This is a genomic window from Ornithinimicrobium carbonis (assembly GCF_977012275.1).
Genome location: NZ_OZ348993.1, coordinates 401,727 through 458,539, shown reverse-complemented (window position 1 = coordinate 458,539; position 56,813 = coordinate 401,727). Strand labels below are relative to the sequence as shown.

Here is a 56,813-nt window from a genome sequence, read left to right as displayed (position 1 = left end):
CCCGGCCCGAGGTATGCCGCGAACCGCCACAACGTCGGTGCCCTGGTGGTGGACCGGCTCGCTGAGCAGGCGGGCGGGTCGCTGCGGGCCCACAAGGTGCCGGGCGCGGGCGTCGCCGAGGTCCGGCTCGGCACCCTTCCCGGTGGGCTGCCCGGCCCCCGGGTGGTGCTCGCCCGGCCCACCACCTACATGAACCTCTCGGGCGGGCCGGTGGCGGGCCTGCGCACCTTCTACAAGGTCCCCCTCGAGCAGGTCGTCGTGGTCCACGACGAGCTGGACCTCGACTTCGGGGTGGTCCGGCTCAAGCGCGGTGGCGGCGAGGGTGGGCACAACGGGCTGCGCTCGGTGAGCGGCTCCCTGGGCAGCAGGGACTACCTGCGGGTGCGCCTGGGCATCGGCCGCCCGCCCGGGCGCCAGGACCCGGCCGACTACGTCCTGTCCGACTTCCCGGCCCGCGACCGCGAGGAGGTCCAGCTGCTCGTGGGGGACGGGGAGGACGCGGTGCACGACCTGGTCCACCTGGGGCTGGAGGCGGCCCAGCAGCGCCACCACGCCCGCTGAGGCGTCGAGCCCCGCCCCAGAACGGTGAGGGACCCCGCGGGCCGACGGCCTGCGGGGTCCCTCGGGTCCTGGTGGCCGGTCTCAGCCCTGCTGGTTCTTCAACGCCTGCAGCCGAGCCTCGATCTCGGCGTCGGCACCGTGGTCCTCCAGCTCGGCGAACTGGTCCTCCAGCCGGGTGGACTGCGCCTCGGCCCGTCCCTGGACCAGCGCCTCCTCGCGGCGGATGCTGTCCTCCCAGCGGGCGAGGTCGCTGGAGGGGTCCAGCACGTCGATGGAGGACATCGCGTCCTGCACCTTGCCCTGCGCCTCCACGCTGCGGGCCCGCGCGACGAGCGTGCTGCGCCGTCCCTTGAGGTCCTCCAGCTTGGTCTTCATCGTCCGCAGGCCCTCCTTGAGCTGCTCGACGGTGGAGTTCTGCTGGGCGATGGTCGGCTCGGCGCTCTTGACGTCGTTCTCGTGCTGGATCTGCCGGCCGAGGGCGACCCGTGCCAGGTTGTCGAACTTGAACGCCCCGTCGGGGTCTCCCGACGAGCGCATCTGCTCGGCCTTGGCCGCGGCCGCGGCCGCCTTGCGGCCCCACTCGGCGGCCGCCTCACGGTCGGTCTGCAGGTCGGACTCGGCCATCCGGACGTTGGCGATGGTCTGGGCGACCGCCTCCTCGGCCTCGGCGATGCTGTTGGTGTAGTCGCGGATGAGCTGGTCCAGCATCTTCTCCGGGTCCTCGGCCCGGTCCAGGAGGGAGTTGATGTTGGCCCGGGCCATCTGGCTGATCCGTCCCAGGATGGTCTGCTTCTGCGTCATGCTCGACTTCCTTTCCTCTCCGCCGTGCAGGCGGTCGTGGTGACTGGTCGTGCTGTGCTGGTCATCTGTGTGGATCGGTGCGGTCGTGGTGTGCTGGTCGGTGGGCGTCGGTCCTCGTCGTGGCGGCGGCGGTGGGCGCGTCCGCCGCGGCCCGGGGGGCGGGGGCAGGTCAGGGAGGATCAGAAGCGGCCGCCGCTGAAGGTGCCTCCTCCGCCGAACCCGCCCCCGCCGAAGCTGCCGCCGCCGAAGCCGCCGCCCCCGCCGGAGAAGCCGCCGCCGCCCCAGCCGCCGCTGTGCCGGTGGCCGCCGCCCCCGCCGAGCAGGATGCCGCCGAGGATGACGGACAACGGGTCGATCCCGCCCCGGCGCGTGCCCGGGCCCCCGACGCCGCCCGAGCCGCCCCAGCTGTCGAGGTCGTTGCGGGCCTCGGTGAGGGCCTGCTCGCCCAGCTGCTCGGCCCGGGTGAGCAGCCCCATGGCGGTGGCCGGGTCGTTCCCGGCGACCCGCTGGGCCTCGTCGAAGACCCGCAGGGCCTCCGAGATGCGGGTGCGTGCGCCGCTGTTGACGGCCCCGCGCCGGGTGGAGATGGTCTCGTCGATGCTGCGCAGCCGGGCGCCGACGCGGGCGACCCGTTGGGTGAAGTTCTCCCGCATCCGGCTGGTGTGGGCCTCGGCGTCCCGCAGCGGGGCAAGGAGGGTGTCCAGGTCGTTCTCGGCGGCGTCCAGCTCGGCCAGGGCACGCAGCGGGTCACCGGACGTGCGGGCCTCCTGGCCCTTCTCCACGGCGGACCTGGCGCGCTGGGCGGCCTGGGCGACCATGGGGTCGCGCGGAGCCAGACGGGCGACGTCCTGCAGGTCGGCGGTGATGGAGGCGATCCGGCGGGAGAGCTCCTCGCCCGAGCTGGCCAGCTCCGCGTCGGCCCGGGAGACCTGGTCCAGGAGCACCGACGCCTGACCGATGGACTCCTCGGCGGCCCGGGCCGCCGCGACGGCGGAGGCCCGGTCGTCCCGGTCCAGCGACTGGCGCCCCGAGCCGATGAAGCCGTCCGCGGACTCGAGCAGCCGACCGGCCTGCTGGCGGTGCTCCTGCACGGTGGACAGGGCCCGGGCGGGGTGGCGTGCGGCCAGGCCCCGGATCTCCTGGTCGGCGACCGGGAGGCGCCCGCGGGTCTCCTGCAGCCGTCCGGCCAGCTCCTCCAGGAACTGCGGGGCGCGGTCCTGCAGCGAGCGGAGGGTGGCGAACTCCTGGGTGTGCTCGTCCAGCGTCCGCCGGGCCGTCCCGGTCAGGTCGATGATCCGGGCCAGCATGCTGCGCTCGACGTCCTCGGGCTCCTTCTGGTCGTCGTCCAGCTGCTGCCGCAGGGAGAACGCCTCCTTCGCCGAGGCGCGGGCCTGGTCGAGGACGTCGCGGAACTGCTGGGTGCGCTGGGCGCCGAACTGCGCCTCGGCGAAGGCCAGCTCCTCCTCGGCCGAGCGCACGGCGTTGTCCGTGGAGACGAGGGCCTCGGCGGCCTGGCGCTGCAGGTCGGAGAGGGACACGCCCTGGGCCGTGGGCGGGACGGGCACGCCCTGCGCCGGGCGGCGCTTGCGCCGGCCCATCCGCGAGACCACGCCGGCGCCGGCCACGAGCAGCACGGGCGCGGCGAAGAACAACGTGCCGACACCGCTGCCCAGGCCTCCGGACGTGGGCTGGTGGACCGGCTCGTCGTCGGGCACGACCACACCGCCACCTCCGTCCGAGCCGCCCGTGGACTCCCGGGAGAAGCCGTCGACCGCTGCGCTCACGGCCCCGGCCCAGTCGTCCTGGGCGAGCCGCGGCTCGATGTCCTGCAGCTGCACGGCCTGCACGGTCTCCGGCGGCAGCGTCGCCCCCACGTCGCCCACGGCGTACTGCCGCTGGTCGACGGCGACGGCCAGGACGAGGTCGCCGGTGCCCATCCCGGACTCCGCCGAGGTCAGCTCGGCCCACGTGGGACCGTCCACCTCCTGTCCGCCGTCGGTGAACCGGTCGACGAAGACGACGAACAGCTGCAGGCCCGTGTCCTCGCGCAGCGCGGCGACCTCCTCGGCCGCCGCCTCCTCCTGCGCCGGCGAGAGCGCGTCCGCCGGGTCGTGCACGGGACCGGGCAGGTTCACCGGGTCCTCGGCACGTGCTGGTGCGGCTCCCAGCACCCCCAGGACGAGGACGAGGGCCGCGAGCACGGCATACCAACGGGTGCCCCACGAGGTGGGCACGAGACGGGTCATCACGTCGAAGATCCTCCCTGACCCCCGTTCCCGGCGTCCACCGCAGACGCCCCGGGGTCCGGCCCCAGCATGGCACGCGGCGCCGACGGGCCACCGGGCACACCGGGCGGTCCTCCCGACGACCTCACGGCCGGTCGCCCGGGACGGAGCAGGCCGGTCTGCCAAGGACGCCTAGACTGGACGACCGCCGGGTCGTCCTCCCGGCACCACCGCGCGCACCCGGCGAAGGACCCACCATGCACCTCTCACCCGTCGTCGACCTGCTGTGCGCCGACCCGGCGACCGGCCCGGTCCTGCAGGCCGCCCGTGAGGGCGTCCCGGCCGTCGACGTGTCCCTGGCGGCCGGCGCCCACCCCGCGCTGGTGGCGGCGCTGGCCCGCACGGACGAGACGCCGGTCCTGGCGGTGACGGCCACCGGGCGCGAGGCCGACGACCTGGTCACCGCCCTCGGTGAGCTCCTGCCGGACGGGACCACCTCGGTGGTCGGGTTCCCGAGCTGGGAGACGCTGCCCCACGAACGGCTCAGCCCCCGGTCGGACACCGTGGGGCGCCGGCTGGCCACCCTGCGGCGGCTGGCCCACCCCGACCCCGTCGACCCCCAGGCCGGTCCGGTCCGGGTCGTCGTCGCCTCCGTCCGGGCGCTCCTGCAACCGATCGTCAGGGGCCTGGGGGAGCTGACGCCCGTGCGCCTGCAGGCCGGGCAGGAGCGGCCGCTCGCCGAGGTGGTCGAGGCGCTCGCCGGCGCCGCCTACACCCGCACCGACATGGTCGAGCGGCGCGGCGAGTTCGCCGTCCGCGGCGGCATCCTGGACGTCTTCCCCCCCACCGAGGAGCACCCCGTCCGCGTGGAGTTCTGGGGCGACACCGTCGAGGAGGTCCGCTGGTTCAAGGTGGCCGACCAGCGCTCCCTGGAGATCGCCCAACACGGCCTCTACGCCCCCCCGTGCCGGGAGGTGCTCATCACCGACGCGGTCCGCGAGCGGGCGGCCTCGCTGGTGGGCAGCCTGCCCGGGGCCGCGGACCTGCTCGCCAAGGTGGCCGAGGGGATCGCCGCGGAGGGCATGGAGTCCCTCGCCCCCGTCCTGGTCGACGGGATGGAGACCCTCGTCGACGTGCTGCCCACCGGGGCCCGCGTCGTGGTGCTCGGCCCCGAACGGGTGCGCACGCGTGCCCACGACCTCGTGGCCACGAGCGAGGAGTTCCTGCAGGCCAGCTGGGCCGCGGCGGCCACCGCCGACGGCGCGGCGCCGATCGACCTGCAGCAGGCGCTCGGCACGGCCTCCTCGTGGTCGCTCGCCGACATGCGGGGCCACACCCTGTCCACCGGTCACCCCTGGTGGTCGCTGACCGCGTTCGTCGCCGACGCCGAGCTGGCCGAGCTGGCCGGCACCGAGGACGAGGACGTGCGCACGCTCGTGGTCCCCAGCACGCCCGTGGAGGCCTACCGGGGCGACCGGGAGGCGGTCGGCCGGGACCTGCGCTCCTGGCTCGAGCAGGGCCGGCGCGTCCTGCTGAGCCTCGACGGTGCCGGCATGGCGCGCCGCGTCGCCGAGGTGCTCGGGGAGCAGGACGTCCCCCACCGGCTGGTGCTGGAGCTGCCCCGCGACCACGAGGACGCCGTGGTGCCGGACGTGGTCACCGTCACCTGCGGCTGGGTCGGCCGCGGCTTCGCCCTCCCGGACAGCGGTGCCGTCGTGGTCGGGGAGGCCGACCTCACGGGTCAGGCCTCGACCGGGGGGTCCACGCGGGACATGCGCCGGATGCCCTCGAAGCGGCGACAGCAGGTCGACCCGCTGGCCCTGCGCACCGGGGACTTCGTGGTGCACGAGCAGCACGGTGTGGGGCGCTTCGTGGAGATGGCTCAGCGGACGGTCCAGGGGGCCACCCGCGAGTACGTCGTGCTGGAGTACGCCTCCTCCAAGCCCCGCGGGCACGGCCAGCCGGACCGTCTGTTCCTGCCGACCGACCAGCTGGACCAGCTGACGAAGTACGTCGGGGGGGAGGCCCCGTCGCTCAACCGGCTCGGCGGGTCGGACTGGCAGAAGACCAAGGCCCGCGCCCGCAAGCACGTCCGCCAGATCGCCTCGGAGCTGATCCGCCTCTACTCGGCCCGGCAGGCCACCGTCGGCCACGCCTTCGCCCCGGACACCCCGTGGCAGCGCGAGCTGGAGGACGCCTTCGCCTTCACCGAGACCCCCGACCAGCTCTCCTCGATCGAGGAGGTCAAGGCCGACATGGAGAAGTCGGTGCCGATGGACCGGCTCATCTGCGGGGACGTGGGCTACGGCAAGACCGAGATCGCGGTGCGCGCGGCGTTCAAGGCGATCCAGGACGGCAAGCAGGTGGCGGTGCTGGTACCCACCACGCTGCTGGTCCAGCAGCACTACGAGACCTTCGCCGAGCGGTACGCGCAGTTCCCGGTGACCGTCCGGGCCCTGTCCCGCTTCCAGTCGGACAAGGATGCCAAGGAGACCATCGCCGGGGTGGCCGAGGGGTCGGTGGACCTGGTCATCGGCACCCACCGGCTGCTCGGTTCCTCCGTGCGGTTCAAGGACCTGGGTCTGGTCGTGGTCGACGAGGAGCAGCGCTTCGGCGTCGAGCACAAGGAGCAGCTCAAGGCGCTGCGCACCGACGTCGACGTGCTGGCCATGTCGGCCACGCCGATCCCGCGCACCCTGGAGATGGCCGTCACCGGCATCCGCGAGATGTCGACGCTGGCCACCCCGCCCGAGGAGCGCCACCCGGTGCTCACCTTCGTCGGCGGCTACGACGAGAAGCAGATCGGCGCGGCGGTGCGGCGCGAGCTGCTGCGCGAGGGCCAGGTCTTCTACATCCACAACAAGGTCGGCTCCATCGAGAAGGCCGCGGCCCGGCTGCGCGACCTGGTGCCCGAGGCGCGGATCGAGACGGCCCACGGCCAGATGGGCGAGCACAAGCTGGAGAAGGTCGTCGTCGACTTCTGGGAGCGCCGCTTCGACGTGCTCGTCTGCACCACGATCGTGGAGACGGGGCTGGACATCTCCAACGCGAACACCCTCATCGTGGAGCGGGCCGACCTGCTCGGCCTGTCCCAGCTGCACCAGCTGCGGGGACGGGTCGGACGGGGTCGCGAACGCGCGTACGCCTACTTCCTCTACCCCCCGGAGAAGCCCCTCACCGAGACGGCCGTCGACCGGCTGCAGACGATCGCGGCCAACACCGACCTGGGTTCGGGCATCGCCGTGGCGATGAAGGACCTGGAGATCCGCGGCGCGGGCAACCTGCTCGGCGGTGAGCAGTCCGGCCACATCGAGGGGGTGGGCTTCGACCTGTACGTGCGGATGGTCGGGGAGGCCGTGGCCTCCTTCAAGGGGGAGGCCGACGAGTCCCCGGCCGAGGTCAAGATCGAGCTGCCCGTGGACGCCCACCTCCCGCACGACTACGTGCCGGGGGAGCGCCTGCGGCTGGAGGCCTACCGCAAGCTGGCCCAGGTCAAGGACGAGACCGAGCTCGCGGAGATCCGGGCCGAGCTCCTCGACCGCTACGGCGAACCGCCCGCCCCGGTGCAGACCCTGCTGGAGGTCGCCCGGCTGCGCACCGTCGCCCGGGCCGCGGGGGTCAGCGACGTCGGTGTCCAGGGCAAGATGGTCCGCCTGGCACCGGTCGAGTCCCTGCGCGAGAGCCAGCAGCTGCGGCTCAACCGCCTCTACCCCGGGACGATCATCAAGCCGGCGCTGCGCCAGATCCTCGTCCCCGCACCGACGACGGCCAGGGTCGGCGGCAAGCCACTGCGCGACCGGGAGGTCCTGGAGTGGGCCAGCCAGCTGATCCGGGCGGTCCTCCTGGACGACGTCGCCGCCGCGGCGCGCCAGGGCGGCTGAGCGCACGGCCACGGGTCGGCCCCCGCCGTGGCGCCCCCTCGGGGAGGGCCGCGGGGCCTGCGTCCCGGCGTCGGGGTCGTGCGATGATGGCGCGCGTGAAGCGTTCGCGTGTCCTCCCCGCCCTGGCCCTGACCGCTGCCCTCGCCCTGACCGGCTGCTCCGGCGTCGGTTCCGACCCGGGGGTCAGCGTCAACGGCCAGGAGTTCAGCGTGGCCGAGCTGCAGGAGGCCACCGCCCAGCTCAACGAGGCGGCCAGCCAGCCGAGCGGGCCCCAGCAGGTCGTCGCCGACCTGGCGCTGCTGCCCCTCCTGGAGGAGGTCTTCGCCGGGTCGCCGGCCGTCGTGTCCGAGAACCAGGTGCGCGAGGTCCTCTCGGCCAGCGGGGTCGCGGACCCCGGCCCCGCGACCCTGGCCGCCGCCACCTCGCGGCAGTACCAGCTGCGCCTGGGTGACCCGGCGATCATGCAGGACCCCGAGATGGCCGAGGTCGTCCAGCGGGCCCAGGAGGTCACCCAGGAGGACCTGGCGGCCGTCGACGTCGAGGTCAACCCCCGCTACGGCGCGTGGGACGTGGACAACGGCGGCGTCGTGCCCGAGGTGCCCGAGTGGATCCGGTTCGACACCGCCGGCTGACCCTGCTGCTGGCCAGCCCCCGGGTCGCCCCGGGGCTGCTCTCGGCGGACGCCTGGGGCGCCCTGCGCGCGGCCTCCCGCGTGGTGGCGGCCGATCCCGCGGACCCGCACCCGGCCGCGGTCGCCGCCTCCGGCATCGACGTCGTGCCCGTCGGCCCCGCCCCCGGGGCCACCGGCACCCCCGCGGAGCTCGCCCGGCGGCTCCTCGACCTCGTCGACGAGCACGGGTCCGTGCTGTGGATCGGCTCCGCCGACGGTGACCCCGGCCTGCCGGAGGCGCTCGCGGTGAGCCTGCCCGAGGACGACCCCCCCGCCCTGGAGCTGCTCGTCGGCTCCTGGGACGTCCCGGGGTCGCGCCTGCTCGACGCGGTGGCCGTGATGGACCGGCTGCGCTCCCCGGGCGGGTGCCCGTGGGACGCCCGCCAGACCCACGCGAGCCTCACGCCATACCTCGTGGAGGAGACCTTCGAGGCCGTCGAGGCCCTGGACCGGCTGGACGAGGAGGGGGCCGACCGGGGGCACGCGCAGGAGGAGCTCGGCGACGTCCTGCTGCAGGTGCTCTTCCACGCCCGCGTCGCGGCCGAGCACGCGCAGGAGCCGTTCGACGTCGACGACGTGGCCGCGGGGCTGGTGGAGAAGCTGGTGCACCGCCACCCGCACGTCTTCGCCCCCGGTGCCGAGGAGGTGCTCGACGCCGAGCAGGTCGAGTCCCGGTGGGAGCAGCTCAAGGCGCGGGAGAAGGGGGAGCGCGAGCACGTGCTGGACGGGATCCCCACGGGTATGCCGGAGCTTGCCCGGGCGGCCAAGGTCGCCTCCCGCCTGCGGCGGGCGGGGCAGGCCCCCTGGCTGCGCGCCTGGACCGCCGCCCGGCTGGAGCAGCGTGACCCGGGGGCCCTGCTCCTGGACGTCGTGCTGGGCCTGCACGACGTCGACGTCGACGCGGCCGCCGCGCTGCGTCGCACCCTCACCGACCTGGGAGCCGAGACGCCCGCCCGGCCCGACCGGGGATAGGCTCTCAGGCGGGACCACCGCCCGGCCGCCCGACCACGTCGGCGGTGGCCCCCACGACCGCTGGTTCGACGAAGCAAGGAGAGCTCCATGGCCGTCATCGACGCCATCATCGCCCGCGAGATCCTCGACTCCCGCGGCAACCCGACCGTCGAGGTCGAGGTCGGCCTGGACGACGGGACGGTCGCCCGCGCCGCCGTTCCCTCCGGCGCCTCGACCGGGGCCTTCGAGGCCGTCGAGCGCCGGGACGGTGACGACAGCCGCTACCTGGGCAAGGGCGTCGAGGGTGCGGTGCAGGCCGTCATGGACGACCTGGAGCCGCGGCTGCTGGGCTTCGACGCCTCCGAGCAGCGTCTCGTCGACGCGGAGATGATGGCCGCCGACGGCACGGACAACAAGGGCGAGATCGGTGCCAACGCCATCCTGGGCGTCTCCCTCGCCGTGGCCAAGGCCGCGGCCGACTCCGCCGGGCTGCCGCTGTTCCGCTACGTCGGCGGCCCCAACGCGCACGTGCTGCCGGTGCCGATGATGAACATCCTCAACGGCGGCTCGCACGCGGACTCCAACGTGGACATCCAGGAGTTCATGATCGCCCCGATCGGGGCGGGGTCCTTCCGGGAGGCGCTGCGCTGGGGCGCCGAGGTGTACCACGCGCTCAAGGCGGTCCTGAAGGAGCGCGGGCTGGCGACCGGGCTGGGTGACGAGGGTGGCTTCGCGCCGAACCTGGAGTCCAACCGCGCGGCCCTGGACCTCATCGTCGAGGCCGTCGGGAAGGCCGGCTACGAGATCGGTTCCGACATCGCCCTGGCCCTCGACGTGGCCGCCTCGGAGTTCCACGACGCAGGGTCCTACGCCTTCGAGGGGTCGAGCAGGACGGCGGCGGAGATGACCGAGTACTACGCCGAGCTCGTCGACGCCTACCCGCTGGTCTCCATCGAGGACCCGCTGGACGAGGACGACTGGGAGGGCTGGCAGCAGATCACCGAGCGGCTCGGCGACCGGGTCCAGCTCGTGGGTGACGACCTGTTCGTGACCAACCCCACCCGGCTGCAGCGCGGGATCGACGAGAAGGCCGCCAACGCCCTCCTGGTCAAGGTCAACCAGATCGGTTCGCTCACCGAGACGCTCGACGCGGTCGCGCTGGCGCACGCCAACGGCTTCCGGTGCATGATGAGCCACCGTTCCGGTGAGACCGAGGACGTGACGATCGCCGACCTGGCCGTGGCCACCAACTGCGGACAGATCAAGACGGGCGCGCCGGCCCGGTCCGAGCGGGTCGCCAAGTACAACCAGCTGCTGCGCATCGAGGAGGAGCTCGACGAGGCCGCCATCTACGCCGGCGCGGGCGCCTTCCCCCGGTTCCGGCCCCAGGGCTGACCAGCACCGGCCCCCGCCACGTCGTCGTCGGGGCCGCCAGGGGCCCGACCAGGCAGGCCCGACGTCGTCCCGGCGTCGGGCCGCCGGGGGTCGGGGCCCCTCGGCGCGCCCGGGGCGCACCGGACGCCCGGCCTGCCCCCGATCGGGACGTGCACGGCATACGCTGGACGACGACGAACCACCACGACGAGGAGAACCTCCGCCATGAGCAGCGCGCGCGGTCCGCGGGACCGGCGCTCACCGGCCCCCCGCCCCGGGCGGGCCCCGGCGCCGCGGCGCCCCGGCCACCGCCCGGGGGCACGGGCCGTCGCCGGGGCCGGGACCTCGGCGGCGACCTCCTACCGCCACGCCCCCGCCCACGTCCGTCGCCTGCTGACCCTCGTCGTGCTGGTCGTGCTGATGGGTCTCGTCGTCGCCCCCGTCCTGTCCGGATACCTGCGGCAGCGGGCCGAGATCACCGCTGCGCAGCAGCAGCTGGACGCCGAGCGGCAGGAGATCGCCGCCCTCGAGCAGGAGCTGGCCCTCTGGGAGGACGAGGACCACGTGGAGCAGCAGGCCCGTCAGCGGCTGCGCTTCGTCAAGGAGGGCGAGACCGCCTTCACCGTCGTCGACGACACCGGCACCGACTACACCGAGGCCCTGCCCGGCATGGCACCGGTCAGCGACGAGGTCCTCGCCGACAGCCCCTGGTACGGCCAGGTGTGGGAGTCGGTGCGGACCGCCAACGAGGGCCTTCCGGAGACCAAGGAGCCATGAGCAACCCCGACCGTACGACCGTCGACGAGACCCCCACGGAGGAGGACCTGCGCGTCATCGAGCGTCAGCTCGGACGTCCGCCCCGAGGGGTGGTCTCGATCGCCCACCGGTGCCCCTGCGGCTGTCCCACGGTCATCCGCACCGAGCCGCGCCTGCCCGACGGCACGCCCTTCCCCACCAGCTTCTACGCCACCTGCCCCTGCCTGACGGGCGCGATCTCCACGCTGGAGAGCAGCGGCCTCATGCGGGAGATGTCGCAGCGTCTGCAGGAGGACGAGTCGCTGCGCTGGGCCTACGCCCAGGCGCACGACGACTACCTGCGCCGTCGCGAGGACCTGGCCGACGTCCCGGAGATCGCCGGGATCAGCGCCGGCGGCATGCCCAACCGGGTCAAGTGCCTGCACGTCCTGGTGGCGCACGCGCTGGCCGCCGGCCCGGGGGTCAACCCCTTCGGGGACGAGGCCATCGAGGCTCTGCCCGAGTGGTGGCTCGACGGCTGCTGCGGCGCCCTGACCGGCGATGAGGAGAGCGACGAGAAGCGGGCCGGGGTGGAGGACACGTGCCGGCGTCACCACCCGCTCGACCACGCCGACGGCGAGCACGAGGGTGAGCACGCCGACGGGCACGGTGGCCGGCGAGCGCCTCGGTCGGACGAGGCCCGCAGGGACCGGCCGGAGGAGGCGGACGGGGCGGACGGGACCGAGCCGTCGGTCCCGCACCTGCCGGCCGAGGAGGACCTGCGGTGAGACGGGTCGGTGCCGTCGACTGCGGCACCAACTCGATCAGGCTCCTGGTGGCGGACCTGCACGACCGGGACGACGGGACGTCCGGGTTGCACGAGATCACCCGCCAGCTGCAGGTCGTGCGCCTCGGGGAGGGCCTGGACGCGACCGGGCGGATCTCCGCAGGGGCCATGGGGCGCACCCTGGCGGCGGCCGAGGGGTATGCCGCCCTCTGCCGGGACGCCGGGTGCGAGAGCGTGCGCTTCGTGGCCACGTCCGCCTCCCGGGACGCCGAGAACGCGACCGAGTTCGTCGACGGCGTCCGGGAGGCGTTCGGCGACCTGCGGGTGGTGCCGGAGGTGGTCAGCGGGCAGGAGGAGGCGGCCCTCTCCTTCGCCGGGGCGACCGGGGACCTGCGCACCCGGGGGGTGGAGGGGCCCTACCTCGTCGTCGACGTCGGAGGGGGCTCGACCGAGCTGGTCCGGGGCACGACCACCGTCGAGGCCGCCCGCTCGGTGGACGTCGGCTGCGTGCGGATGACCGAGCGGCACCTGCACGACGACCCGCCGACGGAGGACCAGGTCTGGGCGGCCCTGTCCGACATCGTCCGGGCCGTCCAGGACGCGGCGCAGGACGTCGAGCTCGAAGGGGTCGCCACGCTGGTCGGGCTGGCGGGCTCGGTGACGACCGTGACCGCCCACGCCCTGGACCTGCCCGGCTACCAGCACGACCGGATCCACGGGGCCGAGCTGCCGGTGGAGAAGGTCGTCGACGCCTGCACGGACCTGCTCCTGATGTCGCGGGAGCGTCGACGGGCCCTGCCGTACATGCACGAGGGCCGCGTCGACGTCATCGGTGCGGGGGCGCTCGTCTGGAGGACCGTGGTGCAGCGGGTCGCGCACGACGCCGGCCTGGCCACCGTGCGAGCCTCCGAGACCGACATCCTCGACGGCATCGCGCTGTCCCAGGCCTGAGCCGCCCCGTGGCCCCGCGCTCCGGCCCCCGCCCGCACCCCGTCACCGGGCAGCCGTTCGACTCGCCCGTCCCGCCGGGCACGGGCTGGCCCGAGGACCCGTCCACGTCGGCGACCCGGTCCGCCCGCACGGTGGCCGGCGTCCGCCGGGCTGCCGCGGGCGCGCGCGACGTGGCCGAGCTGGACGCCCGGGTCTCGGTCTGCCGTGCCTGCCCCCGGCTGGTGGACTGGCGCGAGGAGGTGGCCACCACCGGCCGCCGGGCCTCGTTCGCCGACCAGCCCTACTGGGGACGTCCCGCCCCGGGTCTCGGCCCCGCCGGTGCCCCGGTGCTCGTCGTGGGGCTGGCACCGGCGGCCCACGGGGCCAACCGGACCGGCCGGATGTTCACCGGGGACCGCTCCGGGGACTGGATCTTCGCCGCCCTGCACCGCGCGGGGTTCGCCTCGCAGCCCTCCAGCCTGCACGCCGGGGACGGGCTGCGGCTCACCGACCTGCGGATGGTGGCGGCGGTGCACTGCGCTCCGCCGGGGAACGCCCCGACCCCGCAGGAGAGGGCGACCTGCGCGGCCTGGCTCGAGCGCGAGCTGCAGCTGGCCGGGCCGACCGTGCGCGCCGTGATGGCGCTGGGAGCCATCGGCTGGGACGCCTTCCTGCGGTCGGCCCGCGACACGGGGTGGCAGGTGCCGCGCCCCCGGCCGCGGTTCGGGCACGGGGCCGAGGCGCTGCTGCACACGCCGCAGGGACGGGAGGTCCGCCTGTTCGGGAGCTACCACGTCAGCCAGCAGAACACCTTCACCGGAACGCTGACGGAGGAGATGCTGGACGCGGTCCTGACCCGGGTCCGCCACGCGGCGGGGCTATCCTGACGGCGCCCCCGTAGCCCAACCGGCAGAGGCAGCCCACTTAAAATGGGCACAGTGCGGGTTCGAGTCCCGTCGGGGGTACCACCACCGCCCGCCCACACCACCGCCCAGGCCGCCCAGGCCTCGACGCACCGCCGAGGCCCTCTCCCACCGTCCTCCCAGATTGGGCAGACCGGAGGCTCGTTGGTACGGTCTTCCAAAGATCTTTGGAGGATGAGATGGATGAGAAGAAGCACGACCTGTTCGACCGCCTGGCCGTCGTGGGCAAGGCGTTCGGCAACGCCAAGCGGCTCGAGCTGGTCGACCTGCTCTCGCAGGGGGAGCGCACCGTGGAGGCCCTGGCCCGGGAGGCCGGCCTGGGGATGAGCACCGCCTCGGCGCACCTCCAGGTGCTCAAGCTCTCCAGCCTCGTGCGCACCCGTCGCGACGGGCCCCGCGTCCACTACAGCCTGGCCGGCGACGACGTGCTCGACCTCTACGCCTCGCTGCGGGCGGTGGCCCAGGAACACTCGGCCGACGTCGACCGGGCCCTGTCCGCCTACCTGGGCGACGACGTGCAGGGTGACGTCGACGAGGTGGACCGGGACGAGCTGCTGCGGCGGCTCGCGGCCGACCAGGTGGTCCTGCTCGACGTGCGGCCGGCGGAGGAGTTCCGCGCCGGTCACATCGAGGGAGCCCGATCGGTCCCGTTCGACCAGGTCGAGGCCATCCTGGCGGACGTGGGACCGGACCGGGAGATCGTGGCCTACTGCCGTGGCGCCTGGTGCGTCATGGCCTCCGACGCGGTCCGGCTCGTGCGGGCCTCCGGCCGGTCGGCCCGGCGGCTCGAGGGCGGGATGCTGGAGTGGCGGCAGGCCGGGCTGCCTGTCGAGGCGGGAGTCTGAGGTGGGGACGCTCACCGCCCTCGGCACCCTGCGCGGGTGGAGCGCCCGCCGCTGGTCCGTGGCGGTGGCCACGGCTGTGGCCACCGCCGTCTTCATCGGCGTCCCGACCGACCTCGTCCCCAACCCGGTCTTCGGCCGAGACGTCCCGGTCACCTGGTGGGCCTGGCCGTCGCTGGTCGTCTCCTCCGTCCTGGCCGGCCTGCTCACCGCCACCTACGTCCGGTCCCCGGTCGCCCCCGACGCGCCGGAGGCCGAGCGCTCCCGGCGCCGCGGCCTGGCCGGCGGCCTGCTCACCTTCTTCGCCGTCGGCTGTCCGGTGTGCAACAAGCTCGTCCTGCTGGCCCTCGGCTACGCCGGGGCGATGACCTGGTTCCAGCCCGTCCAGCCCGTCCTGCAGGTGCTCGCCGTGGCACTGCTGGCCCTGGCCCTCGTGCAGCGTCTGCGCGGAGAGCTCGCCTGCGCCGTTCCCACCACCTCGGAGAGGACCCTTCGTGCCTGAGCGCACCACCACCTCCGGCCCGACCACCACCTCGCGCCGTCCCACGACGTCAGGACCCACGTCGTCTCGACCGGCGCCACCCTCCCGCGTGCGGCGGCTGCTGGTGCCCGTGCTGGTCCTGGTCGCCCTCCTGGGGGTGACCGCCTTCCTGCTCCTCGGTGGACAGGACGGTGGCGGGGACCGGGAGGGCAGCGGGTCCGAGCCGACGGCCGGGGCGGGCCCCGACGACCAGGCCGGTGCCGTCGACATGCCCGCCGCGGACGCCTCCGAGGAGGAGATCGTCTCGGCCCTGGACGGGCTCGCCCGCAGGGAGGAGGGCGACCCGACGGCACTGGGCGAGGTCGACGCCCCGGTCGTGATGATCGCCTACTCGGAGTTCCAGTGCCCGTTCTGCGGCCGCTTCGCCCGCGAGACCGAACCGGTGCTCGTCGAGGAGTTCGTCGAGGACGGCTCCCTGAGGATCGAGTGGCGCGACTTCCCCTACCTGGGCGAGGAGTCCCGCACGGCTGCGCTCGCCGGGCGGGCGGCCGCCGCGCAGGACGCCTTCTGGGCGTTCGAGGAGGCCATGTTCGAGAACCAGCAGCCGCCCAACAGCGGCCGGGTCACCCCCGACTTCCTGGCCGACGTGGCCGAGGGCGTCGGGCTGGACCGGCAGCAGTTCCTCGCCGACCTGGAGTCGGAGGAGGTGGCCGCCGCGGTCGACCGCGACTTCCAGGAGGGTCAGTCCATCGGCGTGACCGGGACCCCGGCCTTCCTCATCAACGGCCGTCCCGTCATGGGGGCCCAGCCGACCGACGTCTTCGTCCAGGTCGTCGAGGAGGCCCTCGCGGAGGCGGAGGCCGGGCGGTGATGGAAGTCGGGCTGCTCGCGGCTGTCGTCGCGGGGGTGCTCAGCCTGCTCTCCCCGTGCAGCGCCCTGCTGCTGCCGTCCTTCTTCGCCTACGCCTTCGCCTCGCCGGCCGCCCAGCTCGTGCGCACGACCGCCTTCTACCTCGGCCTGCTCGTCACGCTGGTGCCGCTGGGGGTGGGGGCCGCCGCGGCGTCCCGCCTCTTCTACGGCCACCGCGAGCTGCTGGTGACCACGGCCGGCTGGCTCGTGGTGGCGATGGGGGTCCTGATGATCCTGGGCCGCGGGCTGAGCATCCCCTTCGCGGGACGCCTGCAGAACCTCGCGGCCCGACGGACCAGCCCCGGGGCGGGCCTGTTCTCGACGGTGCTGCTCGGCGCGGTCTACGGACTGGCCGGGTTCTGCTCCGGCCCGGTGCTGGGGGCGATCCTCACGATGGCCGCGACCCGGGAGACGCCCGTCGCCGGCGGCGTGCTGCTCGCCGCCTACGCCTTCGGGATGGCGCTGCCCCTCTTCCTGCTGGCCCTGGCCTGGGACCGGTTCGACCTCGGTGGGCGGCGGTGGCTGCGCGGCCGGATGCTCACCGTGGGCCCGCTGACGGTGCACTCGACCACCCTGGTCTCCGGCCTGCTGCTCGTCGTCATCGGGCTGCTCTTCCTGCGCTTCGACGGCACCGCCGGGATCACCGGGGTGCTCGGCATGGGGGACACCATCGAGCTGGAGTTCACCCTCCAGGAGCGCATCACCGGCGCGCTCGCGGCGGTCCCGGCCTGGGTCTACACGGGCCTCGCAGCGGTCGTGGCCGCCCTCTGGCTGATCCGTCGGCTGCGTCAGTCCGACGCCGCGCCGGCCGCCGCGGACCCCGCAATGGACGGGTCCACCCCCGCGTCGACGCCGTCCGGACCGACGGTGGCGCCGTCGGGCACCGGGCGGGCACCCGGTGTCGGCGGCAGCACGGCGTCCTCAACGACCCGGACGTCCCGGCCGAAGGTCCAGTCCCCCTCGACCGTGAGCGAGGAGGCCCCCCGCAGGGAGGGCGCCCCGTGCGGGAAGCGCGACTCGAACGACGCGAGGGTGGTGTAGTGCTCGCCCAGCGTCACCAGGGGTAGCGGGTCCACCGTCGGGCGCAGCTCGGCCTGCTCCGTGAGCTCGAAGGCGTCCGAACGCAGCAGCAGCAGGTCGTCGGTGGTCTTCACCGGACGGAAACGGCTGCGTGGCACCTCGATCGCGGTGGCACCGTCGAAGACCTCGATCGCCGACCCCATCGCGGTCTCGATCTGGACGACCCGCGGCGAGCCGGTGTCCGTGGGATCCACGTGCTTCTCGTTGCGGATGATCGGCAGACCGAGGACCCCGCCCGTGCGCCCGAGCACCTCGTCGAGCTGGTCCAGGTCGAGCCACAGCGTGTTGGTGTTGAAGAAGCGGTGAAGGTCGACGTCCCCGAAGCTCCCCGCGTCCTCCGGGGCCGTCTGGGCCTTCTCCCGCAGGATGAGCCGGCCGTCCGCACGCCGCACCGCGAGGTGGCCGCCCTTGCGGTCGGCGGCCGTGCGACGGCACACCTCCATGGCCAGCGGGGCGCCGCTGCGCGCGAACCAGTCGGCGACGGCGGCCGAGGGAGCGGCTCCGACGTTGTCGGAGTTGCTGACCATCGCGTAGCGCAGGCCCGCCGACCGCAGCTGGTCGAGCATCCCGGACGACAGCAGGGCGGGGTACAGGTCGCCGTGGCCGGGAGGGCACCACTCCAGCCCGGGGTCGGCGGGCCAGGACACGGGGGAGAGGTCCTCCACGAGCAGCTTGGGCTCCTGGCTCTGCAGGAAGTCGGGGTCGATGCCCTCGACGGCCAGGTCCGGGTGGCGGCGCAGGACCTCGAGGCTGTCCGCCCGGGTGCGGAAGGAGTTCATCAGCACGAGCGGCAGACGGGCCTGCGAGCGCCGGCGTGCCTGGCGGACCTGCTCGATCGACAGCTCCAGGAAGGTGTGCCCCTCGCGGACCGGCACGAGGGACTTGGCGCGGTCCATGCCCATCGAGGTGCCGAGCCCCCCGTTGAGCTTGACGACCGCGGTGAGCCCGAGCGCCCGGGGGTCGGCGTCGGCCTGCAGGTCGGCCAGCCGGTCGAGCTCGCTGACCGGGTCGATGTCCTCCTCCGGGACGGTGCCGGTCCGTCCCTCGGCCAGGTCGGTCCAGGCGCGGCGGAAGACGGCGACGGCGACGTCGGCGACGCCGGCCTCCTGCATCGCGGTGACGGCGGCGTCCAGGGCTCGTGGTGTGCTCGGGTTCACGAGCCTCATGGTGGCAGAGAGGGGTCGCGCCGGCCTCAGGAACCCGTCGTCCACAGGAGGGCACGGGCCACCACGGCGTGCTGACCCTGCGGATGTGCGCGGAACAGCGGGTCGGTCCCCATCAGCACCACCCGGGCACCGGCGTCGGTGCGACCCCGCACCACCACGGCCTGCCCGGCCGCGTCCTCCGGTCCGCCCGCTGCGCCGCCCGACCGCCAGTGGCCGGCGACGAGCGGGTCGGCCGCGTACCGCTGCTCCACCTGCACGCCGTCGCCCAGGTCGGTGAACCACCGGGGACCGTAGACGAAGGTGTGCTCGGGGGACCCGCCGGCCACGGGGCCATCCTCGTCCACCACGGCCACGACGCCGTTCGCGTCCCCCGGACCCGTCCGGACCTGCACGTCGAGCAGGTCGAGGGCGTCGTCGAGGTGGGCCGCGGCCGTTCCCCGGGCCACGAGCCCGCCCCCGTCGGCGAGGAAGGCGCGGACCTCGTCGCGGGCCTCTGGGTCGAGCTGGTCCACCGCCAGCCCGGTCGAGACGTACAGGGTGTCCAGGTCCGACAGGTCCAGGCCCTCGTTCAGGGCGGCCGTGTCGACGGGCCGCACGGTCAGCCCCATGTCCGTCAGGGCCCAGAGCTCCTCGGCCGTGGCCGCCACCCCCACGACGGGCGGGGTCGTCACCCGGGCCCCGGCGTCCTGCTCGGCCTCCCGCACCTGCGCCGGGGAGGCCGGGTCGAGGGCGACGCCGTGGTCGTCGGCGACCTGGTCCACCGCCCAGCCGGCCGAGACGGGGACGTGCACCCGGCCGTCCCGCAGGACGGTGACCCCGACACCGAGGGCGAGCAGGTCGCCCAGGGCCCGCACGTCGGCCGGGTCGGCGAGCGCAAGCACCCAACCGGTGCCCGAGGGGGTGACCTCCACCCCCGGGTCGACCGGGACGACCGGGTCGTCGGAGAGGTCCCACCGGTCGACCTGCCCCGACCCGGACGGCACGGTCGAGACGTCGGCGCCCCAGAGCAGTCCCAGGCTCCAGCCGGAGATGTCGTACATCGCCTCGACCCGGTCCGAGAGGTCCGAGCCCGGGCCGAGCAGCGCGTGCGCGACCCCCCGTCGCGGCTGGTGCAGGTCGACCACCCAGCTGCCTTCCGGATGGGTCGTGCCGTCGACCGTGACCGGCGACTCCGCCCGCTGCACCTGCACGCCGTGCTCGACCAGGTGGCGCACGAGCCGGGCGGCCGCAGGCGCCGACCGCTGCCCGTCCCCCGCCGGGACGACGTAGGCGCGCGGGTAGTCGGTCAGGGACACGTCCTCGGGGCCGACGACGCCGTGCAGGCCCTCGGCGACGGGCCGCTGCTCCTCGCCGGCCAGGCCCCGTCGGAAGATCTCCACCTGGTCCGCGAGCAGCTCCTCACGGTGCTCGCGCACGTAGTCCAGCGTCGCGGTCATCGCCGCGTGCGCGACCTCGACGTTGATCGAGGCGCGCCTGCGCAGCTCGGTCTCGGGCAGGTCGTAGCTGGCGTTGTTGACCCTCAGCGGCACCTCGACCGTGTGGGCGACCGCTCCGTGGAGCGCGGCGTACTGCGGGACGAAGATCGGCGGCCAGTCGTCCCAGCCCTCGTCCCAGTCGCGCAGCGGGACCTGGGGCGGTCGCACCCCGTCGTCCTCGTCGAGCCCCAGCTCCAGGACCGCCTCCTCTATGCCGAGCGCGTTGGGCCACGCGTGCTCCAGGAAGAGGTCGTACTCGTAGTTCTCCCCGTGGGGCGGTGTGGTCGGTTCGACGAGGGTGCCGTTGACGTAGCCGTGCACGTCCAGCACCATCGCCGGCTGGGTCTGGACCACCACGTCCCGCAGTGCCCTGGTCTCGGGCTGGGAGACCGTGAGCAGGTCGCGGTTGAGGTCGAAGCCGGCGGCGTTGTGCCGGGCGTTGGTGACGCGGCCGTCGGGGTTGGCCGAGACCATGAGGTGCAGGCGGGTGGTCTCCAGGGTCCGCAGCACGGCCGGGTCCTCGCTCGTGGCCCACTCCCGCACCAGCCGCAGGGCCGCGTCCGTGCCCTCCCACTCGTTCCCGTGGATGTTGGCGTTGACCAGCACGGGCACCTTGTAGTCGGCCAGCAGCTCGCGGTCCCGGGCCGCCCGGACGGGGTCCTCCAGGATGCGCTCGCGCATCCGTTCCTGCTCCCGCCCCTCCTCGGCGCTCTCCGACGCGGTGAGGGTGACCAGGACCAGGTCCCGACCGCCGACGCTGGAGCCGACCACCTGCGCCGAGACCCGGTCGGACGTGGCGATCAGGCCGTTCAGCTCGCGGGCCACGTCGTGGTGGGCGGTCAGGCCGAGGCGCAGGGAGGCGTCCTCGGGGTCCACCGGCGGTTCGGGGAGCAGGGACCCCAGGGGGTATGCCGTCGCGGGCGCGTGCGGGTGGGTCCCCACCGTGGGCAGCCCGGCCGGGCCCGTCGCCGCGGCCGGGACCGCGGGGCCGGTCGGGAGGGCGGGGAGCGCGGCGGGGGTGGCCGTGAGGACGGCGACGGCCAGGACGACCGCCAGGGGGCGCGGAGCGGACGGGCGGCGGAACTGCATACCGACCTCCTCCGTCGTGGTCCGGGGACCGCGAGGGGGCTCGCGGCTCGTCGCGGCGCCGCGTCACGGGAGCGGGCCGAACTCCCAGCCTAACGCCGGACGCCGCGTCAGGAACAGGTGCTGTGGACGGCGGCCGCCCGCCACGTGCCGCTGGAATGGTGGGGGCCGCCGCCGACGTTCTAAACTGGGACGAGACACGTCGGGGGACTTTCCTGACGTGCCGCACGACAACGGAGGTTCCATGGCCGTCAACCCGGTCTTCAACCGCATCGACAAGGAGGCTTCCCAGGGCGGCTACGCCGGTTTCGGGTCGCAGCCGGGCGGCTACTCCGCCTCTCAGGGCGCCCCCACCATCCCCGGCCCGACCGGCTACCAGCCCGGGCCGAGCGAGACGCTGACCGACCAGCAGCTGCGCGACATGTACGGGCAGGCCCCCGCCGGCCCCGCGCAGACCGGCCGGCTGACGCTGGACGACGTCGTCGTCAAGACGATGCTGCTGTTCGCCCTGACGCTCACGGTCACCCTCGGCACGTGGTTCTACATCGGCCCGCGGCCCGAGATCGCGATGCCGGTGTGGCTGCTCGGCATGTTCGGCTCGCTCGCGCTCTCCTTCGCGATCGGCTTCAGCAAGAAGGTCAACGTCCCGCTGATCCTCGTCCACGCCGGACTGCAGGGTCTGTTCCTGGGGGCGGTCAGCGTGACGTTCAACGACGCCTACCCCGGCGTCGTCACCACGGCCGTCGTCGCGACGCTGGCGACCTTCGTCGGCATGTTCGTCGGCTGGAAGGCCGGCTTCATCAAGGTCACCAGCAAGTCCCGCCGCGTCTTCGGGATGATGGCGATGGGCTACCTGGTCTTCCTGCTCGTGAACATCGGCGCCGGCTTCCTGGGCTTCGGCGACGGCTGGGGCGTCTACGGCGGCCCGCTCGGCATCCTCATCTCGCTCTTCGGGGTGGGGATGGCCTCCTACAGCCTGGCGGTCGACTTCGACTCGGTGGACCGCGCCGTGAGCGGCGGGGCCCCGGAGAAGTACTCCTGGCTGCTGGGCCACGGCCTGGTCGCCAGCCTGGTGTGGCTGTACATCGAGTTCCTGCGGCTCTTCTCGATCCTGCAGCGCGACTGAACGACCCCCGAGATGGACGCCGACGTCGACGATGTCGACGACGAGGTCCAGACCGAGCTGGAGCGCGTGGTCCGGCGGTGGCAGCAGCTGCCGCTGGGCCGCGCGCTTCCTGCTGTCCCGGGGGTCTCGGCGCTGGTCCAGGACCTCGCCGACGGGGTGTCCGACGCGACCGGGACGCCGCGGGCGACCGTGCCGGACCTGGGCCCGGCGGTGCTCATGGACCAGCTGCGGGTGATGGTCCACGACTGGCAGGGGGCGGGCCTGTCCCCGCAGGACCTGGGCAGGCGGCTCACCGCCCTGCGGCGCACGCTGCCGTAGCAGCCGCTCCGGGGACCGCCCGGCCCGTAGCCGCCCGCGGGTTGGAGCGGGCGGCGCGAGGACTCAGTGCTGGGCCTCGGCGTGGTCGGTCGAGGCGTGCTCGTCCTTGGACCCGAACGGCAGGATCTTGATGATCCAGACGACGACGACACCCACGACCAGGCCGAGGATGGCCGAGAAGAAGGTGTTGGTCAACCACGCGACGAAGCCCGCGGCACCGGGCACCCAGCCGGCGACGACCTCCTCCATGTCGTGCACGAAGGAGTAGAGCGGGTGGAAGCCCAGGTCGTCGGTCCCGACGAGCAGGATGTGCCCACCCACCCACAGCATCGCCACCACGCCCACGATGGAGAGGGTCTTGAGGACCACCGGCATGGCCTTGACGAGCGACCGGCCGACCCGCTGGGCCCACTCCTGCTCCCGCCGTGCCAGGTTCAGGCCGACGTCGTCCATCTTGACGATGAGCGCGACCACGCCGTAGATGAGCAGGGTGATGCCGATGGCGACCACGACGAGGATGAGCGCCCGGTTGAGGAAGGGTTCGTCGGTCACCTCGTTGAGGGCGATGACCATGATCTCGGAGGAGAGGATGAAGTCGGTGCGGATCGCCCCGGAGACCATCTTCTTCTCCTCCTCGGGACCCTGCTCCACGACCGGCTCGTCCTTGGCTCCGTCGTGGTGGCCGCCCACCCCCAGCCACTCGAGCACCTTGTGGGCGCCCTCGTAGGACAGGTAGGTCCCGCCGAGCATGAGGAGCGGGGTGAGCACCCAGGGGGCGAACTGGCTCAGCAGCAGCGCCGTGGGCACGATGAACAGCAGCTTGTTGCGCAGGGAGCCGAACCCGATCTTCTTGATGATCGGCAGTTCGCGGCTCGGGTCGAAGCCGGTGACGTAGCGAGGGGTCACGGCTGCGTCGTCGACCACGACGCCCGCCGCCTTCATGCTGGCCCGTCCGGCGGCGGCGCTGATGTCGTCCACGGATGCGGCGGCCACCCGGGCGATCGCGGCGATGTCGTCGAGCAGGGCGGCCAGACCAGCAGCCATGGGGGCACCTCACCGGGGAAGGGAACGGATCGGGCGTCAGGCTACCCCCGGTCGCGGACCTGCGCCGCATCGACGGGCGGGCGCCACCCCGACGGGCGAGTCAGCTCAGACGCTCGAGGACGATCGCCATCCCCTGGCCACCGCCGACGCACATCGTCTCCAGCCCGAACTGCTTGTCGTGGGTCTGCAGCGCGTTGATGAGCGTGGCGGAGATGCGGGCCCCGGTCGAGCCGAACGGGTGCCCGAGCGCGATCGCGCCGCCGTGCACGTTGAGCCGGTCGTGGTCCATGCCGAGGGCGTCGGCGGAGCCCAGCACCTGGACGGCGAAGGCCTCGTTGATCTCGTAGAGGTCCATGTCCTCGATGGTCATCCCGGCCCGGGCCAGGGCCTGCCGGGACGCCTCGATGGGCCCCAGCCCCATGATCTCGGGGGAGAGGGCGGAGACCCCGGTGGAGACGACCCGGGCGAGCGGCGTCAGACCGAGCTCGCGGGCCCTGGTGTCGCTCATCACGACGAGGGCGGCGGCGCCGTCGTTGAGCGGGCAGCAGTTGCCGGCGGTGACGGTGCCGTCCTCGCGGAAGACCGGCTGGAGCTGGGAGACCTTCTCCAGGGTGACCCCGGCCCGCGGGCCGTCGTCGGTGCTCACGACGGTCCCGTCGGCGAGGGCGACCGGGGCGATCTCGCGCTCGAAGACGCCAGCCCCGATCGCCGCCTCGGCGCGGTTCTGGGACGTCACCCCCCACTCGTCCTGGCGCTGCCGGGAGATGCCCAGGGAGGTGGCCACGTTCTCGGCCGTCTGACCCATCGAGATGTAGACGTCGGGCAGCAGGCCCTCCTCGCGGGGGTCGGTCCAGGTCTGGTTGGTGCGGGCCGTCTCCTCGGTGCGGGCCATCGCCTCGGCGAAGCGGGGGTTCTTCACGCTCGTGTCCCCGCCGCCGGCCCCGGCGAAGTTCTGGTAGCGCGAGACCGCCTCGACGCCGGCGCTGATGAAGACGTCGCCCTCCCCGGCCCGGATCGCGTGGAAGGCCTGCCGGGTGGTCTGCACCGACGAGGCGCAGAAGCGGTTGACGGTGGCGCCCGGCAGCCCGTCGAGCCCCAGGAGCACGCTGACGACGCGCGCCATGTTGAAGCCGTGCTCGGCCGACGGCTCGGCGCACCCGAGGTAGAGGTCGTCGATGGTGGTGGGGTCCAGGCCGGGCACCTGGTCCAGGGCCGCACGGATCACCCCCGCGGCCAGGTCGTCAGGGCGCACGCCGGCGAGCGAGCCCTTGAACGCGCGGCCGATCGGGGTGCGGGCGGCGGCGACGATGACGGCCTGGGGCGTCGACATGGGAGTCCTCCTTGACGCGGTCGGGGGGTATGCGGAAAGTCTAGGTCGCGCGGACCGTCCCCGTGGCGGAGGCCTCGGCCAACCGCGCCAGGCCCTCGTCCACGCTCACCGCGGGACGCCACCGGAGCGCCTCGCGGGTGCGGCGCTGGTCGAACCAGTGCGCCGTGCTCAGCTGCTCGGCCAGGAAGCGGGTCAGCGGCGGCTGGGTGATCGTCGGCAGCGCCGGGACCCGCTCGGAGACCACGACCGCACCCTCGACGACGGCTCCCACGCCCCACGCGATCGGGAAGGGCACGTGCAGGCGCGGCGGAGGGGCGCCGACGGCGCGGCAGATCCCGGCGACGAGCTCGACGACGGGGCGCGGCTCGCCGTTGGTCACCACCAGGGCCTCCCCGTGCACGTCCTCCGCGTGCTCCAGGGCGGCGACCAGCGCCTCGGCGGCGTTGTCGACGTAGGTGGTGTCGACGAGGGCCGTCCCCGGCCCGACGAGCGCCACGCGGCCCTGCCGGGCCCGCTCGGCGATGCGTCCCACCAGCTGGGTGTCACCGGGGCCCCAGACCAGGTGCGGCCGGACGGCGACCACGGCCAGGTCGGGACCGTCGGCGCCGAGGGCGAACAGCTCGGCGGCCGCCTTCGTGCGGGCGTAGTGGCCGCGGGCCCGCATCGGGCTGGCCGGTCCGGCGGGTGCGCCCGCCAGGGAGCGGCCCGTGTGCTCGACCGAGGGGGAGGACACCTGCACCAGCCGCCCGGCCCCGTGCGTCCGGGCCGCCTCCACGACGTTGCGGGTGCCGGTCACGTTGGTCCGCACGAAGTCCATCCAGGGGCCCACGACGTCGACCTTGGCCGCCAGGTGGATCACCGCGTCGTGCCCGGCCACGGCCCGTCCGACCGCCTCCCTGTCGCGGACGTCGCCGAGGACCTCGCGATGGTCCGATCCGGACGGGCGCCGCTGCATCACGGTCACGTCCCACCCGCGGGCCGCGGCCAGGTCGGCGACGGCCCGCCCCAGCATCCCGCTGGCCCCGGTCACCAGGACCCGGCCGGCTGCCATCACCGGCTCCTCCTCCGCGGGGCGCGCGGACGCAGGGCGGACCGCAGGGCCGCCACGGCCGCGGCCGGCCCGGGCGAGGCGTGGAGCGTCCCCTCGGCCCAGCTCGCCACGGCGGTCCGGTCGATCTTGCTGGCGTGCCGCACGTCGACCGGGAGCCAGTCCCGGACGAGCACGGCCGCGACGGGGACCCCGGCGCGCTCCCGGACCACGGCCGCCACCGCGGGCGGGGCGATCCGCCGGGCGCCGCCGGGAGCCCCAGACCAGCGGGCGCGCGGCCCTGCCCGACCCGGGGGCACGACGACGACCACGACCTGCTGGGTGCCGGCGGGACCGACCCCCACCACGGCGACGTCGTGCACGCCCGGGACCTCCCGGACCCGGTTCTCGACCGGGTAGGGCGTCACGGGTCCGTCGGCGGTGCGGACGACGTGGGCGAGCCGTCCCTCCACCCAGAGCCGACCCTCCTCGTCCAGGTGCCCCACGTCACCGGTCCGGTGCCACCCGGCCGGCCGGGCGCTGGCCCGTTGCGTCGCCCAGAGCCGGTCGTAGCGGTCCTTGACGTGCGGGCCGCGGACGACGATCTCCCCGACCACCCCGGGGCCGGTGACGAGACCGTCCGCGGGCGTGCCGTCGTGCTGCAGCGGGGCGAGCGCCACGTCGACCCCGGGCACCGGCGTCCCGACGCAGACCCCCGCACCGGGGGAGGGGGCGGTGGAGGTGGTCGTCGTGGTCGGGTCGTGCGTCGCGACGGGGAGGACCTCGGTCATCCCGTAGGGCGTGTGGGTGGCGGCGGACGGCAGCACCTCACGCACCCGGTGCAGCAGCTCGACGGGCACGGGTGCGCCCGCGGACATCAGCAGGCGCGGGCCGGCCAGGGCACGTCGCTGCGCGGCGTCCAACCGGTCGGCGGTGGCCACCACGTTGCGCAGGGCGGCCGGCGAGGCGAAGACGGCGTCGGCACCCACGGCGGCGACGGCCTCGGCCAGGGCCGGGGCGGTCAGGGTGTGCGGTGCGGTGACGTCCATGTCGGGCACCGCGCTGCTCAGCCCGAGGGCCGGTCCGTACAGCGCGAACGGCGCGAACGCGGCCACCAGGCTCTGGCCCGGGAGGAGGTCGAAGGTGTCCCGCAGCAGGGCCACCTGCGCACCGAGCTGGTCGCGGGTGTAGACCACCCCCTTGGGCGGGCCCGTGGCGCCGGAGGTGAAGAGCACGGCCCCGTCCTGGTCCCCGCCCGGCTCCGCGTGCCGACGCGCCTCCGGGCCCGCGTCCCGGCCGCGTGCCGCGAGCTCGTCCAGTCCGGCCCCACCGGGTTCCACGCGCCACCGTCGTCCGGGGACCCGGGTCACGGCCGTCAGTGCGAGCGCCCGGCCGATCCCGACGACGTGCCGGGGTCCGGCCGACCTCAGGGCGGCCCCGAGCCGGGCCAGCCCCAGCCCGGCGTCGGCCACGACCACGACGGCACCCACGCGCCACAGGGCGTACACGACGGTGGTGAGGTCGATGCCCGGGGGAACGAGGACGGCGACCCGGTCCCCGGGACGGACCCCGCCGGCGGCGAACCCGGCCGCCACCTCCTCCACCCGTGCGGCCAGCTGACCGAACGTGATCCGCCGCCCGGCTCCGCCCAGCTCGGCGACCGCGGTGGCCTCCGGACGGGCGTCGTCCACGCGCACCGGGACGCGGGCGACCGCGGCCGCCGGGTCGTCCACCGGGCCGTGGCCGGTCCGGCCGTGGACGGGCCCACCCGGCGAGGAGGGGCCATCATCGCCCGGTGCGCCTGGCGTGCCCGGTCCGACCCGCTCGGTCAGCCACTCCCAGATCAGGGGCACGCTCCGGGGCCTGTCCTCCAGGACCAGGTGGGAGGCGCCGGCCCAGCGCTGCACGTCGGCGTGGGGCAGGCGGGTCAGCAGGTCGTCGAGGTAGCGCTGGCCGAAGACCGGGTCGCGCGGCCCCCACACCATCAGTGCCGGGACGTCCGCCAGCGTGCCCAGCTCCGCGGCCACCGCGTCGAGGGTGGGCCGGCTGGGATGGTCGGTCTCGAAGGGGATGTCCGCGACGAAGTCGGCCACCGCGGCCCGGCGTCCCGGGGTCGCGTAGGGCGCGGCGAAGGCCCTGCGGACGTCCGCCGGCAGCGGCGGCAGCGACAGGGCGGTCGTGGCCCGCACGAACAGCGGGGTCCTCCGGCACACCTGCGCCAGGACCCCCGGGGCCCGGGCGAGCCGGATGACGGCCGGCGGGGCCGAGGTCGTGGGCTGGTGGACGGCGGTGTTCGTCACGACGAGGCCGGCCAGCTGCGCCCGGTGGCGCAGGGCCCAGCCCAGCCCGACCGGCCCGCCCCAGTCGTGCACCGCCACCGCGACCGGTCCGGTGAGCCCCAGCGTCACGGTGAGGCGGGAGAGGTCCTCGATGCGCTGGGGCAGGGTGCGTGGCCTGTCGGGCCGCTCCGACCAGCCCATCCCCAGCTGGTCCACGGCGACCACCCGCCACCCGGCCGGTGCCTGCTCGAGGACGCGGCGCCACAGGTAGGACCAGGTCGGGTTGCCGTGGACGCACAGCAGGGTGGGGCGGGCGGTCACGGCGTCGTCCGGGTGGGTGTCGAGCAGGTGCCAGCGGCGGGGGGTCCCCTCGGCGTCGGGGGCGACGACGACACGCGACCACGCCGGGTCGACGCCCGGCAGGTCCCGTCCGCCGGGACCGGCGGGGTCCTGGACCGCCCGGCCCGCGGGACCGTGGACGCGCTGGGGCAGGGCACCCCTGGTGCGGCCGCTCACCGGCCTCGCCCCGACGGGTCCTCCGTGGCGCCCACGGCTCACCAGGTGAGCTCGAGGCAGGTCATGTTCAGACCGGACCCGATGCCCATCATCAGCACCCGGTCGCCCGGCCGGAGCGAGTCGACCTCCTTGGCCAGCGTGATGGCCACCGCGGCCGGTCCGACGTTGCCCAGCATGGGGAAGGTCAGGGGGATCCGGGACTGGTCCAGCCCCAGGGCCTCGGCCGTGCGCCCGGTGTGCACCTTGGAGACCTGGTGGACCACGTAGCGGTCCATGTCGTCCCAGTCGAACTCCTCCCGCGCGCCCTCCCACAGGGCGGTGGCCAGGCCCATCCCGCCCTCCAGCAGTCCCTGGGTGTCGGTGCGCATCTCGGTGAAGTCACCCACGCACAGGTCGTGGTGCTCGGTGGCCGCCCGGGTGGCGCCCCCCACGACCCGGTGGCCGTCGGGGTGCTCGGAGGCGCGGCCGAGCACCATCGCGGCCGCGCCGGACCCCAGGGTCAGGGTGGCGAACTGGGACAGGATGTCCTCGGCGGTGGCGTCGGGGCCCGACAGTCGGCCGAGGGTGTTCTCCTGGGGCTCGCGCGACCCCTCGCCGTCGACGATCAGCGCGTAGTCGATCTGGCCGGCGTCGATCATCGTCGCCGCCATCTGCATGCCGTTGACGAACCCGAGGCAGGCGTTGGTGAGGTCGAAGTTGAGGCAGTGCGTGGGCAGCCCCAGGTCGGCGTGCACCTTGACCGCGATCGAGGGCTCGAGGTGGCTGCGGCTCACGGACGTGTTGATGAGCAGCCCGACCCGGGCGGGGTCGATGCCGGCCTGCTCCAGCGCGAGGCGGCCCGCCTCGGTGGCGCCGTCGACGAAGTGCTGGTCCTCACCCCACCAGCGACGCTCCTGGATGCCGGCGAGGGAGGCGAGCATCCCCGGGCGCAGGCCGTTGCGCCGGTAGGAGTCGCCGATGACGGCGTCGAAGTCCGCGGACGTCTTGACCACCGGCGCGTCGACGGCCGTGACGGACAGGACGACGGTGTCGTGGTGCCGGAAGTGCGCGTTGCCGTTCAACGTGGGGAACCTTGCTGGGAGTGAGGGCAGGGAGCATGTCATTGGAGCACAGCACAGGGCCCTGTGCAGAACTGACCGTCGTCCCAGGACCCTGTGCCACGATGGTCCGACCACCGGTCGGGCCAGTCCGGCGCCGGCCCTCGAGGGAGAATGAGGACCACCATGAGGACCACCACCCGCACCCGTTGGGCCGCGCTGCTGAGCGCCGGGGCCCTGTCCTTCTCCCTGGTGGCCTGTGCCGGCGGGGACGCGGGCGACGACGCCGCCGACGAGGGCACCACCGCGCCGGCCGCGGGCACCGAGGACGCCTCGGCGGACACCGCCGCGCCCACCGGCGGGAGCGACGACGCGCAGACCAGTGCGCCGGCCGCGGATGGCGGCGACGGGGAGCACGCGGAGGGGGAGGAGGTGCCGGTCGAGGAGTTCCTGGCCATGCTGCGCTCCCCCGGCGAGGAGGTCATGTCGACCTACGAGCTGCAGATGGTCGTGACGACGGGCAGCCAGACGATGGAGATGGCGGGCGAGGTCGACCTGGGCGGGGAGCAGCCCGCGCTGGACGCGGAGCTGACCATGCCGGGCCTGGGAGCCACCCGGATGATCGTCGTCGACGGGTCGGCGTTCGTCTCGATGCCCGGGGTGACCGAGGAGGGGACCTTCGTGGAGGTCCCGCAGGACCAGCTGGCCGAGACGGGTGCCGGACTGGAGGACATCGACATCTCCTCGACCTGGGACGCCTGGGACGAGGGTGCCGGCCGGGTCGTGTTCGTGGGGACGGAGGACGTCGACGGGACGGACCTGAGGCGCTACGAGGTCGTCGTGGACACCGACGCCGCCCTCGACGCCAGCGGTCAGACGGGACCGGACGCGGCCGAGGCCTCGGCGATGATGGGCGAGGAGATCACCTACGACGTCTGGGTCGACGAGGAGGACCTCCTGCGGCGCATCTCCTTCGCCACGGCCGGCTCGGTCACCGAGATGACCGTCGACCGCTGGGGCGAGGAGATGGACATCGAGGCGCCCGCCGAGGAGGACGTGCAGCCGATGCCGACGGGCACCTCCGGGGGCTGAGGGCTGCGCAGCCCCCGGGCGAGGGCTCGGGGGCAGCGCCCCGGGACCGACGAGGTCGACCTGCGCCGGCCAGGGGCGGTCAGCGGGGCGGGAGCACGTCCTGCTGCGCGGGGACCTCGTCCTGGCGCAGCAGCCCGACCGGGCAGGTGTAGCCGTTGGGCCCGTGGTTGCAGTACCCGCCCGGGTTCTTGTGCAGGTACTGCTGGTGGTAGGCCTCGGCGTAGTAGAACGGTCCCGCCTCCTGGGCCGGCCGAAGCTCGGTGACGACGGGTCCGTGCCCGGCGCCGGCGAGGACCTGCCCGAACGCGTCCGCGGTGGCTCGTGCGGCCGCCTCCTGCCCGGACGTGGTCCAGTAGACCGCCGACCGGTACTGCGTGCCGACGTCGTTGCCCTGACGGTCCTTGGTGGTGGGGTCGTGGTTCTCCCAGAACGCCTTGAGCAGCCGCTCGGGATCGGTCGCGGTCGGGTCGTAGGCGACGAGGACGGCCTCGGTGTGCCCGGTGCGGCCCGAGCAGACCTCCTCGTAGGTGGGGTTCGGGGTGCTGCCGCCCTGGTAGCCGGCCGCCGTCGTCACGACGCCGGGCAGCTGCCAGAAGATGCGCTCGGCACCCCAGAAGCAGCCCATGGCCACGGTGAGCACCTCGGTGCCCTCGGGCCAGGGGCCCTGCAGCGGCGTGCCGAGGACCTCGTGGGTGGCGGGGATGCCGGGCAGCGGGTGGGAACGGCCGGCAAGCGGGCGGAGGGTGCGCGTGAACTGCATACCCCAGTCTCCCACGGGTGGCGCCCGGGGACCGGGTGTGGCACCTTGCCTCCCATGCCGCTCCTCGCCGCGCCCCTGCCCCTCATGGCCCCCGGGACCTGGGCCACCGGCGACTGGCTGCTGCGTGTCGGCGTGCCGCTCGCCCTGCTGGTCGTCGGCGTCCTGCTGCTCCTGCGGGGCCGGTCGGCGCTCGCGGACGCCCGCCAGGTCCGGGCCGGTTTCGGCGGGCCGCCCGGGTCCAGCGACGTGGGGACCGAGGACGGCTTCGGCGCGGAGGGGGACCGGGCCGCCGAGCTGTCCGCCCGGCGCACGGTCCTGTGGGGCGGCCTGCTCGTCGGCGTCGCCGTCGTGTGGCTGCTCGTCGCGCTCCTGACCGCGCTCCTGTGAGGACCGGGACCACCCTTCTCGTCGACGTCGGGTCCACGTTCACCAAGGCCGCCCTGGTCGACGACGGAGGCGGCCTGCTCGACCGCGTGTCCGTGCCGACCACGGCAGGCCCCGGCCGCGACGTCCTCGACGGGGTCGCCGCCGCCCACCGCTGCCTGACCGACCGGTCCGGCCGGCCGGTGCCGGACCCGTCCGCCCCCGGGGCGGGCAGGGACGGACGGGTCCTGGTCTGCTCGAGCGCGGGCGGAGGTCTGCGGCTGGCCGTCGTGGGCTACGAGCGGGCGGTCACCGCCGAGGCGGGCCACCGGGTCGCCCTCTCCGCCGGCGGGCGGGTGGTGCACGTGTCGGCCGGCCCGCTGCGCACGGCCGGCGTCGCGGCGCTGCGGGCGGACCGGCCGGACGTCGTCCTGCTCGTCGGCGGGACCGACGGCGGCAACGCCGAGGTCCTCCTGCACAACGCGCGGCGGCTGGCCCGGGCCCGGGTCGCGGCCCCGGTCGTGGTGGCGGGCAACGCCGACGCCCGTGAGGAGGCGGTCCACGAGTTGTCGGCGACGGGCCGGAGGGTCACGGCCACCGAGAACGTGCTGCCCCGCATCGGGGTGGTCCACCCCGGCCCCGCGCGGCGGGCGATCCGCGAGGTCTTCCTGCGGCACGTCATCGGTGGCAAGGGCCTCTCGCCCGGTCCCCGCTTCGCCCGGCTCGTGCGCGCGGCCACCCCGGACGCGGTGCTCGCGGGGGTGGAGGTGCTGGCCCGGGTCCTGGAGGAGGACGTCATGGTCGTGGACGTCGGCGGGGCGACGACCGACGTCTACTCGGTCATCACGCCGCTCGGGGAGGACGCCACGCTGCGCAAGCAGGTCGTCGCCACGCTGTGGCACGCCCGGACCGTCGAGGGTGACCTGGGGATGCGCTGGGGGGCTCCCGGGGTGCTGGCTGCCGCGGCGGCGGAGGGGCTGGCCGGTCCTGACGACCCGGACCTCCTCGCGTGGGTGGACCGGGTCCACGCCGACCCCTCGGTGCTGCCGGCCGACGGCCGGGAGCGCCGCCACGACCTGCGGCTGGCGGCGCTGGCCGCCGTCCTCGCGGCGCGCCGCCACGGCCGGCCCGGAGCTGCCGGTGAGGTCCCTCGCCCCCTCAGGGAGGTCCGTCTGCTCCTCGGCTCGGGCGGTGTGCTGCGGCACGCGGCGGCCGGGGACGCCGCGTCCGTCCTGGGTGCAGTGCTGGACGACCACGGGGGTGGCTGGACCCCTCCGCCGGGCGCGCAGGCGCGGGTGGACACGGCATACCTGCTCTTCGCGGTCGGCCTGCTGGCCGACGTGCGCCCCGACCTGGCGCGGGCGCTCGCCGGAAGCCTCGCCCGGGGGTGAGGCGCGCCTGCTCCGGGGTCGCTACGCTGGCGGGGTGCCGGACCACATCGACGTGACCCTGGAGGACGTGCTCGCCGCCCGCGAGGTCCTCGCCGACGTGCTGACGCCCACCCCGATGGAGTTCAGCCAGGCGCTGACCGACCGCACCGGGGTGCCGGTGCACCTGAAGTGCGAGAACCTGCAGCGGGCGGGCTCGTTCAAGATGCGGGGCGCCTACACGAGGATGGCGCGCCTCACCGAGGAGGAGAAGGCGCGGGGCGTCGTGGCGGCCAGCGCGGGCAACCACGCCCAGGGCGTGGCCCTGGCCGCCCGGCTGCTCGGCATCGAGGCGACCGTCTACATGCCGCACGGGGCCTCGATGCCCAAGCTGGCGGCCACCAAGGGCTACGGCGCCGCCGTCCACCAGGTCGGCACCACGATCGACGACTGCATCGAGTCCGCGCGCCGGCACGAGCAGGAGCACGGCGCCGTGTTCATCCCGCCCTTCGACCATCCCGACATCGTCGCCGGCCAGGGGACGTGCGGTCTGGAGATCCTCGAGCAGGTGCCCGACGTGCGGACGGTGCTGGTGTGCACCGGTGGTGGAGGGCTGCTGGCGGGCATCGCACGCGCCGTCAAGGCCCGGCGGCCCGACGTGCGGGTGGTCGGGGTCCAGGCCGAGGAGGCCGCCGCCTGGCCCGGGTCCCTCGCGGCCGGGCACCCCGTGGCCGTCGAGCGGATGACCACGATGGCCGACGGCATCGCCGTCGGCCGCCCGGGCGACGTGCCCTTCCACCTCGTCTCCGAGCTCGTCGACGGGATCGAGACGGTCAGCGAGAGCGCGCTGGCCCGCGCCGTCCTGCTCCTGGCCGAGCGGGCCAAGATGGTCGTCGAGCCCGCGGGCGCCGCCGCCACGGCCCACCTCATGGAGCTGGGCCAGGAGGCGGCCCGGCGCTACGAGGGCCCGGTGGTGGCGCTGCTCTCCGGCGGCAACATCGACCCCGTCCTGCTGCTGCGCATCCTGCGGCAGGGTCTGACGGTGGCCGGTCGCTACCTGCAGCTGCGGGTGCGCGTGCCGGACCGTCCAGGCGCGCTCGCCGGGGTGCTCGCCACCCTGGCCGAGATGACCTGCAACGTGCTCGAGGTGCAGCACCACCGCCGGGACCCGCTGCTGAAGATCGACGAGGTGGCCATCTCGCTCACCCTCGAGACGCGCGGGCACGAGCACTCGGCCCAGGTCCGGCAGGCGCTGCTCGACCGCGGCTACAGCGTCGACCCCGGCTGAGCGCCGCGGCGAACCCGTCCCCCGGGAGCCGCCTCCCGTCCAGGGCCGGGGAACCGGCGGGCACCCGTCCCGGGGAGGCTGCGGGAGGGTTCCTGGACGGCCCGTCTCGACCAGCAGCCGATCGGCGACTACAGTAGGAGGTTGACCACGGTCCGGGCAGAACGTGCCCGGACCTTGCGTTTGGGCCGCTCCCCGAGGGACGTGGCCCACCAGACGAGGAGTGGAAGAGACGTGACCGACATCGCCAAGGACGCCAGCTACCTGACGCAGGAGGCCTACGACCGCCTGCGCGCCGAGCTGTCCCAGCTCACCGGCGAGGGCCGCTCGGACATCGCCAGCCGGATCGAGGCGGCCCGCGAGGAGGGCGACCTCAAGGAGAACGGCGGCTACCACGCCGCCAAGGAGGAGCAGGGCAAGATGGAGGCCCGCATCCGCCAGCTCGAGCACCTCCTGCAGAACGCGGTCGTGGGCACCTCGCCCGCCGACGACGGGATCGTCGAGCCCGGCATGGTCGTGACCGTCGAGATGTTCGGCGACACCGAGACCTTCCTGCTCGGCTCCCGCGAGATCATCGACGAGGGCGAGGACCTGGACGTCTACAGCGAGAAGTCGCCGCTGGGCGCGGCCCTCATGGGCGCCAAGCCGGGGGACACCGTGAGCTACGACGCACCGAACGGCAAGACCATCGAGGTCAAGGTCGTCGAGGCCAAGCCGTACCAGGCCTGAGGACCACCCGCCCGGCGTGCCGGGCCACCACGAGGCGTCGCCCCGTGCCCGGAGTCATCCGCGGCGGGGCGGCGCCTCGTCGGCGTACCAGCACCGCTCCACGTACCCGGTGATCGCCGGGGAGGCGGTCCGGACCGCCTCGACGTGACGGCTGGGGGACTGCGGCGACGGGCCGACCATGACCTGGGTGCGGCCGACGACCGCGTGGCTGGCGTCCTGCGCCTCCAGCTCGCAGACCACCTCGCGGGAGGGGTCGCGGCGCAGGTCGAAGCGGACGTCGACCTGGGCCTCGGAGACGACCTCGTGCCCCGTGCTGACCCAGTGCACCCGGCCCACGGTCGCGGACAGCCCGAACCAGACGGCGAGCCCGACCATGACCGTGACGGCGGTGCCACCGACGATCCACCACCGACGGCGCTGCGCCTGCGTGGACCGGGGCGGCAGGCCGTCCAGCTCCTCCTCGGAGGGTCCGACCGGCCCCGCGGGAGCGCGACGGGGACGGCCGGGGGACGGGCTGCTGCTGGTCACGTGGGTCGGTCCTGCCGTGCGCGGGTGAGAGGATGGAGGCGAGCCGGTGCGCCCGGCGGGCGCCCGGCACCAGCCCATTGTCCGTCATGACGTCGACCGGGTGCCGCCCGGCCCGACCACCGCGAAGGAGCCTGATGACCACGCCGCAGGGACTGCGCCTGATGGCCGTGCACGCCCACCCCGACGACGAGTCGTCCAAGGGGGCGGCGACCTCGGCCCGCTACGCCGCCGAGGGGGTGCAGGTGCGCGTGGTCTCGTGCACCGGGGGCGAGCGGGGCGACATCCTCAACGAGAAGCTCAAGGACGACGCCGACATCCTGCGGGACATCTCCCGGGTCCGCCGGCGGGAGATGGCCCGGGCGGCCGAGGTGCTCGGGGTGAGCCACACCTGGCTCGGCTTCGTCGACTCGGGCCTGCCCGAGGGCGACCCGCTGCCGCCGCTGCCGGAGGGCTGCTTCGCCCTCGAGCCGCTGGACGCGACGACCGAGGCGCTCGTGCGGGTGATCCGGGAGTTCCGCCCCCACGTGCTGACGACCTACGACGAGAACGGTGGCTATCCGCACCCCGACCACGTCCAGACCCACGTGGTGACGATGGCGGCCTTCCGCGCCGCCGGCGACCCCGCGGCATACCCCCACGCGGGTGAGCCGTGGCAGCCGCTGAAGGTCTACTACAACGGCTGGTCCCCCGAGCGGATGGAACGGCTGGACGAGGCCATGGTCGAGGCCGGGCACGAGGCGCCCTTCGCCGACTGGCTGGCCAACATCCGACGCCGGCCGCGCCGCGTGCTGACGACGCGGATCGACTGCGCCGACCACTTCTCCCAGCGGGACGACGCCCTGCGCGCGCACGCCACCCAGGTCGATCCCGACGGTCACTGGTTCGTCGTGCCGCTGGAGGTCCAGCAGCGGGTCTGGCCGACCGAGGAGTTCGAGCTGGCCCGCTCGCTCGTGCCGGTCGAGATCCCCGAGGCGGACCTGTTCGCCGGCGTCCGCGAGCTGCCGGACCCCGACGAGGTATGCCGTCGTGCCCCCGGGCGCGACGCGGACGGCGAGCTGGTGCTCGCCTACACCGGGCAGCCGCCGCTGCCGGCCGACGGGGACCGGCCGGACGTGGACGCCCGCTCCACCGCCCCGCAGGACGCGGACGGGGACGGCCAGGACGACATGCGCAGCGAGGAGGGACACGCCGGATGAACACGACGTCGGTGGAGATCACCGCCGGGATGGGCGGCTTCCTCGTCCTCTTCGGCCTGATGATCGCGATCTGGCTGCTCGGACGCGACCTCACCCGGCGGCTGCGCCGGATGCGGCTGCGCGAGGAGGAGCGGGTCGCAGCGGTCCTGCGCGAGCGGGCCGAGGCGGCCGAGGCACCCGAGGGGGCGAGGCGGCCGGAGGGACCCAGGCCCACCGGTCCCACCGGTCCTGCCGGCACCGGGAGCCCGGTGGGCGGCGCGGAGCGCGACCCGCTCGCCTGAGCCCTCCGGGCACCGTGGGCGGGGCCGTCGGACGGCCCCGGCCGCCGGATCCCTCAGGCCGCGGACGCGCGGACGCCCAGCACCGCCAGCAGGGCGGCGACCCAGTGCGAGGAGAAGGCCGCGACCGTGAAGGCGTGGAAGACCTCGTGGAATCCGAACCACCGCGGTGAGGGGTCGGGGCGCTTGGCGGCGTACACCACGGCCCCCACCGTGTAGAGGAGCCCGCCGGCGGCGATGAGGCCGACGATCACCGGTCCGCCGGTGCGCCAGAAGGGGACGAGGAAGAAGACGGCTACCCACCCCAGGGCGACGTAGACCAGGGTGTAGAGCCAGCGGGGGGCGCCGGTCCAGAACACCCGGAAGAGCACCCCTGCCACGGCGCCGCTCCAGACGACGATCAGGAGGGTGCGGGCCTGGCCCGGCGGGAGCAGCATCACGGCGAAGGGCGTGTGGGTGCCGGCGATGATGAGGAAGATGTTGGCGTGGTCCAGCCGCTTCAGGACGATGGCCGTGCGGGGGGACCAGCGCCCCCGGTGGTAGGTGGCCGACGTCGCGAACAGCAGCACCGCGGTGATGCCGAAGGCGGCCGTGGCCGCCCGCTCGGCCGGGGTGCGGGCGAGCAGGACGAGGACGAGGGCCGCCGCGACGCTGACCGGCACCATGCCCAGGTGTAGCCACCCCCGCAGGTGCGGCTTGAGCTGGTCGACGAGCTGCTCGACCCGTTCGCCGGCGGCGTCCACCGCCTCGTGCGCCTGCTGGGCGACGTCGTGCGCCGTGTGCCGGGCGGCCCGTGGTTCGCGCGTCATTCCTCCAGCCTAACCTACGCAACCGTAGGTTACGTAGGCGTAGGTTCGTGCTCGTCCACGCCGGCCCCAGGCGTGCCGAGTAGGTTTGCCCCATGCACACGCCGCGGGACCTGGTCTACAAGGCCTACACCTCGTCCTTGCGACGGCAGCTTCCGCTCCAGCGGCTGCCCCGGCACATCGGGGTCATGCTCGACGGCAACCGCCGGTGGGCGCGACAGCGGGGTGCCGGTTCGGCCGAGGGCCACCGGGCCGGGGCGGACAACATCGCCCCCTTCCTCGGCTGGTGCGAGGAGGCCGGGGTGGAGGTGGTGACCCTGTGGCTGCTGTCCACGGACAACCTCAACCGGCCCGAGGAGGAGCTGGAGCCGCTCCTGGCGATCATCGAGGGCGTGGTCGAGGAGCTGGCCGCCGCCGACCGGTGGCGCGTCCACCTCGTCGGTGCGCTCGACCTGCTGCCCGACCGCACCGTGCGGGCCCTCACCGAGGCGGCGGAGCGCACCGCCGCCGTCGACGGCCTCCTCGTCAACGTCGCGATCGGGTACGGCGGGCGGCGGGAGATCGCGGACGCGGTCCGCTCCCTGCTGCGGTCGGCGGCCGACCGGGGGCTGACCCTGGCCGAGCTCGCGGACCAGGTCACCGTCGAGGACATCGCCGAGCACCTCTACACCAAGGGCCAGCCCGACCCGGACCTGGTCATCCGCACCTCCGGCGAACAGCGGCTGGGCGGCTTCCTGCTGTGGCAGAGCGCGCACAGCGAGTTCTACTTCTGCGAGGCCTACTGGCCGGACTTCCGCAAGGTGGACTTCCTTCGCGCCCTGCGCGTGTACGCCGAGCGGGAGCGCCGTTTCGGCACCTGAGGACCCCGCCGTCCCTGGCGTCCTCTGCGTGCCGCCGTCCCTGTCGGCACTGCCGGCCGGGGCGGGCCCGGCGCGGCGGAGGGGGACGTCGGTGGGCCTGTGGTGGGTGGGGCTACCCGTGGCTTACAGTGCGGGAATGAACATGCGATCCCTGAGCGCGGCCGCGGCCGCCGCCGGCCTGGCCCTCACCCTGTCCGCCTGCGGGTCCGACGACGGTGGTGGGTCCGGGGGCGAGGGTGGTGAGAGCACCGCTGCCGGCGAGGATCTGGACCTGGTGACCGACGGCACGCTCACGGTCTGCTCGGACGTGCCCTACCCGCCCTTCGAGGACTTCGACGAGAGCACCGAGTCCGGCTACACCGGTTTCGACATGGATCTCGTCCAGGCCATCGCCGACGGGCTCGAGCTGGAGCTGGAGGTCAAGGACTCCTCCTTCGACGCGCTGCAGTCCGGTCTGGCCCTCAACGCGGGACAGTGCGACCTGGTGGCCAGCGCCATGACCATCACCGAGGACCGCAAGGAGAACCTCGACTTCACCGAGGGCTACTACGACTCCAAGCAGTCCCTCCTCGTGGCGGAGGACTCGGACATCGCCTCCATCGAGGACCTGACGGGCCGCTCCGTGGGGGTCCAGCAGGGCACCACCGGCAAGGCCTACACCGAGGAGAACGCCCCCGAGGCCGACATCACCACCTTCCCCGGCGACGCCGAGATGTGGCAGGCGATGCAGGCCGGCCAGGTGGACGCCCTGCTGCAGGACCTCCCGGTCAACCTCGAGCACACCCGGGACGGCGACTTCACCATCGTGGAGGAGTACTCCACGGACGAGCAGTACGGCTTCGCGGTGAAGAAGGGCAACACGGCCCTGGTCGAGGCGGTCGACGAGCAGCTGCAGACGCTGCGCGACGAGGGCACCTACGACGAGCTCTACGACACCTACTTCAGCGAGGGCTGAGCGACCCCGACACAACGAAGGGGGTCCCTCCCGTGAAGAGGACCACCAAGCGCCGCCTGACCCACCTGGTGCTGTACGCCGTCCTGCTGGTGCTCGCGGTCGCGGTCGCGCTCCTCCTGGACTGGGGACGCCTGCAGGAGAACTTCCTCAACCTCAACGGGCTGGGGGACAACCTCAGCGCGCTCATCCTCACCGGGGTGCGCAACACCCTGGGCTACACGGTCGTGGCCTTCGGCGGAGGGCTGGTGCTCGCCTTCGCCCTGGCGCTGATGAAGCTGTCCCCGGTGCTGCCCTACCGGTGGCTGGCCACGGTGTGGGTGGAGTTCTTCCGCGGCGTTCCCTCGCTCATCGTCATCCTCGGAATGGCCTTCGGCGTCCCGATCGCCACCGGCTGGACGCCGCCGGGCGGGCCGGTGGGCGCCGGCCTGCTGGGGCTGGTCTTCGTGGCCAGCGCCTACATCGCCGAGACCCTGCGGGCCGGGATCCAGGCGGTCCCCAAGGGGCAGGCCGAGGCCGCCCGTTCCCTGGGCATGTCCTCGGGGTGGACGATGACCTCGGTCGTCATGCCCCAGGCCCTGCGCATCGTCGTGCCCCCGCTCACGAACGAGTTCGTGCTCCTCATCAAGGACACGGCGCTGCTGTTCGTCATCGGGCTGGCGGCCAGCCAGCGCGAGCTGACCACCCTGGGTCGGGACCTGATGACCAGCGGCCCGACCGCCGGCACCGCCACGAGCCTGACCCTGGCCGCGCTCCTCTACCTGGCGATCACCCTCCCGCTCACACGCCTGGTGGCGTGGATGGAGACCCGACAGAACAGGTCCCGCTGATGCCCGACATCCACGACGTCGCCCACGTCCCCGGGGACGACCGTCCTGGTGACTCCGCCCGCGTGCCGGATCCCGACGCGCCCGCGATCGCCGTCCGTGACCTGCACAAGTCCTTCGGGGCCAACGAGGTGCTCAAGGGGATCGACTTCTCCGTCGACCACGGTCAGGTCGTCTGCGTCATCGGACCGTCCGGCTCGGGCAAGTCCACCCTGCTGCGCTGCGTCAACCGGCTGGAGGAGCCGTCCTCGGGGAAGATCCTCGTGGAGGGCATCGACATCACCGACCCGGAGACCGACCTGGACGCCGTCCGGGCGCGCATCGGGATGGTCTTCCAGCAGTTCAACCTCTTTCCGCACATGACCGTGCTGCGCAACCTCACCATCGCCCAGCAGCGGTCGCTCAAGCGGGGGCGCGGGGAGGCCGAGCAGATCGCCCGCGCCAACCTGGCCAAGGTCGGCCTGGCGGACCGGGAGGACGCCTACCCCGCCCACCTCTCCGGCGGGCAGCAGCAGCGGGTGGCCATCGCCCGCGCCCTGTCCATGGAGCCGGACATGATGCTCTTCGACGAGCCCACCTCCGCCCTCGACCCCGAGCTGGTGGGCGACGTGCTGGAGGTCATGAAGACGTTGGCCTCGGAGGGGATGACCATGATGGTCGTGACCCACGAGATGGGGTTCGCCCGGGAGGTCGGCGACAAGCTGGTGTTCATGGACGACGGCGTCATCGTGGAGGAGGGCGACCCGGTGGAGGTGCTGGCCGACCCCCAGCACGAACGCACCAGGTCCTTCCTGTCGAAGGTCCTCTGACCTGTCCGGGGTCCTCTGACCTGTCCAGGGTCCCCCGACCGGCACGGGTCCTCCGACCCGTCCAGGGTCCTCCGGCGGTCGCCGGCTGTTCATCTCCTCCTCGTCGACACGCCGCCCTGCGTTCGACGTGGTCCGCGTCACACCGCATACCGTCGGGAGCAGATGCGGGACACCCGTCCCGCCTCTCGGGAGGCCCATCCATGGAGCTCAGCTCACGGCGGAGGGTCGGCACCGGTCCACCGTCCGCGGAGGGGCCCGGTCCCGGTCCGACCACCGACGAGACGCGTAGCACCCGGCGCGCGTCCGCAGGGAGCCAGCCATGACCATCACGTCCCGCACCGCAGCCCCGACGCGCACGCCCGCCGCCGTCCCGCCCCCGGTCGACGCCTTTCCCGAGACCGGGCGCAAGACCTACGTCCTGGACACCTCCGTCCTGCTCTCCGACCCCGGGGCGCTGGTCCGCTTCGCCGAGCACGCGGTCGTGCTCCCGGTCGTCGTCATCACCGAGCTCGAGGCCAAGCGGCACCACCCGGAGCTCGGGTACTTCGCGCGCCAGGCGCTGCGCACCCTGGACGAGATGCGGACCACCCACGGCACCCTCAGCGAGCCGGTGCCCGTGGGTGCGGCCGGCGGGACCCTGCACGTCGAGCTGAACCACAGCGACACCGCCGCGCTGCCGCTGGGTTTCCGGCTGGGGGACAACGACACCCGCATCCTGGCGGTCGCCGCCAACCTGGCCGCCGAGGGCCACGACGTGACCGTGGTCTCCAAGGACCTGCCGATGCGGGTGAAGGCCTCGGCGGTGGGTCTGGACGCGCAGGAGTACCGCGCCGAGCTGGCGGTGGACAGCGGCTGGACCGGGATGGGGGAGCTGGAGGTCGACGACGCGCAGATGCACGACCTGTACGAGCACGGCCGGCTCGAGCTGCCCGAGGCGGCCGAGCTGCCCGTCCACACGGGCCTGACCGTCCTGGGTCCGTCCGGCAGCGCGCTGGGGCGCGTCGGCGCCGACCGGGCCGTGCGTCTGGTCCGGGGGGACCGCGACGCGTTCGGTCTCCACGGCCGCAGCGCCGAGCAGCGGATCGCGCTGGACCTGCTGCTCGACCCCGACGTGGGCATCGTCAGCCTCGGTGGGCGGGCCGGGACGGGCAAGTCGGCCCTGGCCCTGTGCGCCGGGCTGGAGGCGGTCATGGAGCGGCGCCAGCACCGGCGCGTCGTCGTCTTCCGTCCTCTCTACGCCGTGGGCGGGCAGGAGCTGGGCTACCTGCCCGGGAGCGAGAACGACAAGATGGGCCCCTGGGCCCAGGCGGTCTTCGACACCCTGGGTGCGGTCGTCTCCTCCGAGGTCGTCGAGGAGGTGCTGGCCAGGGACATGCTCGAGGTGCTGCCCCTGACGCACATCCGTGGGCGCTCGCTCCACGACGCCTTCGTGATCGTCGACGAGGCGCAGAGCCTGGAGCGCAACGTGCTGCTGACGGTGCTCTCCCGGATCGGGCAGGGCTCGCGCGTGGTGCTCACGCACGACGTCGCCCAGCGGGACAACCTGCGCGTCGGTCGGCACGACGGTGTCGCCGCCGTCATCGAGGCGCTCAAGGGCCACCCGCTCTTCGCCCACGTGACCCTCACCCGCAGCGAGCGGTCACCGATCGCGGCCCTCGTCACGGAGATGCTGGAGGGGCATCCGCTGGGCTGAGCGGGGCCGCCACCACCCGTTGCTGACCTGCGACGACGTCGGCGGGCGCCGGTGTCGCGGGCGGCGCGGACGGGTGTGACGTTCGTCACTGACGGTGCGCTCAGTTTGACGCGTCGCGGGGCCGGCAGGCACGGTAGAGCAGTTAGATCACGATTTGGTAACGCCGCCAGTCCCATCCGGTCCCGTGTCGAACGCGTCCCCGCGTCCCGTCCGGCGGCGGCGAACCGGTCCGCGAAAGGTCCCCCCCTGTGAAGAAGTCCCCCCTGCTCTCCGAGCGCGCCCACGGCAGCCACCGCCCCCGTCGCCTGAGCGGTCCCGCCGCCGCGGTCACCGCCGGCATCGCCGCGGGGTCGCTGGCTCTGGCGGCCTACGCCACCACGGCCACGGTCCCGGCCAGCTCCTCCACCTCGACCGCCGTGGGTGAGTCCGAGCCGGCCGTCGACGGCACCGTGACCGGGCTGTCGGCCGACGCCGGGCAGGACCTGGGTGCCCTCGCCGCCGCCGAGCGGCTCGAGAAGGGTTCCGCAGCCCTCGACCTGTCCTCCGGTCTGACCGGCGAGGGCGTCGAGGCCGCCCGTCAGGCCGCCGAGCGCATCTCCGAGCGCAAGGCGGAGGAGCGCGCCGCCGAGCGCGAGGCCGCCGAGGCCGCCGAGCGCCGGGCCGCGGAGGAGCGGGCCGCCGAGCAGGCCGCCGCCGCCGAAGAGCAGGCCGCCGCCGAGCAGGCCGCTGCTGAGGAGCGGGCCGCCGCCGACCAGGCCGCCGCCGAGCAGGCCGCGGCCGACCAGGCGCGGGCGGCGACCCGCACCGAGCCGCAGGCCGCCTCGCGGTCCGCCGCCCGTGAGCCCGCCCCCGAGCCCGCGCAGCCGACCCGGCAGCCCGCCCCCCAGCCGGCGCAGCAGCCGGCGCCGCAGCCCGTCGCCAGCGGTGACGCCCGCTCGATCGCCCGGTCGATGCTCGCCAGCCACGGCTGGGGCGACGACCAGTGGGGCTGCCTGGACTCGCTGTGGATGAAGGAGTCGGGGTGGAACCACACCGCGATGAACCCCTCCTCCGGCGCCTACGGCATCCCGCAGTCCCTTCCCGGCAACAAGATGGCCACGGCCGGTGCCGACTGGCAGACCAACCCGGCCACCCAGATCTCCTGGGGCCTGGGCTACATCTCCGACCGCTACGGATCGCCGTGCAACGCCTGGGCCCACTCCCAGGCCGTCAACTGGTACTGAGCCGACGACCGGCCCCGCAACCCCCCCCACGGACCCCTGCTCGCACGGCGAGCAGGGGTCCGTGTCATCGTTGCGGGGTGAACGACGTCCCGGCGCCCGGCGCCGCAGGTCGGACGGCCCGCCGGCTCGCCGACCACCCGTGGTTGCGGCGGCTCGCCCGCGCCGGTTTCGCCGCCAGCGGCCTGATCCACCTGATGATCGGCTGGATCGCCGGGCGCGTGGCGCTCGGTGGCGGCGGTGAGGCGGACCAGGACGGCGCGCTGGCCGCGCTGCGGTCCGCCCCTGCGGGGTCGGTCCTGCTGTGGGCCTGCGTGGTGGGCTTCCTGGCGCTGGCGCTCTGGCAGGTGCTCGACGCGGCCTTCGGCGGAGGTGACCTCTCCGACCGCGCCCGGGCGGTGGGGCGTGGCCTGCTCTACGGCGCGCTGGGGGGGACCACCTTCCCGTTCGCCGCCGGTGGCGGGGGCGGAGGTGGCGAGGAGGCCAGCACCGGGTTCACGGCGGCGCTGCTGCAGGTCCCCCTGGGGCGGGTCCTGGTCGGCCTGGTCGGCCTCGCGGTCGTGGCCGCGGGGGTCTATCACGTGTACAAGGGGCTGCGGAAGACGTTCCTGGAGGACCTGCACCCCACCGGGCACGACGCCCTGGACCGGGCGGTGGAGCTCACCGGGACGGTCGGCTACGCCGCCAAGGGGGTGGCGCTGACGATCGTCGGCGGCCTGTTCGGGCTGGCGGCCCTGCAGGCCGACCCGGACGAGTCCTCCGGTCTGGACGGTGCGCTGAAGATGGTGGCCGCGCAGCCCCTCGGCACCGCACTGCTGCTGGCCGTGGCCCTCGGCCTGGTCCTCTACGGTGTCTACAGCCTCCTGCGTGCCCGGTACGCCGACCTCTGACGACGGGTCCGCCCACCGTCCCGGGTCGCGGTGACCGGGCGGGGCCTCAGAGCCGCCGCAGCCGCACCCGGTCGACCGTGTGGTCGGCCCCCTTGAGCAGGACCAGCGTGGCCCGGCTGCGGGTCGGCAGGATGTTCTCGACGAGGTTCGGGGCGTTGATCGAGTCCCAGATGTCCACCGCCACGTCCACCGCGGCCTCGTCGCTGAGCGAGGCGTAGCGGTGGAAGTGGGACTCCGGGTCGACGAAGGCGGTCTCCCGCAGGGACAGGAAGCGCTCGACGTACCAGCGCTTGATGTCGCCGAAGTGCGCGTCGACGTACACCGAGAAGTCGAAGAAGTCGCTGATCGCCAGCCCCGGGCTGCGTCCGTTGGGGTGGGGCCGCGGGGGCTGGAGCACGTTGAGCCCCTCCACGATGAGGACGTCCGGCCGACGGACGACGATCTGCTCGCCGGGGACGATGTCGTAGACGAGGTGGCTGTAGACCGGCGCCCGCACCTCGGTCCGACCGGACTTGACCTCGCTGACGAAGCGCAGCAGCGCCCGCCGGTCGTAGGACTCCGGGAAGCCCTTGCGTCCCATGAGGCTGCGCCGCTCCAGGACCGCGTTCGGGTAGAGGAAGCCGTCCGTGGTCACCAGCTCCACGGAGGGGCGCGTGTCCCAGCGGCGGATGAGCTCGGCCAGGATGCGGGCGGTGGTCGACTTCCCCACGGCCACCGACCCCGCCACCCCGATGAGGAAGGGGGTCCGGGCGGCCCGCTCGTCGAGGAAGTCGGTGGTGACCTGGTGCAGCCGCGCGGTCGCCCCCTCGTAGAAGGACAGCAGCCGGCTGATCGGCAGGTAGACCTGCTCGACCTCCGCCATGTCCAGCCGCTCGCCCAGGCCCCTCAGGCGTTCGATCTCCGCGGCGTCCAGGTGCATCGGGTGCTCCTCCCGCAAGCGCGCCCAGTCGCCACGGTCGAGCTCGACGTAGGGGGACGGGATGGGAGGGCCGGTGGGGGAGGAGGCCATGGGCGGCATTCTCGCACCCGGCGTGCCTGCGGCCGGTCCTCCACCGGGGTATGGCGTGGTGCGGCACGCGCACGGTCGCAGCGGGACGTGTCCCGGCAGGACGTAGGCTTGGGCCCATGTGTGGAATCGTGGGATACGTGGGCCCCCGTGCGGACGGCACGGCGCTGGACGTCGTGATGGAGGGCCTGGGCCGCCTGGAGTACCGCGGCTACGACTCGGCCGGGGTGGCCGTCGTGGGCGACGGCGTCATCGCGACCCGCAAGCGGTCGGGCAAGCTCGCCAACCTGCGGTCCGCCCTCGTCGACGCGCCGGTGCCGGTCACCGCCACCGCGATCGGGCACACCCGCTGGGCCACCCACGGTGGACCGACCGACGAGAACGCCCACCCCCACCGCGGGGGCCGGGACGGCAAGCTGGCGCTCGTCCACAACGGCATCATCGAGAACTTCCACGCGCTCAAGACCGCTCTGCTCGAGCAGGGGGTGGAGTTCACCTCCGAGACCGACACCGAGGTCGTCGCCCACCTGCTCGACGAGGCGTTCGCCCGCACCGGCGACCTGACGGCGGCGATGCGGGACGTCGTCGCCCGGCTCGAGGGCGCCTTCACCCTGCTCGTCGTGCACGCCGACCAGCCGCACACCGTCGTGGGTGCACGGCGCAACTCCCCTCTGGTCGTCGGGCTCGGGGAGGGGGAGAACTACCTCGGTTCGGACGTCGCGGCCTTCATCGGCTACACCCGCCACGCGCTGGAGCTGGGCCAGGACCAGATCGTGACCATCACCACGGACACCTGCGTGGTGACCAACTTCGACGGCACCCCCTCCGACGGCAAGGCCTACGAGGTCACCTGGGACGCCGCGGCCGCCGAGAAGGGCGGGTACGACACCTTCATGGAGAAGGAGATCAACGACCAGCCGCACGCCGTCGCCGACACCCTCCTGGGTCGAACGGACGCGGAGGGGAACCTGCGCCTCGACGAGCTGCACATCGAGGAGGACGAGCTGCGGGCGGTCACCAAGATCGTCATCGTGGCCTGCGGGACGGCGGCCTACGCCGGCATGGTGGCCAAGTACGCCATCGAGCGCTGGACCCGGATCCCGGTGGAGGTCGAGCTGGCCCACGAGTTCCGCTACCGCGACCCGGTGATCGACGGGCACACCCTCGTGGTGTCGATCTCCCAGTCCGGCGAGACCATGGACACGCTCATGGCCGTGCGCCACGCCAAGGAGCTCGGTGCCAAGACCGTCTCCATCTGCAACACCCACGGGTCGACCATCCCCCGCGAGTCCGACGCGGTGCTCTACACGCACGCCGGCCCCGAGATCGCCGTCGCCTCCACCAAGGCCTTCCTGGCCCAGATCACGGCCAGCTACATCCTCGGCCTCTACCTGGCCTCCCTGCGCGGCGAGAGCTACGGCCGGGACGCCGCCGAGATCATGGCCGAGCTGCAGGGCGTGCCGGCGAAGATCGAGCAGCTGCTCACGAGCATGGACCGGGTCAAGGAGATCGCCTACTTCATGGCCGACTCCCGCTCGGTCCTCTTCCTCGGCCGGCACGTCGGCTTCCCGGTCGCGATGGAGGGGGCGCTGAAGCTCAAGGAGCTGGCCTACATCCACGCCGAGGGGTTCGCCGCCGGCGAGCTCAAGCACGGCCCCATCGCCCTGATCGAGCCGGGCCAGCCGGTCTTCGTCATCGTCCCCTCGCCGAGCAGCGAGCACGGGCTGCACGGCAAGGTCGTCTCCAACATCCAGGAGATCCGAGCCCGGGGCGCCCGGACGCTCGTCATCGCCGAGGAGGGGGACGAGGACGTGGTGCCGTTCGCCGACGAGGTCATCCGGGTGCCCCGTACCTCCCCGCTCCTCGCGCCGCTGCTGACGGTGGTCCCGCTGCAGGTCTTCGCGCTGCAGCTCTCGACCGCCAAGGGTCTGGACGTCGACCAGCCGCGCAACCTGGCCAAGTCCGTCACCGTCGAGTGAGCCCGGCGCGATGATCGTCGGGGTCGGCATCGACGTGGTCGACATCGACCGCTTCGCCCGCCGGCTGCAGGACACGCCCCGGCTGGGGCCCCGGCTGTTCACCGAGGAGGAGCTGGGGCTGCGGGCCGAGTCCCTGGCCGCCCGGTTCGCGGCCAAGGAGGCGCTCGCCAAGGCCCTCGGGGCGCCGGTCGGCCTGCGCTGGACCGACGCGTGGGTCGTCCGGGACAGCACCGGGCGGCCCCACCTGCGCACCCAGGGCACCGTGCGGGCCCGGGCCGACGAGCTGGGCGTGGCACACCTGCACGTCTCCCTCTCCCACGACGCGGGGGTCGCCTCGGCCGTCGTGATCGCGGAGGGCACGGGCTGAACGGTGCGGCGCAGCCGGCGCCGTCCACCCACCTCACCAGGAGGCACCGATGATCCAGGGGTATGACGTCGCCACCGTCCGCGCCGTCGAGGACCGGGTGCGCGCCGGTCTGCCGGACGGGGCCCTGATGCAGCGTGCCGCCCGCGGTCTGGCCCAGGTCGTGCGCGACCGCGTGGAGGAGCTGGGGGCGCGGTCGGTCGTCGTGCTCGCCGGCCCGGGGGACAACGGTGGCGACGCGCTGTGGGCGGCCTCCTTCCTCGCGTCCGACGGGCGACGGGGTGATGACGACGGGCGACCGGACGGGGACGAGCGGCGACGGGGCGGGGACGACCGGCGAGGGGGCGGGGACGACCGGCGAGGGGGCGGGGACGACCGGCGAGGGGGCCGGGACGACCGGCGAGGGGGCCGGGACGACCGGCGAGGGGACGGGGACGAGCGGCGACGCGCGGACGAGCGGCGACGGGACGGGGCGGGCGCGCAGGTCTCGGTCGTCGGGATCGCCGCACGGCTGCGCGAGGACGGCTTGGCGGCCGCGCGGGAGGCCGGGTGCCCCGTGCTCCTCGTCGACCCCGCCGCGGAGGTGCTCGACCCCGCGGTGGTCGAGCGGCTCAGGTCGGCCGACCTCGTCGTGGACGGACTGCTGGGGATCGGCGGGCGGCCGGGCCTGCGCGGAGCGATGGCACGGGTGGCCGCCGTGCTCGAGGACCGCCACGACGGACCCTTCGTGCTGGCCGTGGACCTGCCCAGCGGCGCCGACCCCGAGGGTGAGGATCTGACGGGTCCCGTCCTGGGTGCCGACGAGACGGTGACCTTCGGCGTCGCCAAGCCGGTCCACCTGCTGCCGGCCACCTCGGGGTGCGTGGGGCGGCTCAGCCTCGTCGACATCGGGCTCGACGAGGAGCTGCGGCACGAGTCTGCGGTCGTGGAGCGGCTCGAGCAGCGGGACGCCGCGGCCCGGTGGCCGGTCCCCGGGCGGGAGGACCACAAGTACACCCGGGGCGTCGTGGGGATCGTGGCGGGCAGCGACGCCTATCCGGGCGCCGCCGTCCTGTGCACCACGACCGCGGTGGAGGCCGGCGCCGGGATGGTGCGCTACCTGGGGCCGCCTCGCGCCACCGGGCTCGTGCTGGCAGCCTGTCCCGAGGTCGTCCCGGGCCCGGGAAGGGTCCAGGCGCTGGTCGTCGGCCCGGGCATCGACCCGCTGGGGTGCGACCACCCCGACTGCGAGGACCACCAGGCCGACACCGTGCGCGAGGCCCTCGCCGAGGACGTCCCGCTCGTGGTGGACGCCGGTGCGCTCGAGCTGCTCGCCCGGTGGGTCGCCGGAGGAGGGCGCCGGCCGGCACCGACCCTGCTGACCCCGCACGCCGGCGAGCTGGCGCGGATGCTGACCGTCCTCCAGCGGGAGGGCGGGGCCCGGGAGACGACGCGGGAGGAGGTCCTCGCCCAGCCGCTGGCCCACGCCCGGCGCGCTGCGGCGCTGACCGGGTGCACCGTCCTGCTCAAGGGGTCGACGACGCTCGTCGTCGACCCGGACCCCACGATCCCGGTCCGCAGCCAGGCGGACGCGCCGCCGTGGCTGGCCACCGCGGGTTCGGGCGACGTCCTCGCCGGCCTCGCCGGTGTGCTGATGGCCGCGGGCCTGACCCCGCTGGAGGCCGGCCCGGTCGCCGCCCTCGTCCACGGTGCCGCCGCCCACCGGGCCAACCCCGGGGGGCCGGTGCGCGCGCTCGCCGTCGCGCGCGCCATACCCGGCACCGTGGCCGCCCTCCTGGCGGGACCTGCTCCGGCACCCCCGAGGGTCGCCGGAGCGGGGTTGCTAGGTTGACGGCATGGATCAGCGTCTCTCCCTGGTGACCCTCGGCGTGTCCGACATGGACCGCGCCCGCGACTTCTACACCGCGCTCGGCTGGCAGCCGGGGCCCTCGCCGGAGCACATCGTCTTCTTCCAGACCGGGGGGATGGTGGTGGCGCTGTGGGACCGGCAGGCGCTGGCGGTCGACTCCGGGATCGACATCGAGGACGACACCGAGGAGACTCCCGGCAGCGGTGACGGGTGGGGAGGCAAGGTGCTGGGGCTCAACGTGGGCAGCGCCGCCGACGTCGACGAGCAGTTCGCCTCCGCCGTGGCCGCCGGGGCCGAGGCGCTGCGCCAGCCGTGCAGCCGGTTCTGGGGCGGCTACTCCGGTGTCTTTACCGACCCCGACGGGCACGTGTGGGAGATCGCCTACAACCCCTACTGGTCCTTCTCCGACGACGGGGCGACGCTGCTGGGCGACGGCCGGGGCTGACGCCCAGCCCCGCCCGTCAGCGACGCGGCCGGTCGAGGGCGCTGACCGCCGCCGTCAGCGACCCGGCCGGTCGACGCCGGCCCCCGCGGTCAACGACCCGGCCGGTTGACGGCGCTGGCCACGGCGCGCAGCGCCGCGGTGACGGTGCTGGGGTGCACACCGACGCCCCAGCGCACCTCCCCGTCGATGGCGCACTCGACGTAGGCGGCGGCATACGCGTCGGCGCCCGCGCTGAGGGCGTGCTCGTGGTAGTCCAGCACCCGCACGTCGATGCCGATCGTGGACAGCGCGTCGGTGTAGGCGGCGATCGGGCCGTTGCCCGTGCCGGTGATCTGCTGCTGGACCCCGTCGACCTCGACGGTGGCCTCGATCCGGTCGTGCCCCGCCTCGTCGTCGTGCGTCACGGTGTAGTCGGTGCCGACCAGCGGGCCCGCCTGCTCGAGGTACTCGTGCTGGAACGCCTCCCAGATCTGGGCCGGGCTCATCTCCCCGCCCTCGGTGTCGGTGTGCCGCTGCACCGCGCCGCTGAACTCGATCTGCAGCCGCCGCGGCAGGTCCATCCGGTGCTCGGACTTCATCACGTAGGCCACGCCACCCTTGCCGGACTGGCTGTTGACCCGGATGACGGCCTCGTAGCTGCGGCCGATGTCCTTGGGGTCGACTGGCAGGTAGGGCACCTCCCACCGGTGCTGCCCGACCGGTACCCCCACCTCGGCGGCCTCCTGCTCCAGCGCCTCCAGGCCCTTCTTGATCGCGTCCTGGTGGCTGCCGGAGAAGGCGGTGAAGACCAGGTCGCCGCCGTAGGGGTGGCGCTCGGGCACCGGCAGCTGGTTGCAGTGCTCGACCGTGCGCCGGACCTCGTCGATGTCGGAGAAGTCGATCTGCGGGTCCACGCCCTGGCTGAACATGTTCATCCCCAGCGTGACCAGGCAGACGTTGCCCGTGCGCTCGCCGTTGCCGAACAGGCAGCCCTCGATCCGGTCGGCGCCGGCCAGGTAGCCCAGCTCGGCCGCCGCCACGCCGGTCCCGCGGTCGTTGTGCGGGTGCAGCGAGAGGATGACGTTCTCACGGTGGTTCAGGTGCCGGCTCATCCACTCGATGGAGTCGGCGTAGACGTTGGGGGTGGCCATCTCCACGGTGGCCGGCAGGTTGATGATGACCGGCCGCTCCGGGGTGGGGACGAACTCCTCCATGACCGCGTTGCACACGCGCACCGCATACTCCAGCTCGGTGCCGGTGTAGGACTCGGGGGAGTACTGGTAGGTGATCTGCGTCCCCGGGGGCATCTGCTCCTCGTACTTCTTGCAGGTGCGTGCGCCCTGGACGGCGATGTCGACGATCTCGTCCTCGCTCGCCCGGAAGACCACCCGGCGCTGCAGCGTGGACGTGGAGTTGTACAGGTGCACGATGGCCTGCCTCGCGCCGGCGATCGACTCGTAGGTGCGCTCGATGAGGTGCTCGCGGGCCTGGGTCAGGACCTGGATGACCACGTCGTCGGGGATCAGGTCCTCCTCGATGAGCATCCGCACGAAGTCGAAGTCGGTCTGGCTGGCGGCGGGGAAGCCGACCTCGATCTCCTTGTAGCCCATCCGCACCAGCAGCTCGAACATCCGGCGCTTGCGGTCGGGGGTCATCGGGTCGATCAGCGCCTGGTTGCCGTCGCGCAGGTCGACCGCGCACCAGCGGGGGGCCTTCGTGATCGTGCGCCCCGGCCAGGTGCGGTCGGGCAGGTCCACCGGGGAGTATGCGGTGTAGCGCTCCACGGGCATGCCGCTCGGCTGCTGGGGGTTGCGCTCGACGACGTGGGTGCCGGTCGCAGGGGCGGCAGGGGTCTGGATGCTCATGGGGTCTGGCTCGCTCTCGCTGGGGGTGGGTTGCTGTCGGTCCGTGGACAGCGCAGCTCCGCAGCGAGGGCCGGACCTAGGAGGTCTCGCTGCGGCGCGGAAGGAGGAGCAGAGCAGTCATTGCCGAGCACTCTAGCCCACGATGGTGACGTCGGGTCAACGTGGCGCTCGTCACAGGGGGGTCAGGGGGAGGGCCGAGTCGGCAGGGGACAGGGGGAGGGCCGAGGCGACGCGCGTGCCGCCGCCCGGAAGTGCAGTCACCGTCCTGGCGGCTGTGCGAGGTCGGATCGTCGGGACCACCATCGCCTTGTAGACCGATGGAGGTCCGAGGGAGCCGACCTCACCCTGAACTGGGCCGCTGGTCGGCCACGGCGATCAGCATCGGTCGGCGGTTGGTCCCCGATCAGCCGGCGGACAGGTCGGCCTGGAGAGCGGCGTCGACGAGGGCGCGCACCTTCGCCGGTCGGTCGAGGTCGGACCACAGGAGGCGGACCACGGTGTAGCCGGCGGCCCGCAGTCGCAGCTCTCGACGCTTCTCTGCGGCGAGCTCCTCGGCCGAGGCGTACTTGGACAACCCGTCGAACTCCACGACGACGCGGGTTCCTCTCAAGAGGAAGTCGACCCGAGCGATGACGTGGCCGGCCGGGTCACGGATGACCACCTGACTCCGGGGGTCGTAGCCCAGGTTGAGGAGCAGCAAGCGTGAACGGCTCTCCCCCGGCGACTCGGCGGCGGGGTCCATCACCTGGACGGCGGACGTGAAGGTGCCATGGGCCGGGTGGTGCCGGCGAGCATCTGCGGCCGCCTTCAGGTCGGCGAGATCGACGTCACCGCGGTGCAGGGCCGCGTCCCCGACCACCACGGCCTCGTCGCGGCCGTGCAGCTCGGCGACACCCAGGACGACGAACCGCGGCTCCAGGACGTCGACCCCGCGGATGGTCGAGGACCTCGCGTCCCGATATCCGCCGTGGATGGTGGAAGCCCGGGTGCGTCGGTGCTGGCCGGTCGACCTGCGACAGCCGTGGACGCGGTCCGGCCGCACCGTCAACGGCAGCCCGTGCATCAGGGCGGCACTGGTGTGGCTCACCAGGACGTCCTTCGGCCAGGTGCGCGGGTAGCGGGCTGGGAGCGAACTGGCTTGTCCTCGAGCTCATGACGGGACACTGCCGCACCTCAGGGCACGACCGCTGCGGTCGTCCACAGGTGGTGACGGTCGGACCGGTCCGTGCTGGCGGTGAGGTCGGGTCGTAGAGCCGGTGAGGTGAGGTTGTAGCGACCGACCTCGGCGTAGCGGGCGATGTCTGTCGCAGGGACCCGACCTTGGTGCACGACCAGCCTGGCGTCAACCCTCTCCCACGGCCGGGGGGTCGGGCAGCCCTACCCGACGGCGGTGGTGACGACCGGCTTCCAGGAGGGCCGGGCGGCCTCGTAGGCGGTGATGTCGTCCTCGTGCTGCAGGGTCAGGGAGATGTCGTCCAGGCCGTTCTCCAGGCGCCAGGCGACGTAGTCGTCGACCTGGAAGGGGGCCACGACGTCGCCGCAGGTCACCTGCCGGGCGGGCAGGTCGACGGTGATGCTCGTGCCCGGCTCGGCCTCGATCTGCTTCCAGATGAGCTCGACGTCGCCCTGGTCCAGCTGGGCGGTGAGCAGGCCGCCCTTGCCGGAGTTGCCGCGGAAGATGTCGGCGAACCTGCTGGAGAGGACGGCGCGGAAGCCGTACTGCTGCAGCGCCCACACGGCGTGCTCGCGGCTGGACCCGGTGCCGAAGTCGGGCCCGGCCACCAGCACCGAGCCGCCGGCGTAGGCCGGCTGGTTGAGCACGAAGCCCGGGTCCTCGCGCCACCGGGCGAACAGGCCGTCCTCGAAGCCGGTGCGTGCGACCCGCTTGAGGTATTCCGCCGGGATGATCTGGTCGGTGTCGACGTCGGAACGGCGCAGCGGCACGCCGATCCCGGTGTGCGTGGTGAACTTCTCCATCAGACCGTCTCCTGCTCGCGGACGTCGACCAGGTCGGCCGGGGAGGAGAGGGTGCCGCGCACGGCGGTCGCGGCGGCCACGGCCGGGGAGACCAGGTGGGTGCGGCCGCGGGCGCCCTGGCGTCCCTCGAAGTTGCGGTTGGACGTGGAGGCGCAGCGCTCCTGCGGGGCCAGCTGGTCGGGGTTCATCCCCAGGCACATCGAGCACCCGGCCAGGCGCCACTCGCCGCCGGCGTCGGTGAAGACCGTGTCCAGGCCCTCCTCCTCGGCCTGCTGCCGGACCGCGTGCGAGCCGGGCACGACGAGCAGGCGGACACCCTCGGCGACGTGCCGGCCGCGCAGGACGTCGGCGGCCACCCGCAGGTCCTCGATCCGCCCGTTGGTGCACGAGCCGAGGAAGACCGCGTCGACGCCGACCTCGCGCATCGGGGTCCCGGCCTGCAGGCCCATGTAGTCCAGCGCCCGCCGCGCGGTCTCCTTCGCGTCGTCGTGCCCGAAGCTCTCCGGGTCCGGCACCGCCTCGCCCAGCTGGACCGACTGCGCCGGGTTGGTCCCCCAGGTCACGTAGGGGCTCAGCTCGGCGGCGTCGAGGAACACCTCGGCGTCGAAGACCGCGTCGTCGTCGGTGCGCAGGCCCCGCCACGCCTCCACGGCCGCGTCCCAGTCGGCGCCCTGCGGCGCGTGCGGGCGACCCTGCAGGTAGGCGAACGTCTTCTCGTCCGGGGCGACCATCCCGGCCCGGGCCCCGGCCTCGATCGACATGTTGCAGATCGTCATCCGGCCCTCCATCGACAGCGACTCGATCGCGCTGCCGCGGTACTCCAGCATGTAGCCCTGACCGCCGCCGGTGCCGATCCGGTTGATCACCGCCAGGATGATGTCCTTGGCGCCCACCCCCGCCGGCAGCTCGCCGTCCACGGTGACCGCCATCGTCCTCAGCGGCCGCAGCGACAGGGTCTGGGTGGCCAGCACGTGCTCCACCTCGGAGGTGCCGATCCCGAACGCCAGCGCACCGAACGCCCCGTGCGTGGAGGTGTGGGAGTCCCCGCACACGATCGTCATCCCCGGCTGGGTCAGCCCCAGCTCCGGCCCGATCACGTGCACGATGCCCTGGCCGCGGCGCCCCCGCTCGTGGTGCACGATCCCGAACTGCTCGCAGTTGGCCTTCAACGCCTCCAGCTGCGTGCGCGAGACGGGGTCGGTCACCGGCCCCAGCGTCGTGGGCACGTTGTGGTCCTCGGTCGCCACCGTCAGGTCCGGCCGGCGCACCCCGCGCCCGGCCTGACGCAGCCCGTCGAAGGCCTGCGGGCTGGTCACCTCGTGCACGAGGTGCAGGTCGATGTAGAGGAGGTCGGGCTCGCCCTCGGCGGAGCGGACGACGTGCTGCTGCCAGAGCTTCTCAGCCAGCGTCAGGCCGGGCACGGGCAACCTCCTTCACCTCGGGGAGCCGCGGGCGCCGGACGGCCGTGCGGCGGGTGCTGCAAGAATGCAGCCACCATAACCCTCCGTCGCTGACGCGACGTCAACGCCTACCGCACGCGAGGTCCGCCATGCGCAGCCACACCCTTGCCGTCCTGCCCGGTGACGGGGTCGGTCCCGAGGTCACCCGCGCCGCCCTCTCGGTGCTCGACGCGGCCGAGTCCCGGTTCGGCTTCACCACCTCCCGCACGGACGTGCCCCTCGGGGCCGACCACCACCTGGCGACCGGCGAGCTGCTCACGGACGGGGCCACCGCCGAGCTGGACCGGCACGACGCGATCCTCTTCGGCGCCATCGGCAGCCCGAAGGTCACTCCCGGGATCCTCGAGCGCGGCATCATCCTGGAGCTGCGCCGCCGGATGCAGCAGGCCATCAACCTGCGACCGGTGCGCCTCTACGACGGCGTCCCCACCCCCATCTCGGGCCTGACCCCGGAGCGCTGCGACCTGGTCGTCGTCCGCGAGAACACCGAGGGCGCCTACGTCGCGCAGGGGAGCACCGTGCACCGCGGCACCCCCGCCCGCGTCGCCGTCCAGGAGTCGGTCAACACCTGGTATGCCGTGGAGCGCGCCGTGGACTTCGCCTACCGGCTGGCCCGGCAGCGCCGCGGCCGGCTGACCCTGTGCCACAAGACCAACGTCCTCGTCGAGGCGGGCGCGCTG

Annotated in this window: 50 protein-coding genes, 1 tRNA gene and 1 pseudogene (2 of these 52 cut by a window edge); 35 read left to right on the top strand and 17 right to left on the bottom strand. The window is 73.9% G+C overall.

Annotated elements, in window-relative coordinates; genetic code table 11:
- On the top strand, positions 1–561 hold the 3' portion of the coding sequence (pth, locus tag ACWHYA_RS02060; RefSeq protein WP_425939353.1) for an aminoacyl-tRNA hydrolase. 36 nt of this gene lie to the left of the window's left edge; only the last 561 of its 597 coding nucleotides appear in the window; its start codon lies beyond the left edge, outside the window; it ends in the stop codon at positions 559–561.
- A gap of 81 nt (positions 562–642) precedes the next feature.
- Here pth and ACWHYA_RS02055 read toward each other — a convergent pair whose 3' ends face one another.
- Together ACWHYA_RS02055 and ACWHYA_RS02050 are read right to left on the bottom strand one after the other, a co-directional pair.
- Positions 643–1,362, bottom strand: a complete 720-nt coding sequence (locus tag ACWHYA_RS02055) for a PspA/IM30 family protein (protein ID WP_425939355.1) — start codon at positions 1,360–1,362, stop codon at positions 643–645.
- A 179-nt stretch (positions 1,363–1,541) separates the two neighbouring features.
- Entirely contained in the window at positions 1,542–3,608 is a 2,067-nt protein-coding gene (locus tag ACWHYA_RS02050; RefSeq protein WP_425940019.1) for a TPM domain-containing protein, read from the bottom strand.
- Positions 3,609–3,844: 236 nt separating this feature from the next.
- On the opposite strand from ACWHYA_RS02050, the gene mfd reads away from it, so the two are divergent.
- The 13 genes and pseudogenes from mfd to ACWHYA_RS01985 all read left to right on the top strand — a co-directional run.
- Positions 3,845–7,468, top strand: coding sequence for a transcription-repair coupling factor (gene mfd, locus ACWHYA_RS02045; RefSeq protein ID WP_425939357.1), 3,624 nt, complete (start codon positions 3,845–3,847; stop codon positions 7,466–7,468).
- Positions 7,469–7,563: 95 nt separating this feature from the next.
- Positions 7,564–8,100 carry a hypothetical protein gene (locus ACWHYA_RS02040; protein ID WP_425939359.1) on the top strand — a complete coding sequence of 179 codons (537 nt, stop codon included), beginning with the start codon at positions 7,564–7,566 and terminating at the stop codon, positions 8,098–8,100.
- The gene (locus ACWHYA_RS02035) at positions 8,073–9,110 is read left to right on the top strand and encodes a MazG family protein (protein ID WP_425939361.1); all 1,038 of its coding nucleotides are present in this window, start codon (positions 8,073–8,075) and stop codon (positions 9,108–9,110) included. Before ACWHYA_RS02040 ends, ACWHYA_RS02035 begins: the two co-directional genes overlap by 28 nt.
- 87 nt (positions 9,111–9,197) lie before the next feature.
- Complete coding sequence (eno, locus tag ACWHYA_RS02030) at positions 9,198–10,484, top strand: phosphopyruvate hydratase (protein WP_425939362.1); 1,287 nt, start codon at positions 9,198–9,200, stop codon at positions 10,482–10,484.
- 204 nt (positions 10,485–10,688) lie between these two features.
- Positions 10,689–11,240 (top strand): FtsB family cell division protein, encoded by a 552-nt coding sequence (locus tag ACWHYA_RS02025; protein WP_425939364.1) that lies wholly within the window; start codon positions 10,689–10,691, stop codon positions 11,238–11,240.
- A complete protein-coding gene (locus ACWHYA_RS02020) occupies positions 11,237–11,986 on the top strand; it encodes a DUF501 domain-containing protein (protein ID WP_425939366.1) in 750 nt (249 codons plus the stop codon). The genes ACWHYA_RS02025 and ACWHYA_RS02020 overlap by 4 nt, the downstream gene beginning before the upstream one ends.
- Positions 11,983–12,936, top strand: coding sequence for a Ppx/GppA phosphatase family protein (locus ACWHYA_RS02015; RefSeq protein ID WP_425939368.1), 954 nt, complete (start codon positions 11,983–11,985; stop codon positions 12,934–12,936). The genes ACWHYA_RS02020 and ACWHYA_RS02015 overlap by 4 nt, the downstream gene beginning before the upstream one ends.
- 8 nt (positions 12,937–12,944) lie before the next feature.
- On the top strand, positions 12,945–13,802 hold the full coding sequence (locus ACWHYA_RS02010) for a uracil-DNA glycosylase (RefSeq protein ID WP_425939370.1): 858 nt from the start codon (positions 12,945–12,947) through the stop codon (positions 13,800–13,802).
- Between the two features lie 4 nt (positions 13,803–13,806).
- Positions 13,807–13,883: transfer RNA gene (locus tag ACWHYA_RS02005), tRNA-Leu, on the top strand.
- 134 nt (positions 13,884–14,017) lie between these two features.
- The gene (locus ACWHYA_RS02000) at positions 14,018–14,683 is read left to right on the top strand and encodes an ArsR/SmtB family transcription factor (RefSeq protein ID WP_425939372.1); all 666 of its coding nucleotides are present in this window, start codon (positions 14,018–14,020) and stop codon (positions 14,681–14,683) included.
- Position 14,684: 1 nt separating this feature from the next.
- Positions 14,685–15,182 (top strand): hypothetical protein, encoded by a 498-nt coding sequence (locus tag ACWHYA_RS01995; protein WP_425939374.1) that lies wholly within the window; start codon positions 14,685–14,687, stop codon positions 15,180–15,182.
- The gene (locus ACWHYA_RS01990; RefSeq protein ID WP_425939376.1) at positions 15,175–16,032 is read left to right on the top strand and encodes a DsbA family protein; all 858 of its coding nucleotides are present in this window, start codon (positions 15,175–15,177) and stop codon (positions 16,030–16,032) included. The genes ACWHYA_RS01995 and ACWHYA_RS01990 overlap by 8 nt, the downstream gene beginning before the upstream one ends.
- A pseudogene (locus ACWHYA_RS01985) lies at positions 16,032–16,556 on the top strand (cytochrome c biogenesis CcdA family protein); the annotation flags it as partial. The gene ACWHYA_RS01990 and the pseudogene ACWHYA_RS01985, both read left to right, overlap by 1 nt.
- Before the next feature lie 302 nt (positions 16,557–16,858).
- Here ACWHYA_RS01985 and ACWHYA_RS01980 read toward each other — a convergent pair.
- Positions 16,859–18,307 carry a UTP--glucose-1-phosphate uridylyltransferase gene (locus ACWHYA_RS01980; protein WP_448095500.1) on the bottom strand — a complete coding sequence of 483 codons (1,449 nt, stop codon included), beginning with the start codon at positions 18,305–18,307 and terminating at the stop codon, positions 16,859–16,861.
- A 35-nt stretch (positions 18,308–18,342) separates the two neighbouring features.
- A complete protein-coding gene (locus tag ACWHYA_RS01975) occupies positions 18,343–20,880 on the bottom strand; it encodes a M14 family zinc carboxypeptidase (protein ID WP_425939379.1) in 2,538 nt (845 codons plus the stop codon).
- A 241-nt stretch (positions 20,881–21,121) separates the two neighbouring features.
- On the opposite strand from ACWHYA_RS01975, the gene ACWHYA_RS01970 reads away from it, so the two are divergent.
- Positions 21,122–22,003, top strand: a complete 882-nt coding sequence (locus ACWHYA_RS01970; protein ID WP_425939381.1) for a Bax inhibitor-1/YccA family protein — start codon at positions 21,122–21,124, stop codon at positions 22,001–22,003.
- A gap of 12 nt (positions 22,004–22,015) precedes the next feature.
- Positions 22,016–22,321: a hypothetical protein gene (locus ACWHYA_RS01965; RefSeq protein WP_425939383.1), complete on the top strand. Its 306-nt coding sequence runs from the start codon at positions 22,016–22,018 to the stop codon at positions 22,319–22,321.
- Between the two features lie 63 nt (positions 22,322–22,384).
- Here ACWHYA_RS01965 and ACWHYA_RS01960 read toward each other — a convergent pair whose 3' ends face one another.
- From ACWHYA_RS01960 to ACWHYA_RS01940, 5 genes are all read right to left on the bottom strand, one after another.
- Positions 22,385–23,365: a DUF808 domain-containing protein gene (locus ACWHYA_RS01960; RefSeq protein ID WP_425939384.1), complete on the bottom strand. Its 981-nt coding sequence runs from the start codon at positions 23,363–23,365 to the stop codon at positions 22,385–22,387.
- A gap of 100 nt (positions 23,366–23,465) precedes the next feature.
- Positions 23,466–24,695, bottom strand: coding sequence for an acetyl-CoA C-acetyltransferase (locus ACWHYA_RS01955; protein WP_425939386.1), 1,230 nt, complete (start codon positions 24,693–24,695; stop codon positions 23,466–23,468).
- A 40-nt stretch (positions 24,696–24,735) separates the two neighbouring features.
- Entirely contained in the window at positions 24,736–25,746 is a 1,011-nt protein-coding gene (locus tag ACWHYA_RS01950) for an NAD-dependent epimerase/dehydratase family protein (protein WP_425939388.1), read from the bottom strand.
- A complete protein-coding gene (locus tag ACWHYA_RS01945; protein WP_425939390.1) occupies positions 25,746–28,517 on the bottom strand; it encodes an alpha/beta fold hydrolase in 2,772 nt (923 codons plus the stop codon). Before ACWHYA_RS01945 ends, ACWHYA_RS01950 begins: the two co-directional genes overlap by 1 nt.
- Before the next feature lie 38 nt (positions 28,518–28,555).
- Entirely contained in the window at positions 28,556–29,578 is a 1,023-nt protein-coding gene (locus ACWHYA_RS01940; RefSeq protein ID WP_425939392.1) for a 3-oxoacyl-ACP synthase III, read from the bottom strand.
- A 162-nt stretch (positions 29,579–29,740) separates the two neighbouring features.
- On the opposite strand from ACWHYA_RS01940, the gene ACWHYA_RS01935 reads away from it, so the two are divergent.
- Complete coding sequence (locus tag ACWHYA_RS01935; protein ID WP_425939394.1) at positions 29,741–30,646, top strand: hypothetical protein; 906 nt, start codon at positions 29,741–29,743, stop codon at positions 30,644–30,646.
- 79 nt (positions 30,647–30,725) lie between these two features.
- Here ACWHYA_RS01935 and msrA read toward each other — a convergent pair whose 3' ends face one another.
- Positions 30,726–31,406 (bottom strand): peptide-methionine (S)-S-oxide reductase MsrA, encoded by a 681-nt coding sequence (gene msrA, locus ACWHYA_RS01930; RefSeq protein ID WP_425939396.1) that lies wholly within the window; start codon positions 31,404–31,406, stop codon positions 30,726–30,728.
- 54 nt (positions 31,407–31,460) lie between these two features.
- Here msrA and ACWHYA_RS01925 point away from each other — a divergent pair, with 54 nt between their 5' ends.
- The 4 genes from ACWHYA_RS01925 (at position 31,461) to greA (ending at position 35,150) form a co-directional block, all read left to right on the top strand.
- Positions 31,461–31,793, top strand: coding sequence for a hypothetical protein (locus ACWHYA_RS01925; protein ID WP_425939398.1), 333 nt, complete (start codon positions 31,461–31,463; stop codon positions 31,791–31,793).
- Positions 31,790–33,160 (top strand): glutamate mutase L, encoded by a 1,371-nt coding sequence (locus ACWHYA_RS01920; protein ID WP_425939400.1) that lies wholly within the window; start codon positions 31,790–31,792, stop codon positions 33,158–33,160. The genes ACWHYA_RS01925 and ACWHYA_RS01920 overlap by 4 nt, the downstream gene beginning before the upstream one ends.
- 34 nt (positions 33,161–33,194) lie before the next feature.
- Positions 33,195–34,424 carry a threonine ammonia-lyase gene (ilvA, locus tag ACWHYA_RS01915; RefSeq protein WP_425939402.1) on the top strand — a complete coding sequence of 410 codons (1,230 nt, stop codon included), beginning with the start codon at positions 33,195–33,197 and terminating at the stop codon, positions 34,422–34,424.
- Between the two features lie 231 nt (positions 34,425–34,655).
- Entirely contained in the window at positions 34,656–35,150 is a 495-nt protein-coding gene (gene greA, locus ACWHYA_RS01910) for a transcription elongation factor GreA (protein ID WP_425939404.1), read from the top strand.
- Positions 35,151–35,204: 54 nt separating this feature from the next.
- On the opposite strand, the gene ACWHYA_RS01905 is transcribed toward greA, so the two are convergent.
- Positions 35,205–35,678, bottom strand: coding sequence for a DUF4307 domain-containing protein (locus ACWHYA_RS01905; RefSeq protein ID WP_425939406.1), 474 nt, complete (start codon positions 35,676–35,678; stop codon positions 35,205–35,207).
- 134 nt (positions 35,679–35,812) lie between these two features.
- On the opposite strand from ACWHYA_RS01905, the gene mca reads away from it, so the two are divergent.
- Both mca and ACWHYA_RS01895 read left to right on the top strand, forming a co-directional pair.
- Positions 35,813–36,874 carry a mycothiol conjugate amidase Mca gene (mca, locus tag ACWHYA_RS01900; RefSeq protein ID WP_425939408.1) on the top strand — a complete coding sequence of 354 codons (1,062 nt, stop codon included), beginning with the start codon at positions 35,813–35,815 and terminating at the stop codon, positions 36,872–36,874.
- Entirely contained in the window at positions 36,871–37,155 is a 285-nt protein-coding gene (locus tag ACWHYA_RS01895) for a hypothetical protein (RefSeq protein ID WP_425939409.1), read from the top strand. Before mca ends, ACWHYA_RS01895 begins: the two co-directional genes overlap by 4 nt.
- Before the next feature lie 53 nt (positions 37,156–37,208).
- Here ACWHYA_RS01895 and trhA read toward each other — a convergent pair whose 3' ends face one another.
- Positions 37,209–37,961 (bottom strand): PAQR family membrane homeostasis protein TrhA, encoded by a 753-nt coding sequence (trhA, locus tag ACWHYA_RS01890; protein ID WP_425939410.1) that lies wholly within the window; start codon positions 37,959–37,961, stop codon positions 37,209–37,211.
- 92 nt (positions 37,962–38,053) lie between these two features.
- Here trhA and ACWHYA_RS01885 point away from each other — a divergent pair, with 92 nt between their 5' ends.
- The 7 genes from ACWHYA_RS01885 (at position 38,054) to ACWHYA_RS01855 (ending at position 45,209) form a co-directional block, all read left to right on the top strand.
- Positions 38,054–38,818 carry an isoprenyl transferase gene (locus ACWHYA_RS01885; protein ID WP_425939412.1) on the top strand — a complete coding sequence of 255 codons (765 nt, stop codon included), beginning with the start codon at positions 38,054–38,056 and terminating at the stop codon, positions 38,816–38,818.
- A 136-nt stretch (positions 38,819–38,954) separates the two neighbouring features.
- Positions 38,955–39,773, top strand: coding sequence for a transporter substrate-binding domain-containing protein (locus ACWHYA_RS01880; protein WP_425939414.1), 819 nt, complete (start codon positions 38,955–38,957; stop codon positions 39,771–39,773).
- 32 nt (positions 39,774–39,805) lie between these two features.
- The gene (locus ACWHYA_RS01875) at positions 39,806–40,600 is read left to right on the top strand and encodes an amino acid ABC transporter permease (protein WP_425939416.1); all 795 of its coding nucleotides are present in this window, start codon (positions 39,806–39,808) and stop codon (positions 40,598–40,600) included.
- Positions 40,600–41,406 (top strand): amino acid ABC transporter ATP-binding protein, encoded by an 807-nt coding sequence (locus tag ACWHYA_RS01870; RefSeq protein WP_425939418.1) that lies wholly within the window; start codon positions 40,600–40,602, stop codon positions 41,404–41,406. The genes ACWHYA_RS01875 and ACWHYA_RS01870 overlap by 1 nt, the downstream gene beginning before the upstream one ends.
- 319 nt (positions 41,407–41,725) lie before the next feature.
- Positions 41,726–43,099: a PhoH family protein gene (locus ACWHYA_RS01865; protein ID WP_425939420.1), complete on the top strand. Its 1,374-nt coding sequence runs from the start codon at positions 41,726–41,728 to the stop codon at positions 43,097–43,099.
- A gap of 248 nt (positions 43,100–43,347) precedes the next feature.
- Entirely contained in the window at positions 43,348–44,322 is a 975-nt protein-coding gene (locus tag ACWHYA_RS01860) for an aggregation-promoting factor C-terminal-like domain-containing protein (RefSeq protein ID WP_425939422.1), read from the top strand.
- Between the two features lie 77 nt (positions 44,323–44,399).
- The gene (locus ACWHYA_RS01855; protein ID WP_425939423.1) at positions 44,400–45,209 is read left to right on the top strand and encodes a DUF1206 domain-containing protein; all 810 of its coding nucleotides are present in this window, start codon (positions 44,400–44,402) and stop codon (positions 45,207–45,209) included.
- Between the two features lie 46 nt (positions 45,210–45,255).
- Here ACWHYA_RS01855 and coaA read toward each other — a convergent pair whose 3' ends face one another.
- Positions 45,256–46,227 (bottom strand): type I pantothenate kinase, encoded by a 972-nt coding sequence (gene coaA, locus ACWHYA_RS01850; protein ID WP_425939425.1) that lies wholly within the window; start codon positions 46,225–46,227, stop codon positions 45,256–45,258.
- Positions 46,228–46,334: 107 nt separating this feature from the next.
- Here coaA and glmS point away from each other — a divergent pair, with 107 nt between their 5' ends.
- From glmS to ACWHYA_RS01830, 4 genes are read left to right on the top strand one after another with little or no spacing between them, the layout of a single operon-like run.
- A complete protein-coding gene (gene glmS / locus ACWHYA_RS01845; protein ID WP_425939427.1) occupies positions 46,335–48,194 on the top strand; it encodes a glutamine--fructose-6-phosphate transaminase (isomerizing) in 1,860 nt (619 codons plus the stop codon).
- A 10-nt stretch (positions 48,195–48,204) separates the two neighbouring features.
- On the top strand, positions 48,205–48,561 hold the full coding sequence (locus ACWHYA_RS01840; RefSeq protein WP_425939429.1) for a holo-ACP synthase: 357 nt from the start codon (positions 48,205–48,207) through the stop codon (positions 48,559–48,561).
- Positions 48,562–48,610: 49 nt separating this feature from the next.
- On the top strand, positions 48,611–50,389 hold the full coding sequence (locus tag ACWHYA_RS01835) for a bifunctional ADP-dependent NAD(P)H-hydrate dehydratase/NAD(P)H-hydrate epimerase (protein WP_425939431.1): 1,779 nt from the start codon (positions 48,611–48,613) through the stop codon (positions 50,387–50,389).
- Positions 50,390–50,393: 4 nt separating this feature from the next.
- Complete coding sequence (locus tag ACWHYA_RS01830; protein ID WP_425939433.1) at positions 50,394–50,852, top strand: VOC family protein; 459 nt, start codon at positions 50,394–50,396, stop codon at positions 50,850–50,852.
- An 89-nt stretch (positions 50,853–50,941) separates the two neighbouring features.
- On the opposite strand, the gene leuA is transcribed toward ACWHYA_RS01830, so the two are convergent.
- From leuA to leuC, 4 genes are all read right to left on the bottom strand, one after another.
- A complete protein-coding gene (leuA, locus tag ACWHYA_RS01825; RefSeq protein WP_425939435.1) occupies positions 50,942–52,696 on the bottom strand; it encodes a 2-isopropylmalate synthase in 1,755 nt (584 codons plus the stop codon).
- Positions 52,697–53,099: 403 nt separating this feature from the next.
- Positions 53,100–53,783 (bottom strand): DUF559 domain-containing protein, encoded by a 684-nt coding sequence (locus tag ACWHYA_RS01820; protein WP_425939436.1) that lies wholly within the window; start codon positions 53,781–53,783, stop codon positions 53,100–53,102.
- A gap of 290 nt (positions 53,784–54,073) precedes the next feature.
- A complete protein-coding gene (gene leuD, locus ACWHYA_RS01815) occupies positions 54,074–54,673 on the bottom strand; it encodes a 3-isopropylmalate dehydratase small subunit (protein WP_425939439.1) in 600 nt (199 codons plus the stop codon).
- Positions 54,673–56,094: a 3-isopropylmalate dehydratase large subunit gene (gene leuC / locus ACWHYA_RS01810; protein WP_425939441.1), complete on the bottom strand. Its 1,422-nt coding sequence runs from the start codon at positions 56,092–56,094 to the stop codon at positions 54,673–54,675. Before leuC ends, leuD begins: the two co-directional genes overlap by 1 nt.
- Positions 56,095–56,222: 128 nt before the next feature.
- Between leuC and ACWHYA_RS01805 the strand changes: the two genes are divergently transcribed.
- A protein-coding gene (locus ACWHYA_RS01805; RefSeq protein WP_425939443.1) for a 3-isopropylmalate dehydrogenase crosses the window boundary here: on the top strand, positions 56,223–56,813 show its 5' portion. 549 nt of this gene lie beyond the right edge of the window; 591 of the gene's 1,140 nt are visible here — the first part of the coding sequence; its start codon is at positions 56,223–56,225; its stop codon lies off the right edge, out of view.

Coding starts and splice junctions, on each gene's coding strand:
- ACWHYA_RS02055 (WP_425939355.1), bottom strand. CDS start 1,362: ATGACGCAGAAGCAGACCATCCTGGGACGGATCAGCCAGATGGCCCGG.
- ACWHYA_RS02050 (WP_425940019.1), bottom strand. CDS start 3,608: ATGACCCGTCTCGTGCCCACCTCGTGGGGCACCCGTTGGTATGCCGTG.
- mfd (WP_425939357.1), top strand. CDS start 3,845: ATGCACCTCTCACCCGTCGTCGACCTGCTGTGCGCCGACCCGGCGACC.
- eno (WP_425939362.1), top strand. CDS start 9,198: ATGGCCGTCATCGACGCCATCATCGCCCGCGAGATCCTCGACTCCCGC.
- ACWHYA_RS02025 (WP_425939364.1), top strand. CDS start 10,689: ATGAGCAGCGCGCGCGGTCCGCGGGACCGGCGCTCACCGGCCCCCCGC.
- ACWHYA_RS02020 (WP_425939366.1), top strand. CDS start 11,237: ATGAGCAACCCCGACCGTACGACCGTCGACGAGACCCCCACGGAGGAG.
- ACWHYA_RS02000 (WP_425939372.1), top strand. CDS start 14,018: ATGGATGAGAAGAAGCACGACCTGTTCGACCGCCTGGCCGTCGTGGGC.
- ACWHYA_RS01975 (WP_425939379.1), bottom strand. CDS start 20,880: ATGCAGTTCCGCCGCCCGTCCGCTCCGCGCCCCCTGGCGGTCGTCCTG.
- ACWHYA_RS01970 (WP_425939381.1), top strand. CDS start 21,122: ATGGCCGTCAACCCGGTCTTCAACCGCATCGACAAGGAGGCTTCCCAG.
- ACWHYA_RS01965 (WP_425939383.1), top strand. CDS start 22,016: ATGGACGCCGACGTCGACGATGTCGACGACGAGGTCCAGACCGAGCTG.
- ACWHYA_RS01960 (WP_425939384.1), bottom strand. CDS start 23,365: ATGGCTGCTGGTCTGGCCGCCCTGCTCGACGACATCGCCGCGATCGCC.
- ACWHYA_RS01955 (WP_425939386.1), bottom strand. CDS start 24,695: ATGTCGACGCCCCAGGCCGTCATCGTCGCCGCCGCCCGCACCCCGATC.
- ACWHYA_RS01950 (WP_425939388.1), bottom strand. CDS start 25,746: ATGGCAGCCGGCCGGGTCCTGGTGACCGGGGCCAGCGGGATGCTGGGG.
- ACWHYA_RS01935 (WP_425939394.1), top strand. CDS start 29,741: ATGAGGACCACCACCCGCACCCGTTGGGCCGCGCTGCTGAGCGCCGGG.
- msrA (WP_425939396.1), bottom strand. CDS start 31,406: ATGCAGTTCACGCGCACCCTCCGCCCGCTTGCCGGCCGTTCCCACCCG.
- ACWHYA_RS01925 (WP_425939398.1), top strand. CDS start 31,461: ATGCCGCTCCTCGCCGCGCCCCTGCCCCTCATGGCCCCCGGGACCTGG.
- mca (WP_425939408.1), top strand. CDS start 35,813: ATGACCACGCCGCAGGGACTGCGCCTGATGGCCGTGCACGCCCACCCC.
- ACWHYA_RS01895 (WP_425939409.1), top strand. CDS start 36,871: ATGAACACGACGTCGGTGGAGATCACCGCCGGGATGGGCGGCTTCCTC.
- trhA (WP_425939410.1), bottom strand. CDS start 37,961: ATGACGCGCGAACCACGGGCCGCCCGGCACACGGCGCACGACGTCGCC.
- ACWHYA_RS01885 (WP_425939412.1), top strand. CDS start 38,054: ATGCACACGCCGCGGGACCTGGTCTACAAGGCCTACACCTCGTCCTTG.
- ACWHYA_RS01880 (WP_425939414.1), top strand. CDS start 38,955: ATGAACATGCGATCCCTGAGCGCGGCCGCGGCCGCCGCCGGCCTGGCC.
- ACWHYA_RS01870 (WP_425939418.1), top strand. CDS start 40,600: ATGCCCGACATCCACGACGTCGCCCACGTCCCCGGGGACGACCGTCCT.
- ACWHYA_RS01865 (WP_425939420.1), top strand. CDS start 41,726: ATGACCATCACGTCCCGCACCGCAGCCCCGACGCGCACGCCCGCCGCC.
- coaA (WP_425939425.1), bottom strand. CDS start 46,227: ATGCCGCCCATGGCCTCCTCCCCCACCGGCCCTCCCATCCCGTCCCCC.
- glmS (WP_425939427.1), top strand. CDS start 46,335: ATGTGTGGAATCGTGGGATACGTGGGCCCCCGTGCGGACGGCACGGCG.
- ACWHYA_RS01840 (WP_425939429.1), top strand. CDS start 48,205: ATGATCGTCGGGGTCGGCATCGACGTGGTCGACATCGACCGCTTCGCC.
- ACWHYA_RS01835 (WP_425939431.1), top strand. CDS start 48,611: ATGATCCAGGGGTATGACGTCGCCACCGTCCGCGCCGTCGAGGACCGG.
- ACWHYA_RS01830 (WP_425939433.1), top strand. CDS start 50,394: ATGGATCAGCGTCTCTCCCTGGTGACCCTCGGCGTGTCCGACATGGAC.
- leuA (WP_425939435.1), bottom strand. CDS start 52,696: ATGAGCATCCAGACCCCTGCCGCCCCTGCGACCGGCACCCACGTCGTC.
- leuD (WP_425939439.1), bottom strand. CDS start 54,673: ATGGAGAAGTTCACCACGCACACCGGGATCGGCGTGCCGCTGCGCCGT.